The following is a 56,665-nucleotide window of genomic DNA, read 5'->3' on the forward strand; positions in this document are numbered from 1 at the left end:
ATGCGGCCGTTCTCGATACCCACCGATTGCACCTGCAGCACGCCCATCACTTTGGCGATGGCCGGATCAATCTTGTAGATGGGTTCGCGGCGCGCGTAGTCGGCCAGCCAGTTGTTGAGCAGGCTGCGGGTGCTGGAGTCGATTTCGCCACCGGCCATGGCCGGGGAAAACAGGGGCCAATCCAGAGTCGGTTTTCGTAAGAATTGGACTCCAATCCCTGTTTCGTTTTCGCCTGTTTTCGAACGCTGCGAACAATAGCCGTCCGCAAGCAACATGGTTGACGCCGTTTTCAACGGCAAGTTTCATGTGTCGCAATAAAATGGCTTGGGTCGGTGCTTTCATGGGATTATTACCCGTTGGCCGGGGGTGTTGCCGTGTGGGCACGACAACACCGCAATCAGCTAAGTGCAGCGGTAGGCTGGGTACGATCAGAAAGCTTCAGCCAGACAACACCAATAATAATTACCGCCAGCCAGAAAGCCTGGGTCGAAGTAAGTGGTTGGTCGAGCAGAATGCCGCCAAGCAAGGCAGCCCCCGCCGAGCCGATACCGGCCCAAACCGCATAGCCGATCCCGACCTCAATCGATTTCAGGGCTACGCTTAGTGCGTACAACGTCAGCAGGAAGAATATGATTGCGGAAGCCGACCAGCCGGGTTTGGTAAATGCTTGGCTGCCGGCGACGCTGAGCGCGTAGCCTATTTCAAACAGGCCCGCCGCCAACAGCATGGCCCATGCTCGACTCTTGCTTTGATCATCTTTCATGATTTTTATTATCTCCTGGGGAATGTTCCATCCACGCTGGATCAGGCGGCGCCGCTGAGGCGCAAGCCAACAACCCCGCTGATTACAAGTCCGGTGCCAACTACTTTTTTCCAGTTCAGGCGTTGGCCGAAGAACAGGATTCCAAGTATCACGATCCCGACACCGGCCATTGACGTCCACAGTGCATAGCCGACACCTACGTCAAAGGTCAGTAAAGCCAAACTCAGGAAATACGTGGCAATAGCCCCGGCGGCCAGGGTGATCGTCGTCCAGCGGACGTTGCTGAAACCATTGGCCTTGCCCGCCGCAATGGCAACAGCAATTTCAAAAACAACCGCCAGTCCAAGATAGAACCAATTCATCAATATGTTCCGTTTAGATCGTGGGGTTTGAATTTGCCCTGTGGTATTGGCTGGCGCAAATTGCGAATTCTGATGTTCCCGGGTTTGGTGGTTATCTGCTGTTTCCCTGTCTAATTGTCAGTATTAATCTGACGATTATTTCCATATAAATGAGATTGTTTTACGGCTGTTATGCGCGGTCGCTCCATCGGAGACAAAGCCCTGATGCTTGCCTTGTGAGGATGCTTGGCAGGGAGACACCGTTGCACCGCTTACGTCGTGGTGTGTCGTGTCGGCCGACAGGAGCACTTGCGGAGGCGTTTTCTCAGGCCTGCGCAGGCTGATTCGCCCCGGACGTGGCGTAGTTGTCGCGGGCAGGGATGGCCGGCGCGATTCAACTCGGCCGTTGGCTGTATGAAGTGCCGGGGGCGATACAGGTTCCGCGACGTTGTCGGGCCGGCGCTTGTCCGGGGTCGCGAAGATAGCGAGCTCGTCGAGCTGCAGGGGCGTCAGAGCGCCCGTTCAAGGTGAGCCACATTGGCTCACCTTTGGGAAACAAGTGAAGCGGTGTCAGCGGCCCAACAACCCCTGCGGCACGAAGCTGCCCAGGTCCTGATTGAAGGTCACTGCGATGCGGCCGTTCTCGATACCCACCGATTGCACCTGCAGCACGCCCATCACTTTGGCGATGGCCGGATCAATCTTGTAGATGGGTTCGCGGCGCGCGTAGTCGGCCAGCCAGCTGTTGAGCAGGCTGCGGGTGCTGGAGTCGATTTCGCCACCGGCCATGACCGGGCGGAAGTTGTCGACCGTGGGCTGGTCCAGGTGGAAGCCCTGTGTCTGCGGGTTGTAACGCAGGCCGCTGCTGATCTGCACATTGCCGACCGGCATGGTTGAACCGCCTGCGGCCATGGCCAGATCAAAGCCCAGATCCAGGCGGCTGCCCTGCGGCAGGGCCAGGCGCGGTTGGCTGACGGTCAGTGCCAGCAGGCCGCCCAGTGCCTTCTGGGTGCGCGGGAAACTGCCGTCCAGATACTGCTGCACATCGGCAGCGCCAACGGTCAGTTGCTTGCCCTGCACCTGCGGTGCGGCGTGGGCGGATGTGGCCATGGCCACGCAGGCGACGACAGGCAGGAGCAGGTTGCGCGGGTTCATCAGGGCGGCTCGTGGCAAGGGCAGGGATGGGAGCGAACGATAACCGGAACAGGTGAATGTCCAGTTAGCGGATGCGGCGCATCACCAGCAACGGTTCACGCTTTGTCGCGCAGGTTGCCGAGCTTTTGCAGGAGCTGGTCCAGCTCCGGCTGCAGTGCGGCCAGCGGGCTGTCGTCCCGCGTTGCCGCCTCGGCCAGGCCGGTGAGCAGCCCGGTGGCGACCACCAGGCTGGCGTCGTCGTTGCAGGACAGGCGGCGTTGGCGCTGGGCGGATTCAAACGCCTGCATCCAGCTGTACTGGCTGCGCTGCTCGAACTCGATGGTGCAGCGCCCACTGCATTGCTGGCCATCGGTCTCGATGGGGGTGACGGTAATGCGATAGCGATGCTTGCTGCTTGTCATGGCGGCATCGAAAAGGTTGGGGGGAGGGCTGCCACCATAGGCCCGCCCATGCGCCGGTGCGAGGCGTTGGACCAACACGCTGTGTTCCAGTGTTTCCGCGCCGCCGCCGGTGGAACGCAGCGGCCCATGGGAGCGTTTCCGGTCGTCGCAACACGGCACTTCCGGCCCGCCCGGCAGGTGCTGCGGGCATTTCCCTGGCCCGGCGCTGCAGCACGCGGGGCAAAAAAAAACGGGACGGCAATGCCGTCCCGTTGGTTCGCCACAAGGGGCGCGCTGATTAGAGCGCGGCGTCCTTGAGCTTCTTGAGCGGACGAACCTTCAGCTTGGTGGTGGCCGGCTTGGCGGCGAACCACTGCTCTTCCTTGGTGAACGGGTTGATGCCCTTGCGCTTCGGCTTGGCGGCAACGCTGACGGTGGTGATCTTCAGCAGGCCCGGCAGGGTGAAGCTGCCTGCGCCCTTCTTGTTGACCGAAGCGGCCACGGCGCCTTCCAGGGCGGCGAACACGGCGCGCACGTCCTTGGCAGCAACGCTGGTGGCTTCGGCGATGTGTGCAACCAGACCCGACTTGGTCAGGGCTTCCTTGATCGGCTTCGGTGCGGCCGGCTTTGCGGCGGCCTTGGTGGCGACTTTCTTCACTGCCTTCTTCGGGGCAGCCTTTTTAGCGGTCTTTGCCATGATTTCCTGTTCCATTGAACGGTTGGTTGTTGGTCGTGCCGACCCCGTCGGCAAGCGAAATGTAGGGCATGAATTGCATGCCGCCAATAGGCAATCGACAAAAAAGCCCATAAAAATTGCTTCTGAGCACCTTGCAGCCGTGCAGCGATGGCGAAAGTTGCGGGAAAACAGGGGTATCGGCCATGTCAGCAGGCACCGCCGCCAGGTTGTGGATTGATGTGGGTGCCGTACCCACTGCGGCGCACAATGCGCTAACAGATGCTGCGCTACGCTGCACCGGCGTCCACCAACAGGAGTCGTTCCATGGGTATTTCGCGTCACGCCACCGCGCACTGGGAAGGGGATCTGAAGTCCGGCCAGGGCCGGTTGAGCACGCCACAAAGTGGCTTGATGGAGAACACGCGTTACGCCTTCAACAGCCGTTTTGGCGATGAGAAGGGCACCAATCCGGAAGAGTTGATCGCCGCTGCGCATGCCGGCTGCTTCACCATGGCGTTGTCGGCCAAGTTGAGCGAGGCCGGGTTTCCGCCCACATCGCTGGACACCCGCGCTGATGTCGATCTGTCCATGGAAGGCGGCCCGCAGCTCTCGCAGATCCGCCTGAAAGTGACGGCGGTTGTTCCGGGGCTGGACGAAACCCGGTTCCGCGCGCTGGCCGATGACGCCAAGAAGAACTGCCCGGTGTCCAAGGCGCTGAGTGCGGTGCCGGTGAGCCTGGAAACCGAGTTTTCCAGCTGATTCATGCGCCGTGTGAGCTGGGCAGCCAACGCCGGTTGCCCGGTTCAGGGTGGTTTCACCCGATGCACCTGAGCATCGCGACATTCCCTGCCGAGTGATCCTTCCGCCATGCTTCGTTCGCTGCCTCTTGCCGGTGTTCTGATCCTGGGCGGGTTCACCGCTTTCAGTGCGTCCGCCCAACGTTACGACGATGGCCAATACCGGCCCGACCCGCGCTACGACGACGGCCAGTACCGCCCGGGCAGTTACGGCAACAACAACGGCCCGGCTTACGACTATGCGCGCGTGGTGCGGGTGGATCCGATCATTGTTGGCGGCAACCAGGGCAGCGGCGAGCGTTGCTACCAGCGCAGTGACGGGGCCTATGTCCAGGGCAACTACGGCAACGGTTATCGCAACGACGGTTATGTGGACCGGGGCTATGACGACGGCAGCTACCGGCAGGGCAGTGAGTCCGGGCGGCAGATCGCCACGGTGATCGGCGGCCTGGCCGGCGCCGTGCTGGGCAGCCAGATCGGTGGTGGCGATGGCCGCTACATCGGTACGGCCGTCGGTACCCTTGCCGGCGGTGCCGCTGGCCGTGCCATCTATGACGCCAACAGCCGCACCCAGGACTACCGCCGCGGCGACGTGCGCGTGTGCGAGCCCAGCGGCTACGGCAGCGAGAGCGAGCGCGTGGATGGCTACGACGTCACTTACGAATACGCCGGCCGCGAGTACCGCACGCGCCGGGACTATCACCCCGGCGAGCGTATCCGCGTGCGCGTGGACGTCAGCGCCGACTGAGGCGCGGGCGCCGAACACACCGCTGAGGTTTGTCACGCCCGCGTGATGACGGCATAGTCGCGGCACATCCGGTTCAGGAGTGCCTGCAATGCGTCGTGTCGCCTGTCTTGCCCTGTTGCTTCCCTGCCTGCAGTTGAGTACGGCCCACGCCGAAGTGCGTGTGCTGGTGGCCGATACCATCCGCACCGGCGACCCGGCCCAGCCGGTGGCCGGTGCGCTGGCCTGGGATACCGACAGCGGCCGCCTGCTGGATGTGGGCAGTGCCGAGGCCATGCTGCAGCTTTATCCCGATGCGCCGCGCATCGATGCCGGTGAGGCAACCGTGGTGCCGGGCCTGATCGATGCGCATGCGCACCTGGTGTATCTGGGTGACACGCTGGCGCAGGCGGACCTTTCCGGTGCGCGCAGCCGTGCCGAAATCGTGGCGCGGTTGCAGGCCTTTGAAAAGAACCTGGCGCCAGGCGAATGGTTGCTGGGCCGTGGCTGGGACCAGAACCGCTGGGACGATACTGCGTTCCCGACCGTGGCCGACCTGGATGCAGCTTTCCCGGAACGTCCGCTCTACCTGGACCGCGTTGACGGCCATGCCGGCTGGGTGAACAGCGCAGCCATCCGCCGGGCGGAGAAGGGCGGCAAGTCGCTGTCCGGCAGCTGGCAGCCCGATGGCGGGCGCATTGTCCGTGACGCCGCCGGCAAGCCCACCGGCATCCTGGTGGATGCCGCATCGCGGCTGGTCAGCGCCCACATTCCGCCGCTGGACGATGCCACGCGCGAGAAGCGCCTGCTTGCGGCGCTGCAGTCCGCGGTGAGCAATGGCCTGACCGGCGTGCATGACATGGGCGTGTCGCGCGAGGACCTGGCGCTGATGAAGCGGCTGGCCGACGAGGGCAAGCTGCCGCTGCGCATCGATGCTTACGCCAATGGCAACGAGGGTGCGCTCGACGACCTGTGCAAAAACGGTCTCTACACCCATGCCGGTGGCCGCCTGCAGATGCGCGGCGTCAAGCTGTTCATGGATGGCGCACTCGGCAGCCGCGGCGCGGCGATGCTGGCCGACTACAGCGACGACCCGCACAACCGTGGCCTGCTGGTGACCTCGCCGGAGGATTTTGACGTGGCGGTGCGCAAGGCCGATGGCTGCAAGGTGCAGGTGGCCACGCATGCCATTGGTGACCGTGGTAACCGCATCGTGCTGGACACCTACGAAAAGGTGTTGGGCGCGCGCAAGGGCAATGACCATCGCTGGCGGGTGGAACACGCACAGGTGGTATCGCTGGAGGACATTCCACGTTTCGCCGGCTTGGGCGTGATCGCCTCGATGCAGCCCACCCACGCAACCTCGGACATGGGTTGGGCCGAGCAGCGGGTGGGGCCGGAGCGGGTCAAGGGCGCGTATGCCTGGCAGCGTTATCTGCACAGCGGCGCGCGCCTGGCGCTGGGTTCGGATTTCCCGGTGGAGCATGTTGATCCACGGCTGGGCCTGTATGCGGCGGTGACCCGTCAGGACAGCGATGGCCAGCCGCCGGGCGGCTGGCAGCCGGAACAACGCTTGAGCGCCGAAGAAGCGCTGCGCGGTTTCACCAGTGATGCGGCCTGGGCCGGTCACGACGAAGCCCAGGTCGGCACCCTGCAGCGCGGCCTGCGTGCCGATTTCGTGGTGCTGGACGGCGACCCGCTGAAGGTCGCTGCCGACCAGCTGGACAAGCTGAAGGTGCTGTCAACCTGGGTGGATGGTGAGCCGGTTTACAAGGCGACCAGTACGCCCGAGGGCTGAATGTCATCGTGCTGGCCGGCTGCGAATGCGCAGCTCGAAGGCATTCAACGCGCCCTGCAGGACGGAGTACCGTCCTGCAGGGCAGGGATCAGCTGCCGGGTCGTTCCACCGGAAGGTCATGCAGGCTGCGCAGCTTCTTTTTGTTGATCTTGCCCACGCTGGTGCGCTCGATTGCATCGACAAACCGGACCCGCTCGGGAATCGCGTAGCGGGAGATGTCGCCGGCGCGGCTGCGGGCGGCCACCAGCTCGATGATCTCGGCTTCGCTCACCTCGCTGCCGGCATGCCGGACCACCAGTGGCAGCGGGCGTTCGCCCCATTTTTCATCGGCAATGCCGATCACCGCGACCTCGTTGACCGCCGGATGCATCGCAATGATGTCCTCCAGTGCCAGTGAGGAAATCCATTCGCCGCCGGTCTTGATGACGTCCTTGATGCGGTCGGTCACGCGCAGATAGCCGCCCGCGTCGATGTTGCCGATGTCGCCGGTATGCAGATAGCCGCCGGCCCACAAGGCCGTGGAGGCGTCCGGGTTGTGCAGGTAGCCCTGGGTAAGCCACGGCGCACGCACCATCACTTCGCCGGTGGCATTGCCGTCGTGCGCCACATCATTCATGTCTTCGTCGACGATGCGCAGATCTACCAGCGGTATTGGAATGCCGGCCTTGGTCCGCAGTGACAGTTCCTCGTCGGTCCCGGCCAAGGCCTCGGTGTCGAGCTGGGCAAGGGTCAGCACGGGGCAGGTTTCGGACATGCCGTAGCCACCAAAAATGTCGATGCCGCGCGCCAGCGCCTGCTGCGCCAAGGCCCGTGGCAACGCCGCGCCACCGATGATGACTTTCCAGCCGCGCAGGTCGGTGTCTGCTGCGGTGGCATCGCTCAGCAGCATATGCAGGATGGTCGGCACGCAGTGTGAGAACGTTACCTTCTCGCGCCGGATCAGCTCCAGCAGCCGCGCTGGAACGTAGCGGCCGGGATACACCTGCTTGATGCCCATCAGCGTGGCCACATACGGCACGCCCCAGGCGTGGACGTGGAACATCGGCGTGATCGGCATGTACACGTCGTCGCGATGCAGGCGGCCTTGTGTCGGCGCCGAGCCCAGTGCCGCCATCGCGGACAGCGAGTGCAGCACCAGTTGCCGGTGGCTGAAGTAAACGCCCTTCGGCAGGCCGGTGGTGCCGGTGGTGTAGAACGTGGTGGCGCGGGTGTTTTCGTCGAAATCGGGAAAGTGGGTGACCGGCTCGGCGTGGCGCAGGCCGGCTTCGTATTCGGTTGCGAAACCTTCCGGCAGCGGGCCGCCTGCATCGTCCAGCAGGATGCGCGTGCGCACGTCCGGCAGTTGTTCATTGATGCCTTCCAGCACCGGCAGGAATTCGCGATTGGCCAGGATCACCCGCGCGCCGCTGTGGTTGAGCGTGTAGGCGATCTGCTCCGGCGCCAGGCGGATGTTCACCATCATCAGCACCGCGCCGATCATCGGCACCGCGAAGTAGCTTTCCAGATAGCGGTGGCTGTCCCAATCCATCACCGCCACGGTGTCGCCGGGCTTCACGCCCAGCGACTGCAGCAGGCCGGCCAGTTGGCCGATGCGCGCGTGGAAGGTGCGGTAGTCGTGGCGCACATTGTCGCCGTAGACGATTTCCTGCTCGGGGCGTACCGCCAGCGGCGTATGCAGCAGCTGCTTGATCAGCAGCGGGTACGCGTAGGCGCCGGGATCGGGCGGGTTTGATGACGTGGCAGAAGACATGTGAATTCCTGGATGGCAGCGTGGGGCGGCTGTCAGCGGCTGGAAACAGCGGGAACGGACAGCTGCGCAGGCTGCAGGGGGGCTTCCGCACGCGGGGTTGTTTCGATCAGCGCATCCTGCGGCAGGGCATGGGCGGGGTTTTCGAGGTGGTCCCACACCTGGTCCATCGCCGCGAACATATAGGGCAGCAGCGGCACATAGCGCTTGCGGTAGTCCGGGAACGCCAGCAGCGAATCGAAGTGCTGCGCATTGGTCACGCGCCAATAGGCGATCTGTGCGCCGGCAGCGCGGGCCAGCGGCACGTAGCGGTCGCTGGTCATGCTGATCGGCACCAAACCATCGTCGATGCCATGAATGATCACGATCGGCAGGCCGGCACGCGGGGCCTTGGCCGCTGCCTTGGCGATGCCGGCACGCACCCGCTGGGCGTCGGTGTTGTCGCCGGTGCCGAGCGCGTGCAGGCAGCGCAAACCGCGCAAGGGATCATCGGCAGCGTATGCGGCGTTGCTGTCCACCAGCATCACGCCACTGCCCGGCGGAATGCCGCTGGCTTCGCTCCACCAGCTTGCGCGTGTTTCAGGTGCCGACGCGCCAGGCTTGCCATCGGCGCCAGCGGCCGAGAACGTATAGGTGCAGGGGTGTTGGCCGGCAGCAAAGCCGCCGTAGGCCGAGGCGTAGGTGACCGCAATGGCGCGCCACAGGTCGAACCCCGTGGAGAACGCACCGGCACGCAATGCGCCGTCGCTCAGGCCCGCGTTGGCCAGTTGCTGGCGCGCGGAGCTGGCCTGCGCATCGGTGTCTTCGCCTTGCACCAGCCCCTTGGCTTTCAGCACAGCGCATTGCTGGCTCCATAGTGGTCGCGCCTGTGCCTGCACGGGCGGTTGTGGCAGATCATCGATTGCCAGCAACGCGCAGGGCATCAGCAGGGCGGCTTGGGTGACGAAGTCATACAACGGCGGCGCGCCCGCGACCGAGACATTGGGTTCGCCGGCCACCATTGCGTCGAACCAGTCGCCCTCGATTTCGGCGGCACGCAACACCGCACCGCCGCCGTTGGAGACGCCGACACCCAGCGTGCGGGTGTTGGCCAAGGTGAACGGCGCCGACTGCGGATAGGCGCGGTCCAGCGCCTGCAACCCGAACTGCACCGCCTGCACCAGATGCCGGCCCCAGTCTGCCTCCGGGTTGTCGCCCGAATGGGCATGCTTGAACGCCACGCCGTGCGCAGCGGTGCCAGCCTCGGGCACGAAAGCCAACGCGCCGTGCGTGGCGGGTGTGCCATCGGCCTGGAAGCCGGACTTCGCGTCCAGGTCGTAGTAGTCGCTGCCGGCGCCCTTGTCGGTATAAGCGACCGCGCAACCGTGGGCCAGGCCCCAACTGCCGGCAACAGGGATCGCGCCGTAGATGCCACGCGAGCCGGAGGACGCGGTGGCCACCAGGCAGCGGCGCGCGGGGTCGAAGTTGTCGGGTATCTGCACCAGCACGCGATGCGGCTGGCGTGCACCGGGGATGCGCGCATATGCAGAGAATTCGCGGCCCGGTGAGGGCTGGACGCTGCCGTAGACATCGCCGAAGCCGCCGCCCGGGGTCAGGTCCGCAATGCCGCGCCAACTGCTCCAGATCGCACGCCGGCGGGCCTCTTCGGCGGTAGGCAGGGCAGGGTTGGCAAACACCGGGGCGGCGCTGGCGCGCAGGCCTTCCAGCCCCAGTCCCGCGGTCATCAGCTCATCGCCGCCACGGTGCTGGCTTTCGCGCCACTGCTCGAATACCGGAGCGGTGGCAGCGCTGGGCTCAGCGGCGTTCACCATGAAGACGCTGCCCGACAACAGTGGCAGCGCCGCGCACAGCAGGGGGATGCGATGGAGAATGTTCATGGTCCAACCCTATCAATCCGGCGTGGAGATACCAGCGTACCTAGGTACCCGTGCTCAGCTGTGGACGGATTTGCTAACCTCGCACCGACATGCCAACCCTGCTCATCGCCGATGACCACCCCTTGTTCCGTGCCGCACTGCATCGCGCGGCCGACGAGGCGGTTGTTGACCTGCAGATCAGCGAAACCGATTCGCTCGATGGTGTGCTGGAAGTCATCGAAAACCAGCCGATCGATCTGATGCTGCTGGACCTGCACATGCCGGGCAACCACGGCCTTGCGGGCCTGGCGACGATCCGCGCGCTGCAGCCCGGGCTGGCGATCATCATCGTCTCGGCCAACGAAGAACCGCATGTGATCCGCCGTGCCATCGACCTGGGCGCGGCGGGCTATCTGCCCAAGAGTTCCGGGCTGGTGGATCTGCAGCAGGCCTTGCAGACCGTGCTCGATGGCGAACGCTGGATCCCGGCGATGCTGCGCGAAACCGTGGCGCGGGTTGCGCCCTTCAGCAAGGACGCCGACCTGGCCGCACGCCTGTCCAGCCTGTCCGCACATCAATACAAGGTGCTGAGCCTGGTGGCGGAGGGGCTGCTCAACAAGCAGATCGCCGACCGCCTGGGCGTGCAGTTGCGCACGGTCAAGGCGCACATGACGCGCATCATGGGCCGGCTGGGGGTGCGCAACCGTGCGCAGGCCATACGCGTGCTGCACGAGTTGGGCCTGGCCGATCCGTCGCGGCATATCGACGAAACCCACGAACAGAAGCTGCGCGAACACCCGGACGCCTGAGCGGCCTGTTGCCGATCAGCCGGCCACGTTGCTGTCTGCAGCCCGGGGGCTGGCGGCGGGGCTGCGTGCCGCCAGCAGGTGATTGATGGCCCAGCGCAGCGCCAGCGGTTTGAAGGGTTTGTTGAGCAGCGACAGGCCGGCTTCACGTACCGCTTCCCTGGTCTGGCTGCTGGTGTCGGCACTGAGGATCACCGTTGGCCGCGCCCCATGCGTAGCAACAAGCCGCGTCCACAGCTGCACGCCGGTGTCGTCATCGTCGAGGTGGTAGTCGAACAACCAAAGGCTGGCATCACGCGCGGCCGCATCAATGGCCTTGCCATCGCGTACGGCGGTGACCTCGCAGCCCCAGGCCAGCAGCATCTGCTGCATGGCTTGAAGCGCGTCGGGATCGTTGTCCACCACCAGCACCCGGGCTCCCTTGATGGTGCTGTTGCTGGCCGGCGTTTCAGTGCGTGAGGTGGCGGGCGGATGGGCACGCGGCACGCTGATGGAGAATGCGGAGCCGCGATTGACCACGCTTTGCAGCGCCAGCGGCGCATGCAGCAGGCTGGCGATCCTGTGCGCGATGGCCAGACCAAGGCCCAGCCCCTGGCCATTGCTGCGGTCGCCACGCTGGAATTCCTCGAACACCACGGTCTGCTGCTCACGCGCGATACCGGGGCCGCTGTCATGCACGCCGATGGACAGGGTTTGGCCATGACGACGCACACCCAGCAGCACGCCGCCGCGCTGGGTGTAGCGGATGGCATTGGCCAGGAAGTTCTGCAGCACGCGGCGCAGCAGCAGCGGGTCACTGTGGACCCAGGCGCGCGTGCGTACATAACGGAACTGCAGGCCACGTGCGGCCGCCAGCACGGCGAATTCCTGGGCCAGCGGATCAAGCACGTTCGACAGCGCGAACGGACGCGGGTCGGCGACCAGGCCGCCGGCTTCCAACCGTGAAATGTCGAGCAGGCCCGACAGCAGGTCATCGGTGGAATCCAGGGCGCCGCGGATCTGCCGCAGGAAGCTGTCCAGGAACTCGGACTCGATGTGTTGCGACATCGCATCGGTAAGCAATTGCGCGGCGTGCAAGGGCTGGATCAGGTCATGACCGACGGCGGTGAGGAAACGTGTTTTTGCCACATTGGCCCGCTCGGCTTCGCGCACCGCCTGTTCCAGACGCGCAGTGCGGTCCTGTACGCGGTGCTCCAGGGTTTCATTGCTGCGCTTCAGTGCGTCCTCGGCCAGACGGAACGCGGTGACGTCGGTGAATGTGGCCACATAGCCGCCGCCGGGCATCGGGTTGCCACGGATTTCGACGATGGTGTTGTCGGGGAAAATCCGCTCTGACAAGTGCGGCGTGCCGCGGCGCATATGCGCCATTCGCCGGGTCAATGCCTTGTCGGGATTGTCGCCGGGGCTGTCGCCGATCTTCAGTTGGCCCAGCGCCCACGCGGTGAGGTTGGCGACCGGCTGGCCCACCTGCAGCAGCTCGGCGGGAAACTTGAACAGGGCGGCATAGCGTCTGTTCCAGGCCACCAGCTGCAGCTGCGCATCGACCACGCTGATGCCCTGGCTCATGTTTTCCAGTGCTGCTTCGAGCAGGCGCTGGTTGAAGCGCAGCACCTGGGTGGCCTCGCCAACCGCGCGGGTGACCGCTTCCAACGGCGCGGCCCCGCCATCACGTGCGGCCTCGACCAGCAGCCGCGCCATGCCGGCACCCACCACGGCGGTGAGTTCGCGCTCGATCGCGGTGACACGCTCGTCGTCCAGCATCTGCCCGGCATGGCCGGCCATCAATTGCCGCGCGCGTTCCTGGCCAAGGAAGCGCCCGGCGGTCTTGCGCATCGACGCGGCGGCTACCGCGTCGCGCTGCAAGGGCAGGGACGGGCGCACGGCACGGGCGACTAGTGCAACAGTGACCAGGTTGACCGCCAGGCTGGCGCCCATGCTGATGGCGATATGGCCGGGCTGCATGCGCAGCGAGAACAGCGCCAGCCAGTGCAACCCTTCCGGGCTGGCGGAAGGTTCGGGCGCCGGTATCACCATCGGCAGCAATACCAGCCACAGCCACACCAGCGAGCCCAGCACGATGCCGGCCATGATTGCCGGCGACGGGGTGCGCGGCCGGTACACCGCCAGCAGCACCGCTGGCGCCAGCTGCGACAGCGCGGTGAATGACATCAGGCCGAAATCACTCAGGGCCTCGGTGCCGCTCATCGCGCGGCTGTACAGCCACGACATCAGGAACACGGCAAGAATGCCGCCGCGGCGGAACGCCAGCACACGGGGGCGAAGATCGGCACCGGCATCGCCATCCACGCCGCCGAGCAGGCGTGCGCCAAAGCCGTGGTTGCCGAGCATGATCGACAAGGTCAAACCGGACAGGATCATCATGCCGGTGGCGGCGCTCAGGCTGCCAAGGTAAGCAAGCAACGCCAGCACGTGGTGGCCGCGCTCCTGCGGCAAGGCCAGCACGTACAGATCCGGCGATACCGAGGCCGGCAGCTGGGCGGCGCCCGACAGCGCCATCGGCACCGACGGCAGGCCGATCAGCAACAGGTAGAGCGGGAACAGCCAGCGTGCGGTTTTCAGGTCCGAGGATTGGCGCAGCTCGACCACGCCAACGTGGAATTGATGGGGCAGGGTGAACGCCGCCATCGCGCCCAGGGCGACCATGGTGAGGAAGTCCGGCACCACTGCTGGCGGCGGCAGGTGCAGCATCTTTTCAACCAGCGGGCTGCCCGCCTGATGCACCGACAAGGCTGCATACAGGCCAATGGCCAGCAATGCGGCCAGCTTGAGCAGTGATTCCAGCCCCAGCGCCACGACGATGCCGCGGTTGTGTTCGGTGGCCGAGGCCTTGCGCGCGCCAAACAGCATGGTGAATGCCGCCATCGTCAGCGCGAACCAGAACGACATGTCCAGCCGCCAGCCGCTGGCGGCGAACTGATCGCCAAGCAGCGCGGTAAGGCCCTGGCTGACGGCTTTGAGCTGCAGCGCGATGTACGGAATGATGCCCAGCAGCGCGACCAGGGTGATGGTCATGCCCAGCCCTTGGTCGGTGCGCAGGCGCGCGACGACCAGGTCCGCAATGGTGGCGCTGTTGTGCTGCTTGGCCAAGCGCCCGAGCCGTGCCAAAAACGGCAGGCCGAAGGCAAAGATCAGGGCCATGCCGATCAGGGTTGGCGGGATTGCAAAGCCCCATTGCACGCCCTGCGAGGCGGCCCCGTAATACGTCCATGCGGTGCAGTGCACGGCCAGTGACAGCGCATAGATGGCTGGCCAGATCCTGCCGAGACGGTGGCCCTGGCGTTCACCCCACAGGGCCACGCCGAACAGCAGCACGGTCCACGCGATGCAGGCCAACAGGACGATGGAAGGCGTCAACATCGCTCCAGTGTAGGGGCCCGGCCGGGCGCCGGGCAGGTGCCGGTCGGCACGGTGCTGCGGGGGCCGCCGGAGTGGGGCGGACTAGGGGTCGATGAAGACCAGGGCGAGTTGTTCGGCCACCAGCGCGACCTCGCCGGCCGGCTGCAGCTCCACGGTCTTTTGCTGGGTAAGCAGCCATTGCCCGGGCTGGCGGCATTGCAGCGACTGCAGCCGCGAGCGCACGCGTACTTCCGAACCACTGGGCACCGGGGCCAGGAAGCGCACCTTGTTCAAACCGTAGTTGAGTACCCGGGCGATGCCGGGGATTGCGGCCAGCGCCGCCACGTCTTCCTCGACGGTGAGCGACAGCAGCAGGAAGCCGTGGGCGATGGTCTGCCCGCCCGGCAGTTCGGCCTGCGCCCGCGCCGGATCGACATGGATCCAGTTGTGGTCGCCGGTGGCGTCGGCGAATGCGTCGATGCGCGATTGCCCCACCTGCACGCGGGCACCCAGGCGCTCGGTTCCGGCCCAGCGTTGCAGTGCTGCCAACGCCGGCGGCAGGGTGTCGTCGATATCACTCATGCCACGCGCTCCAGCAAGGTCAGGATGGCGTCACGCGCTTCCGGCTCGGACAGTGTGGGGGCATGGCCGACGTCGGGCACTTCGACCAGGCGGGCGTCCGGTGAGGTGGCTGCCATCTGCCGTGCCACGTCGGGCGGAAGAATGTCCGAAAGCGCACCGCGCACGATCAGGGTCGGGGCATGGCCGGTGAGCGTGCGCACCGCGCGCCACAGCAGCGGACGCAGCAGCCACAGCACCCATGGGCGGGTGGTGCGGATGACGGCCGGGTCGTAGTCCAGTTCCAGCAGGCCGTCGTCGCGCTGGCGGAACATGCGCGATGCCATCGCCCGCCAATCGTCGGTGCTGAAACGCGGAAAGGAGGCCTTGCCGATCGACTCGGCGTAAGCGGCCGCCTGTTGCAGATCCATCGGCGGCAAGGTCTTGCCGGCGTACTTGCCGATCCGTGCCAATGCCTGCCGTGGCACTTTCGGGCCGGCATCGTTGAGTACCGCAGCGGCGATCAGCTGCGGTGCGCGGGTGGCCAGCGTGACGGTGACCAGCACGCCCAGCGAAGTGCCGATGAACACGGCCTTGTCGATGCCCTGCGAACGCAGCAGCGCCACCATGTCGTCGGCATAAGTCCGCGGGTTGTAGCTGGACGGATCGGTCGCCCGTGCCGAGCCGGCGCGGCCGCGCAGGTCCACGGCAAGCACACGCCAGCCGATGGCGGTCAGTGTCTGGGCCAGGGCGTCGAAGTCGGCGGCATTGCGGGTCAGGCCCGGGATGCAGACCACCGTGCCGCGGGGCGATTCCCCCGCGGCAGGTGCATGGTCGCGTGCATGCAGGCGCAGGCCGTCGCTGCTGTTCCAGTACAGGTCATCGTAGGACTGCGCCATGCGGTGGTTCCTTAAAAATCGTAACGAACGCTGAGGCTGTACTGGCGCGGCGGGCCATAGAAGCCGATCAGCGTGCCGACCGCCGGGATGTTGTAACCCGTGGTGCGGTATTCCTTGTCGGCCAGGTTGGTGCCCTGCAGGGAGAACGTCCAGGCGTCGTTGAGCTTCCAGATCACGCCGGCATTGACCAGCCCATAGCCGTCCTGCCGGATCACCGGGCTCAGGTCGGTGGTCGGCCACACTTCGCTCTGGTAGCTGTAGCCCACCCGTGCGGAAAGATTGCCGCCGTTGGCCAGCGCGGTGCGGTACTCCACGTTCAAGGCGCCGGAGAAATCCGGGGCATTGGTGAACTTCATCTTGTTGGCAACGTTGATGCCGCCATCGATGTATTCGTCGTACTTGGTGTCCAGCCAGGCCAGGTTGCCGGAGATCAGCCAATTGGGCGTCGGCAGGTACTGGTATTCCACTTCCAGGCCGTTGACGGTGCCCTTGCCGGCATTGGTGAAATCGCCGAAGAACGCATCGTCAACGCCGTCGCCGTTGGTGTCGATGCCGGTGAACACCGATAACTGGATGTCCTTGTACTTGTTGTGGAAGGCCGACAGGTTCAGGAACAGGCGCTGGTCGAGGAAGGCCATCTTGCTGCCGATCTCGAAGCTGTCCACCGTCTCGTCGTCGAACGGCTCGGCCGAGCGCGGCACCGCCACGGCGTTGGCGCGGATGTTGTAGCCGCCGGACTTGAAGCCGCGTGTGGCCAGGCCGTAGACCATGATGTCCGGGGTGATCTGGTAGTCCAGCGACACCTTCGGCGAGACGTTCTTGAAATTGGTGGTCTTGTCGAAATCGGCCGCAACCGCAATCGGCCGGCTGAAGCTCGCATCGGCGTAGAAACGATTGAGCACGATCGCGCGCTTGTCTTCGTCGGTATAGCGCGCGCCGACATCGAGCTTGAGCTTGTTGGTCAGGTCGAAGGTCCAGTCCGCATACAGCGCGATGCTGTCGGTCAGCACCTTGCCGCGCGTGTCGCCGAACTGCAGGTTGAAGAAGTTGTTGCGGATCTGCCCGCCGGCTTCACCGCTGAACTGGTACAGGCCGACCACGCCGCGCACGCGGCCACCGCCGTCATAGTTGAACTGCACTTCGTTGCTGACCTGGTTGTCGGCGTAGGAGCCGCCGACGTCGGCAAGCTTGACCGGCGTGGTGTCGAAATCGATGTTGGAGTGGCTGTCGGATTCACGCTTGGCGACCACGTATTTCAACGCGACATCGTCATTGGGCCGCCAGTTCACAGTGGCCGACGCGCCCTTGGTTTCCACGCTGTTGAGGTTGGGCATGCCCGAGCGGATGTCATAGCGGTCGTCCATCGGCGGGTAGGCCGGGGTGAACGGATTGGGTGCCAGCATCTTGGAGCCGCGCATGCCGGATTGGTCATCAATCCAGTCCAGCGCGAACTGCACGTCGAAATCATCGCCGGCGTAGGCGCCCAGGTTCAGTCGCGCCGCATTGACCTGCTTGTCGCTGATCGGCTGGCCGGTGAGGGTGTTCTCACCGAAGCCGTCGCGGTTCATGCTGGCCACGGCAATACGGCCGCGCAGGCCGCTGTCCGGCCCACCCAGCGGCCCGCCGATGGCGGCCTTGGCGTCGAGCTGGTTGTAGTTGCCCACGGTGATCTGGGCAAAGCCTTCGGTCGTGGTCGGCAGGCCACGCGAAACGTACTTGATGGCGCCGCCAATGGTGTTCTTGCCGTACAGCGTGCCCTGCGGGCCACGCAGCACTTCAATGCGCGAGACATCGAATACGTCCAGCAGCGCACCCTGCGGACGCGCGATGTACACGTCATCCAGATAGATGCCCACGCCCGGGTCCGCGCCCCAGGTGGGATCGGACTGGCCGATGCCGCGGATATAGGCGGTGACCGTGCTGCTGGCACCGCGCGCGGCATAGATGGTCAGGTTGGGCACCTGCGCGTCCAGGTCGCCGATGTCCTGCACGTTCAACTTGTCCAGCGCCTCGGAGGTGAATGCCGTCACTGCGACCGGCACTTCCTGCAGGGTTTCCTCGCGCTTGCGCGCGGTCACCACGATGCTGTCCAGGTTGGTGGCCGAAGCGCCCCTGTCCGCTGTGGACGCAGCCGGCTGCGCCTCCTGTGCCCACGCCGGCCCGGAGGCCAGCAATGCGCCGATCATCAGGCTCAAACAGTTCCGCTTCATTCGGTCCTCCCCCAGGCAATGTGCGATGCAGGTGGCCCATTACCACCCTTGGACCCTAGGCTAGCGGGGCACTTGCGCCGCAGCGAGTAGACCTAGGTACAGTCGGCAGCGGCCACCGGATCTGGATTACTGGGCGCCTCCTCCTCTGGAAGCGCCGTATGTCGTTGCTGATCGTACTTGCTGCGCTGGGTTTCCTGATGCTGGTGGCCTACCGCGGCTACAGCGTGATCCTGTTTGCGCCCATCGCCGCACTCGGCGCGGTGCTGTTGACCGATCCCTCGCTGGTGGCGCCGATGTTCACCGGCCTTTTCATGGACAAGATGGTCGGCTTCCTCAAGCTGTACTTCCCGGTGTTCCTGCTGGGTGCGGTGTTCGGCAAGCTGATTGAGCTCTCCGGTTTCTCCAAATCGATCGTGGGTGCGACGATCCGCTTGTTCGGCCCGCAGCGGGCGATGCTGTCGATCGTGGTGGTGTCGGGCCTGCTCACTTACGGCGGCGTTTCATTGTTCGTGGTGGTGTTTGCGGTGTATCCGTTTGCTGCCGAGATGTTCCGGCAGAGCAATATCCCCAAGCGCCTGATCCCCGCCACGCTGGCGGTGGGCGGTTTCAGTTTCACCATGGATGCGCTGCCGGGCACGCCGCAGATCCAGAACATCATCCCGACCACGTTCTTCGGCACCGACACCTGGGCCGCGCCGGTGCTGGGCACGCTGGGCAGCGTGTTCGTGCTGGCGGTCGGCATGGCCTACCTGGAGTGGCGCCGTCGCGTTGCGGCACGCAAGGGCGAGGGCTATGGCGACCTGGCCACGCTGGTCAACGAACCGGCGCCGTTTGCCGGCAGCAACCTTGCGCATGCGGGTATCGCGGTGTTGCCGCTGCTGCTGGTGTTCGTATCGAACAAGTTGTTCACCCTGGGCATACCGCAGTGGTATGGCGCCGAGCACAGCTTCGTGCCGTCGATCATGGGCAAGGCTGCGCCGGTGGTGCAGGAAGTACCGAAGATCGCCGCGATCTGGGCGGTAGAAGGTGCATTGCTGGTCGGCATCCTGTCGGTGCTGGCGTTGGCCTGGCGCCCGGTCGTCACCCAGTTTGCCGACGGCACCAAGACCGCGATCAGCGGTGCGCTGCTGGCCGCCATGAACACCGCATCGGAATATGGTTTTGGCGCGGTGATCGCGGCATTGCCGGGTTTCATGGTGGTGGCCAATGCGCTGGGCTCGATCAAGGACCCCTTGATGCATGAAGCGGTCACCGTGACTGGCCTGGCCGGCGTAACCGGCTCGGCCTCCGGTGGCATGAGCATCGCGTTGGCGGCAATGTCCGACAGCTTCATCGCCAATGCGCAGGCAGCCGGCATCCCGATGGAGGTGCTGCATCGGGTTGCCTCGATGGCCTCGGGTGGTATGGACAGCCTGCCGCACAACGGTGCGGTCATCACCTTGTTGATGGTGACGGGCCTGACCCATCGACAGGCCTACAAGGACATCTTTGCGGTGACGATCATCAAGACGCTCGCGGTGTTTGTCGTGATCGGCATCTATTACGCCACCGGCTGGGTATGACGGCGGCGTTGCAACACGCGCCGGGTACTTCGCCCGGCGGGGTTTTTCGGTACGACTTCATCCACGACTCACGCATGGGGATCTGGCTATGAAATACGGCATCGATACGATCAAGGCGGGCATTGCTTTACTGTTTGCATGGCTTGCACTGGCCGGCAGCGCCAGTGCGCAGACGACATCCGGGCACTGGGACATTGGCGTGTACGGCAACATCTACGGTGCCCGCGAGTATCAGGTTTGGGTGCCAGCGGACTATTCAGAGACACAAGCGCTGCCGTTGCTGCTGGTACTGCACGGCTGCGTCAACGGGCCCAACCTGATGGGGGAAGCATCGGGCTTCAACGATATTGCCGACAGCGAAGGTTTCATCGCGGTCTACCCGCGGCAGAACGTCACCGCCAACCCGGCGCGTTGCTGGAACTGGCAGTTGCCGATCAACCAGGCGCGCGGCAGCGGTGAGGCCTCGATCCTGGCTGGCATCGTGGACGCGGTGAAGGCCGGCTACAACGTTGATCCACGCCGGGTATACGTCACCGGCATTTCCGCTGGCGGTGCGATGACCTCGATCATGCTGGCCTGCTACTCGGATGTGTTTGCCGCCGGCGCCGTGCATTCCGGCGGCATGTACAAGGGCGCGACCACCATTTCCGGCAGTGCCTATGCGTTGCTGGCGGGCAGCATTTATTCGCCGGAGAGCAATGAGCGCCTTGCCTGGCAGTGCTCGGGTTCGCCGTCGCCACGCCCGCTGCCGGTGTTGGTGTTCCATGGCAGCGCCGATGCCACGGTCAACCCGTTGAATGGACGCCAGGCCGTGCGCCAGTTCCTGCAGACCAACGACCTGGCCGATGACGGCGTTGACAACGACTCGGTCAAGTACGTGCCTACCAGCACCATCAATGCGCAGGTGCCGGGCGGCCGTGCCTACACCATCGACAACTACACCTACGGGGGCAGAATGCTGGTCCAGCACTACGTTGTGCACGGCATGGGCCACGCCTGGAGCGGCAGCAACTCCGGCCTGCCGTTCACCGACCCGCAGGGGCCGGATGCAAGCCTGATCACCTGGTTGTTCCTGAAGGACCAGCAGCGTTGAGCGGCTGAGTGAAGTTGGTACTGGGCTGGCAGGCCCGGTACCACCCGATGCCCTGGTCAGCAAGGCGTGACCGGGGCATTGGCGTGCATGACGGCGCCGGTTCCGGCAGCCGGGCAACTGCTGATCCCGCACTGTCGTAGGCGATGTGGCCAAGCGATGTGCCGGCCGCCCGGGTGCGGATCATACTGGCGCATCGGTGGGCGACACGGGAGAGCGGCAATGCGAGCGTTTCTGAAAGGCGTGTTGGCGGTGGTGGTGGGTTTCATCGTTGGCAGCGCGGTGAACATGGGCCTGATCCTGCTCGGCAGCCGGGTGGTGCCACCGCCGGCAGGCGTGGATACGACAACCACTGAAGGGCTCAAGGCCGCGATGCCTTTGCTGGAGCCGGTGCACTTCGTGTTTCCGTTCCTGGCCCATGGGCTGGGCACCCTGGCCGGTGCTTTCATCGCCACGTGGTTGGTTGGGCGCAGGCGCTGGGTACCGGCGGCGGTAATCGCGCTGCTGTTCCTGGCCGGCGGGGTAGCGGCCTGCTTCATGTTGCCGGCGCCGCGATGGTTCGAGGTGCTGGACGTACTGGTGGCCTACCTGCCGTTCGCCTGGCTGGGCTACATGCTGGCGCGCCGGCACGACGTGAAACCCTGAGAAGCAAGCTGCCGCAAGGCAAATGAAGCCAGGTGTTGCTGCCGCGCCTGCAATCGCAGGCTTGCCTGGCCGTCGTCGTGGTCCATGCCCGCTTCGCGGCCGGAGCAGCGAAGCGGGGCTGCGGGCGTTCAGCAGGCAGGCTGTGCCTGCGGCAGTGGCTGGCCGAAAGTCAGTACGTTGCCGTCCGGGTCGGCAACACTGAAATCGCGCATGCCATAGGGGCGGTCGCCGATGGCGACGCTGATCGTCACGCCGGCCTGCTGCAACTGCGCGTGGTAGTGGTCGATCGCATCGATGCCAATGTACAGGCGGCAGCTGCCGCCGGGTTTGGCGTCACTGCGGCAGGTGAGGGTGATCTCGACCTGGTCACGGCACACGGCTGCTACTTCCAGCGGGCTGCCCCATTCCCAGGCCAGGTCAAAACCCAGTTTTTCCCGGTAGAAGGCCAGTGCGGCGGGCAGGTCATCGGTGCCGAGGAACGGCGATATCGAATGGAAATGCGAAGGGGCCATGGTTCTCTCCTGGAGGCGATGCCAACCCGATGGTGGCACGATACAGGCTGTAAGGATGCCCTGTGCCGCCGGACTGCCCGTCGGTGTGGTTTGACGATATCAACACGGAGGTGTGTTCGTGAGACTCCCTGCCTCGTTTGTCCGCATCATCGCCGTTGCATGCCTGACGCTTGTGTCCGCATGTGCCTCGATTCCGTTGTCTACTGCTTTGAGGCTCTCCGCGCTCAATGAAAAAACGCTGCATCAACTTGATCCGGCCGAGGTGAGGGTGAGAGCGTCCATTCCGCGCGGCAATGTGGTGGATATAGGTGGTACTCGCTTGAAGCTGGAATTGCAGGGTGAGGACAAGGCAGTGAATGTGGCGGACATGCAATTGAGAGTGCTGGGCACCACAGAAGGAAAACGCAGTCCCGGCATGTTCAGTTCCGACATTCCCGTCACGACTTACGAATTGGCATTGTCGCCTGAAGGGGCGAGGCAGCTACGCGAGCTGCAGCGACAGATGTTTCAAGGCAGCGGGCCTGTGCGTTTCGAGTTCAGCTTCAATACGAGGTTCTCGGCAATGGAGCCGGGTCTGCAGGAAATGACCTTATGGGTTGACCTCAGGTTGCGATCATCGGATGCGTATATGCCTTTGCTCGATGGTGCAAAACTGAAGTTCAAGCAGCAGACCTAGCCGGCATCCATCGGCGGAAGGTCGTTGGTTGCGGGTGCCCGGTAGCTCAGTTGGGGCGGCAAGACTTAGCGTAGCTGTCGCGGTCGATGTCGAGGATCTCGACGCTGGTCTGCAGCTCCCAGCCATCGTCGGGGATGGCGGCTTCCAACGCGGCCAGCAGCGCCTGCGCGATTTCGCGTTTGGTTTCAGCGCTGCGGCCGCTGAGGATGGACAACTTCGCCGCGACGAAGGCACGCGCGGTACGGGCGGTGCCGATGGCGAAGTGGTCAAAGCCGATCGCGCGGCTTTTGATGTCCGCTTCCTGGAACTGCCCGGTGCTCACCAGGGCTTCATTGGCCGCGCGCAGTAGCGCGGGGGGGATCGCGGCGGGGAGATTGCTGCTGTATTCGAGGGTGAGGTGGGGCATGGCGGCGGGTTCCTGATCAGGGCTGTGCAGCTTGCAGCATCGCGGTGATGCGCTGCACCTGCGTATCGGAATATTCGATGTGCATCGGCGTATCACTCAGCGGCGGAGGCGCATCAGCATCACGCAGGCCGACGTTCAGGCCGCTCTTCGGCCGGTAGATGGGCGCATCCACGGCAAAGCCACGTTCCGGGTAGCGGCCATGGATTGCGTGATAAAGCACGATGGCGTCCAGCAGTGTCAGTGCCGGGCCCGGATGCATGCCATCGGCGTCGAACCATTGCAGCTCCGGCGCGGCGCTGGAGACGCTGCGCAGGGCTTCGGAGATCGCCACATAGGGAATGCCCGCCTGCTCGGCGGCAGCGCCTTCCCGTTTGACCAGTTCGGCCGATGCGCGCGGCTGGGCCTGGTAGCTGCCGAGCAGGAATACCCGCGCGCCGCTGTCCCGGCCAGCCTGTGCCAGCGCCTTCACTGCCGCCTGCGACTGTGTGCAGGTGTCCTGATCGGGCAGGCACAACAGCGCACCGCCTTGCTCCTGCAACACCAGGACCGCCGGGGGCTGGCGGTTCAAGGCCTGCTGCACGGAACCGTCGGTCAGGCGTTCGTTCAACCTGGCGCCGCCCTTGACGATCATCTGGCTGTGCACCGGCTGGCCATTGGCCTGGCTCATTGCCGCGAAGGTAGCGGGCAGGTTGCCGACGTAGATCAGGCTGTTGCCGACGAACAACACCCTGGCGGGCGCGGGTTTGTCATCGCTGGCGGCGACGTTGGTCGCCAGCGAAAACAGCATGGCCGCCAGCAGCATCCATTTGCGCATTGCCTGTCCCTTTCGTTGCACGGAATGTCGAGCAGCCTGTGACTTGCGTTACCAGTCGATGGTTCCCTGGATGACGGTCTGTACCTGGCCGCCGGACCAGACATCGCCGTGGTCGTCGATGCTCAGTTCCAGCAGTGCATCGTGGCCCACTTCGCGGCCCTGGCTGGCGGTGTAGCGCTTGTTGCTGCCGGGCAGGGCGTCGCGTTCGTCCAGCCATGCGGCCAGCACCGCATTGGCGGCACCGGAGGCGGCGTCTTCAAAGCGGCGGCCGTTGCCGACGAAGGCGCGCACCACGAGGTCGTAGCCATCGCCGCGGGTGCGTGCGTAGGCGAATACGCCCATTGCGCCGGTGGCTTCGGCCAGGGTGGCAATGGCGTCCCAGTCGGGCGCGAGGGCGCGCAGCGCGGTTTCGTCTGCCACTTCCACCACCCACCAGCGGCGGCCGCCGTCCATCAATGCCGGCGGCAGGCTGCCCAGCGGCCAGCCGATGATGGCCGGCTGCAGGCGCGGGTCATCAGCGCCGACGATTTCAGCCACCGACGCACGCGGGGTGCGGATGGCGATGGTGCGCACGCCGTTGTGTTCGCTGACACGCAGCGGCAGTTGCCCGGCGATGCCGTCCTGCACCAGCAAGCCGTTATCGGCGGCAGCCAGGCCTGCTTCAAGCACTGCGTGCGCACTGCCGACGCTGGGGTGGCCGGCGAACGGCACTTCCTTCTGCGGGGCGAACATGCGGATGCCGTAACTGGTGCCTGGTTTTGTCGGCGCGAAGATGAAGGTGGTTTCGGGCAGGCGGGTCCAGCGGGCGATGGCCTGCATGGCGGCATCGTCCAGGCCTTCGGCATCGAGCACGACGGCCAGCGGATTGCCGGTGCCGGGGCGGGGCGCGAAGACATCGAGTTGCAGGAAGCGGCGGGTGGTCATGGGGAAGTCCGAAGGCTGTTGTTGCTGTTGTAGTGGCTGTTGCTGTTGCTCAAGCCCCTCTCCCCTTGCGGGAGAGGGGTTGGGGAGAGGGGGCAGGCGGACGCAGTCCGCTGGTTTCAGGCTTTTGTGTTGCTGTGAGCTACAAGGGTGAAGGGGGCGTGCTTCGCCCGCTTGCCCTCATCCGCCCCTTCGGGGCACCTTCTCCCGTCAACGGGAGAAGGGATGGGATTACCTGCGTTGAGGTCTCACCACTCAATCTGCCCGGCAATCACCTGCTGCACCTCGCCACCAATCCAGATGTTGGATTCCGCATCCACGTCCACGCGCACCTCCCCATTACGGCCGAGTTCGCGGCCCTGGCTGGCCAGGTATTGGCTGCCGGGCTTGATCCGGCCTTCGGCCAGGAGGTGTGCGGCAACCAGGGCGTTAGCACTGCCGGTCACCGGGTCTTCGTTGATGCCCACGCCCGGGGCGAATGCGCGCACCACATATTGATAGCCCACATCCGGGCGGTCAGCGGCGGCGAATACCGCCAGTTTGCCGCGCCCGGGCATCGCGCCGATGGCGGCCAGCTCCGGCCGGTAACGGCGCAGGGCCGCTTCGCTGCCGGCTTCCAGCAGCCACCAATCCGGGCCGTTGTTCCACAGTTGCGGGACATGGCCGGGCCGGGCGAGTGCTGCCAGCCCTTCGGGCAGGGCGTGCGGCGCGGTGTCACGGCGCTCGGCCTGCGGGCTGCGCACCTTGATCTGGCGGAACCAGCGCCCGCCCTGGACCTGCACCGGCAGCAGCCCGGCGGCGCATTGCTGTACCAGCCGGCCTTCGTCGTCAGCCGTGGCCAGGCCCAGTTCGACGGCGGCCCAGGCCGCACCCACGCTGGGGTGGCCGGCGAACGGCAGCTCGCCCTTCGGCGTGAAAATGCGGATGTGGTAGCTGGCGCCTTCGTCCGGCGGCAGGAAGAAGATGGTCTCGGACAGGTTCAGCCAGGCCGCGATGGCCTGCATGCCTTCACCGTCCAGGCCGTCGCTGTCGATGATCACGCCCAGCGCGTTGCCGGCGCCGGCACGGGCGGAAAACACATCCAGTTGCAGATAACGACGGGTGCTCATGCAGCGTGTTCCAGACGGGGGCTGGGCAGCTTACCAGCGCACCTGCGCGTCGATCACCCGTTGCACCTGGCCGCCAATCCAGACCGTGCCGTCGGCTTCGACGGCGATCTGCACGCGCCCGTCGCGGCCCACTTCGCGGCCCTGGCTGGCGGTGTAGCGGCCATTGATGCCGGGCAACTGACCATGTTGCTGCAGCCAGGCGCCGATCAAGGCATTGGCACTGCCGGTCACCGGATCTTCCGGCACGCTCGCCGCGTCGCCGGGGCAGAACGCGCGCACCACCAGCGCATGTTCGGCAGCGGCTTCGGCGGTGAACACCGCCACGCCGGTTGCGCCGGTGCTGTTGCTCCAGTCGCAAAGCGCGTCCATGTCCGGCTCCAGCGCCCGCACGCTGGCGGCGTCGCGGGCCGGCAACAGCCACCAGCGCGGGCCGTTGTCCCACAGTTCGGGCAGGTGGCCTGGCGCGGCCAGGGCGGTGAGGTGTTCGGGTATCGCACCCGGTGCGGTTGGTAACCGGCGCGCGGCAGGGCTGGCCAGGGCGATGGTTGGGGCAGCCGATGGCCCGCTCACCCGCACCGGCAGCAGGCCGGCCGCACATTGCTGCAGCAGGGCGCCGGCCTGCGGCTCGGCCAGCCCACAGGTCACCGCTGCCCAGGCGGCGCCGACGCTGGGGTGGCCGGCAAAGGGCAGTTCGCAACTGGGCGTGAAGATCCGGATGCGGTAGTCCGCGCCGGGGTCCGGCGGTACGAAGAAGACGGTCTCGGACAGGTTCAACCAGGCAGCGATGGCCTGCATCGCTGCGGTATCCAGGCCGTCGCTGTCGAGGATGACGCCGAGTGGATTGCCGGTGCCCGGGCGGGCGGCAAAGACATCCAGCTGCAGATAGCGGCGCAGGGTCATGAGAAGTAGATGGTGCGTGGGGGATGGGCAGCTTAGGCAGGGGGCGGCGGTGTCGCCAGCAGCGGTGAGCCGGATGCGGTTGCCAATCCGCCTCGCCAATCCCCAAGCCCCACTCAAAGATGACCCGTTTAGTTGCAGGTGCTACCTTCTCTGCCCCGGGAGGGAGCCGGCAGCGATGGTATCGCCCGAAATCAGCGGTCCAGCCCGCATGGGCTTGGCATAGAATCGGGGGTTCCGCCCGCGTCGTCGGGTCTTTCTTCCATCAGTGAACCCCCAAAGCCAATGTCCGCTTCCCCAATTGCTGATCGCTGGATCGTTCTCAAGTTCGGTGGCACCTCGGTGTCCCGTCGTCATCGTTGGAACACGATCGGGCAGCTGGCGAAAAAACGGGCGGACGAGACCGGCGGCCGGGTGCTGGTGGTGGTGTCAGCCCTGTCGGGCGTCACCAACGAATTGACCGCCATTGCCGATGGCGCAGCCGACAGCCGGCAGCGTGTGGCCGCGCTGGTCGCCCGTCACAACGAATTCCTTGTCGAACTGGAGCTGGGTGCCGACGTGCTGGCCGACCGGCTGGTAGCGCTGCAGGCGCTGCTGGACGACCCACGCGCGGCGAGCCGGCCGCTGGACTGGCAGGCTGAAGTGCTGGGCCAGGGCGAGCTGTTGTCCTCCAGCATTGGTGCGGCGTACCTGCGCAGCAACGGCCTGGATTTTGGCTGGATGGATGCGCGCCAGTGGCTGCATGCGCTGCCGCCCGCACCCAACCAGACCGCCTGGTCGCAGCGCCTGTCGGTGAACTGCCAGTGGCAGGGCGAGGCCGATTTCAAGCAGCGGTTCTCGGCGCAGCCAACCCGCATGCTGATCAGCCAGGGTTTCATCGCCCGCCATGAAGACGGCGGCACCGCCATCCTCGGCCGTGGTGGCTCCGATACCTCCGCGGCCTACTTCGGTGCGTTGCTGGGCGCCAGCCGCGTTGAAATCTGGACCGACGTGCCGGGTATGTTCAGCGCCAACCCGAAGGACGTGCCCGACGCGCGCCTGCTTACCCGGCTGGACTATTACGAAGCGCAGGAAATCGCCACCACCGGCGCCAAGGTGCTGCACCCGCGCTCGATCAAGCCGTGCCGCGACGCCGGCGTGCCGATGGCCATCCTTGATACCGAGCGCCCGCACATGCCGGGCACCAGCATTGACGGCAGCGCCGAGCCGGTGCCGGGCGTGAAGGCGATCAGCCGCCGTAACGGCATCGTGCTGGTGTCGATGGAAGGCATCGGCATGTGGCAGCAGGTGGGCTTCCTGTCCGATGTGTTCAACCTGTTCAAGAAGCACGGGCTGTCGGTGGACCTGATCGGTTCGGCCGAGACCAACGTCACCGTGTCGCTGGATCCCTCCGAAAACCTGGTCAATACCGACGTGCTGGCCGCGTTGTCGGCGGACCTGTCGGAGATCTGCAAGGTCAAGGTGATCGTGCCGTGCGCGGCCATCACTCTGGTTGGCCGCGGCATGCGCTCGCTGCTGTACAAGCTCTCGGACGTGTGGGCCACGTTCGGCAAGGAGCGCGTGCACATGATTTCGCAGTCGTCCAACGACTTGAACCTGACCTTCGTCATTGATGAAGCCGACGCCGATGGCCTGCTGCCGATCCTGCACAGCGAGTTGATCGACAGCGGCGCGATGCCGGTGTACGAAGAACAGGTGTTCGGCCCGCGCTGGCGCGAGATCATCGGCACCATCCGCCCGCGGCAGACGCCGTGGTGGCAGGCCCCGGGCAAGCGCCAGAAGTTGCTGGAGCTGGCTGCACAGGGTACGCCGGCCTATATCTACGACCTGGACAAGGTGCGCGAACGCGCGCGTCAGTTGAAGGCGATCAGCGCCATCGACCGCCGCTTCTACGCGATCAAGGCCAACTCGCATCCGGAAATTCTGCGCACGCTTGCGGCTGAAGGTTTTGGTCTGGAATGCGTGTCGCAGGGCGAAGTGGAACTGGTGTTCGCCTCGGTGCCGGGCATCACCCCCGAGCGCGTGCTGTTCACCCCGAGCTTTGCGCCCATCAACGAGTACGAAGCGGTGCTGGCGCGCGGCGTCAATGTCACCGTGGACAACGTGGAGTTGTTGCAGCGCTGGCCGGAGGTATTCCGCGGCCGTTCGCTGTGGGTGCGCATCGACCTGGGTCACGGTGATGGCCACCACAAGAAGGTCAACACCGGCGGCAAGGATTCCAAGTTTGGCCTGTCCGCGCAGCGCGTGGATGAGTTCATCGCCGCCGCGCGCGCGCTGGATATCCGCATCACCGGCGTGCATGCGCACCTGGGCAGCGGTATCGAAAACAGCGGCCACTGGAAGCAGATGGTCGATGAAATGGCCGGCTTTGCCCGCCGCATCGGCAGCGTGGAGATTCTCGATATCGGCGGCGGCTTGCCGGTGCCGTACAGCGACGACGACGAGCCGTTTGACCTGGATGCATGGCCGGCAGGCCTGGCGGAAATCAAGGCGGTGCATCCGGCGTTCCAGCTGGCGATCGAGCCGGGCCGTTTCATGGTGGCCGAATCCGGCGTGCTGCTCACCCATGCCACCCAGGTGGTGGAAAAGGACGGCGTGCGCCGCGTGGGTCTGGATGCCGGCATGAATGCCTTGCTGCGCCCGGCGCTGTACGACGCATGGCATGACATCGCCAACCTGTCGCGACTGGACGATGCGCGCGATGTTGATTTCAGCGTGGTCGGCCCGATCTGCGAATCCAGCGACGTGTTCGCGCAGCGGGTAAAGCTGCCGGCCGGCACCACGCCGGACGATGTGATGTTGATTGCCGATGCCGGAGCCTATGGCTTCAGCATGGCCAGTACCTACAACCAGCGCGTATTGCCGCGCGAGGACGTCATCGATGCCTGATGACGTTCGTTCCACGCACTTCTTTTCGTCCCGCCGCGCGCCCGCGCGAAAACGGTTTGCTTGATTCGGATACGCCATGACAGCTTTTGATAAACACCAGGTTTCCCGTTTCCGCTTTGTCCGCTGCGATTTTGCCGCGGACACCGGCGTGGCACGGCTGGTCTACGCCTTCGACGACGGCCCGGAGATGACCGAGACCGTCACCGTGCCGGGCGCGCCGTTCCAGCTGGAAGGTGAGCGTGCCGCCGCGGTGCAGCGTGCGCTGCAGGTGCTGCACCTGATCGCGGGCGTGAGCTATTACAAGGCCGCAGTGCCGGAACAGGTGAGCATCGACAGCTACGCCATCGACGCGGCAACCGCTGCGTTGGTGGAAGATGTGTATCTCAACGGTCTGGGCGAATTTGCCTACCGCAATGGCCTGAACCTGCGTGGCCGGTTCAAGCTGCCGGTGAATCTCCCCTCGCCCGTTCACGGGAGAGGGGCTGGGGGTGAGGGCGCTTCTGCTCCTGCACTCGGCCTGACCCACCACGCCCTCGTCGCCATCGGCGGCGGCAAGGATTCGCTGGTCAGCATCGAAGCCCTGCGCAATGCCGGTGTTGCCGAAACCGTCACCTGGATTGGTGGCTCGCAACTGATCCGCGCCTGTGCCGAGCGCACCGGCCTGCCGACGCTCAACATCGGCCGCACGCTGGCCCCGGAGCTGTTCGAGCTCAACCGCCAGGGTGCATGGAATGGACACATTCCGGTCACTGCGGTGAACTCGGCCATCATGGTGCTGGCTGCGCTGGTGCAGGGTGTGGACCAGGTGGTGTTCTCCAACGAACGCTCGGCCAGCTACGGCAGCCTGATCGCCGGTACCGGCGAGGTCAATCACCAGTGGTCCAAGGGCTGGGCGTTCGAGAAGGCGTTTGGCGAATACGTGCAGCAGCACGTTGCCGCCGACTTGAACTACTACTCGCTGCTGCGTCCGTTGTCGGAACTTGCAGTGGCCCGCCAGTTCGCCAGGACCGATTTCTACGACGCGCACTTCTCCAGTTGCAACCGCAATTTCCACATCCTCGGCGAGCGCCCGGTGAACCGCTGGTGCGGCGTCTGCCCGAAGTGCCACTTCGTGTTCCTGGCGCTGGCCCCGTTCATGCCCAAGACGCGGCTGGTGCGCATCTTCGGCCGCAATCTGCTGGACGACAGCGAGCAGGCTGGCGGCTACGACGCATTGCTGGAATTCCAGGACCACAAGCCGTTTGAGTGCGTGGGCGAGGGCAAGGAATCGCGCGCCGCGATGGCGACTTTGGCTGCACGCCCGGAATGGAAGGAGGACGTGCTGGTCAAGCGCTTCGCCAGCCTGATCCAGCCGACGCTTTCCGCTGAAGAACTGAAGATTGAACCGTTGCTGGTCATCGACGGCGAACACCGCATCCCGGCAGCATTGTGGGAGCGTCTGCGTGCGAATTTCGCAGTTTGAAGGCAAGTGCGTCGCGCTGTGGGGCTGGGGACGCGAAGGCCGGGCGGCGTATCACGCGTTGCGTGATAGGAAATGGGGAGTTGGGAGCGGGGAATCGCAAGCGCGGTTTCCTGCGCGGTTGACGGTGCTTTGTTCTGTCGCTGAGGCAGAGGAAATTCTTGCGCTGGGTGATGCGCATCTGCGGGTTGAAACCGAGGTCAGTGGCGAGCTGCTGGCTTCGTTCGACGTGGTGATCAAGTCGCCGGGCATCAGTCCCTACAAGCCCGAGGCCGAGTACGCGCTGGCGCAGGGTACGCAGTTCATCGGTGGCACCTCGTTGTGGTTCAGTGAACATGCGCAGGCCGACGGCACACTGCCCAACACGGTTTGCGTGACTGGCACCAAGGGCAAGAGCACCACTACGTCGCTGCTGGCGCACCTGCTGCGCGCGGCGGGGCACCGTACCGGCCTGGTCGGCAACATCGGTCTGCCGCTGCTGGAAGTGCTGGACCCGCAGCCGGCGCCGGAATACTGGGCGGTGGAGCTGTCCAGTTACCAGACCGGCGAAGTGGCACGCAGTGGCGCGCGGCCGGACGTCGCCATCGTGCTGAATATTTTTCCCGAACATCTGGATTGGCACGGCAGCGAGCAGCGTTACATCGACGACAAACTGTTGCTGGTGACTGGCGGCCATCCGCGCGTGGCCGTGCTCAACGCCGCCGACGAACATCTGCGCAATTTGCAGCTGCCGCACAGCGAGATCGTCTGGTTCAACCAGCCCGATGGCTGGCACATGGTGGGCGAGGTCGTGCATCGCGGTACGCAAGCCGTGTTTGATACCTCCAGCACGCCGCTGCCGGGCCGGCACAACCGCGGCAACCTGTGTGCGGTGTTGGCAGCGGTCGAGGCACTGGGGCTGGATGCCGTGGCTTTGGCGCCGGCGGTGCAGCGCTTCCGCCCCTTGCCCAATCGCCTGCAACTGCTGGGCGAACGCGATGGCCTGCGCTGGGTCAACGACTCCATCAGCACCACGCCGCATGCATCACTGGCGGCGCTGGACTGCTTTGCCGGGCAGCGCATTGCGTTGCTCGTTGGTGGGCATGATCGCGGCGTGGAGTGGCAGGATTTCACCGAGCACATGCGCGACAACGCGCCCGTGGAAATCGTGACCATGGGCAGCAACGGACCGCGGATTCATGCACTGCTGCAACCGCTGGCCGACGAAGGCCGGTTTGGTTTGCATGCCGCCGGTGATCTGCCGCATGCGGTGGAACTGGCGCGCGCCGCATTGGGTGAACAGGGCGGCGTGGTGTTGCTGTCGCCGGGCGCGCCAAGTTTCGGCGCTTATAAAGACTATGTTGCGCGCGGGCGGCATTTCGCCGAACTGGCCGGATTCGATCCGGACAGCATCAGTGCGATTCCGGGATTGGGGATTGCGTGAGTTTTCGCCTAGGTTTTTTGAGCTAGGAGCCTCCCCTCACCCCAACCCCTCTCCCGTAAACGGGAGAGGGGCTAGTGCATCACGAGCCGCAGCAATCCGAGCCCCTCTCCCGCCTGGGGGAGAGGGGTTGGGGTGAGGGCCGCTTTTAGCCGTAGACTCCGCCACACAACCCAAGCCCGGAGCACTCCCATGCAAGCAGCACGAAAGTGGCAGTTGGCAGTACTGGCGTTGTGCGTATCCGCAAGCCTACCTGCCTTCGCAAAAATGCAGCAGCGTCCGGTGGAATGGCAGCACGAAGGCACCACCTTCAGCGGCGTTTTGGTCTATGACGACGAAGGCGATGCACGCCGCCCCGGTGTGGTGATGGTGCCCAACTGGCGCGGCGTCAACGCATCCGCCGTTGCCAAGGCCGAACAGATTGCCGGCGATGATTACGTGGTGCTGGTCGCCGATGTTTACGGCAAGAACGTGCGCCCCAAGGACAACACCGAAGCCGCGGCTGCATCCAAGCCACTGCGTGATGACCGTGCAGTGCTGCGCGCTCGCGCCCACGCTGCGTTGGATGCGTTGAAATCACAGGCGGGCAGGGCACCGCTGGATGCATCGCATATCGCGGCAGTCGGCTTCTGCTTCGGCGGCACCGCGGTGCTGGAAATGGCCCGCGCGGGCATGCCGCTGGCCGGCGTGGTGAGCCTGCACGGCGGTCTGTCCACGCCAACACCTGCGGCAACGGGCAGTGGCAAGGTGCCGATCCTCGTGCTCAATGGTGCGGCCGACCAGGGCGTGACCGGCGAAGACATCGCCGCGTTCGGCAAGGAAATGGACGGCGCCGGTGCGGATTGGCAGTTCGTCAATTTCAGCGGCGCGGTCCACTGCTTCGCCGAATCCGATGCCAACAGCCCGCCAGGCTGCCTGTACGACCCGCGTGCGGCCAAGCGCGCCTGGAAAATGATGGACAACTTCCTGGAAGAACGCCTCGGCGACTAGTGCTCTTGGTGGCGCCGAGCCATGCTTGGCAGTGGGCACCATCTGTACGGCCCCTGCCGAGCATGGCGTTGCATTACGGGCGTGGAGGCATCGCGTGGCGCCCTCTCCCCAACCCCTCTCCCGTGAAGGGGGAGGGGCTTGAAGCGGGTGACTCATGTTGATGTTTGGAGCAGCGGCCTCGCCTGAGAAAGCACTACGTGGGCGCTCTGGCTTAGATCAAGGACTTCACCCGGTACAGCGCTTCCAGCGCCTGCTTCGGCGTCAGCTCGTCCGGATCAATCGCCTGCAGTGCATCCAGTGCTGCGGAACTTGGCGCGGCAAACAAGCCGAACTGCTGAGGTGCATCCAGTGCCTGTGGCGCCATCGACGCGCTCTGCGTTTCGCCGCCACGCTGTTCCAGCTCGGCCAGACGACGGCGTGCCTGCGCAACCGTGGATTTGGGTAGGCCAGCCAATGCGGCCACCTGCAGGCCGAAGCTGCGGTTGGCCGGGCCGTCCTTCACTGCGTGCATGAATACCAGCGTGTCGCCGTGTTCCACCGCGTCCAGGTGCACGTTGGCGATGCCGCTTGCGCCGCCTTCATGGCTTTCGTCGGCCAGGGCGGTCAGCTCGAAATAGTGCGTGGCAAACAGCGTGTAGCAGCGGTTCTGGTAAGCCAGGTGGCGTGCGACCGCGTCGGCCAGGGCCAGGCCGTCGTAGGTGGACGTGCCGCGGCCGATTTCATCCATCAACACCAGTGAGTGTTCGGTGGCGTGATGCAGGATGTAGCTGGTTTCGGCCATCTCCACCATGAAGGTGGATTGGCCCTTGGCCAGGTCGTCGCCGGCGCCGATGCGGGTCAGGATGCGGTCGATCGGGCCGATCAGCGCGCGGCTGGCCGGTACGAAGCTGCCGATGTGGGCCAGCAGCACGATCAATGCGTTCTGCCGCATGTAGGTGGACTTACCGCCCATGTTCGGGCCGGTGATGACCAGCATGCGGCGGTCCGGGTGCAGGTCCAGATCGTTGGGCTCGAACGGGGTTTCGCGCACGGCCTCAACGACGGGATGGCGGCCGCGTTCGATGCGCAGGCAGGCGTCTTCCTGCAGCTCCGGCTGTGCCCAGTCCAGTGCCTGCGCACGTTCGGCAAATGCCGCCAGTACGTCCAGTTCGCTCAGCGCGCCGGCGCAGCGCTTCAGCGGCTCCAGGTGCTCGCCAATGATGTCGAGCAGGCCTTCGTACAGCAGCTTTTCGCGGCTGAGCGAACGCTCGCGGGCGGACAGCACCTTGTCCTCGAAGTTCTTCAACTCCTCGGTGATGTAGCGCTCGGCATTGGTCAGGGTCTGGCGGCGGGTGTAGTGCACCGGCGCCTTGTCGGCCTGGCCTTTGCTGATTTCGATGTAGTAACCATGCACGCGGTTGTAGCCGACCTTCAGGGTCGGGATGCCGCTGGTTTGACGCTCGCGTGCTTCCAGGTCGATCAGGAACTGGTCGGCGTTGGTTGACAGGCGGCGCAGTTCGTCGAGTTCGGCGTCGTAGCCCTCGGCGATCACACCGCCGTCGGACAGCTTCAACGGCGGCTGCTCGGCGATGGCGCTGGCCAGCAGGTGCGCGCTTTCATCGTGCGAGCCCAGCTCGGCGCGCAACTGTTGCAGGCGCGGTGAATCCAGTGCATCCAGCTGCGCGTTGATGGCGGGCAACAGGCCCAGGCCATCGCGCAGGGTGGAGAAATCACGCGGGCGTGCCGAGCGCAGCGCCATGCGGGTCAGGATGCGCTCGATGTCGCCAAGTGCGCGGAAGCTGTCGCGCAGGTCGGCATCGGCGCCGCGGTCAATCAGCGTGGCCACCGCGTGGTGACGCTGCTGCAGCACGTTGCGCAGGCGCAGCGGGCGGTGCAGCCAGCGCCGCAGCAGGCGCCCGCCCATCGGCGAGACGGTGCTGTCGAGCACGCCCAGCAGGGTGTTGCGGGTGTCGCCATCGACACGCGTATCCAGTTCCAGGTGACGGCGGGTGGCGGCATTCATCGCGATGGCCTCACCGGCGTTTTCCATCGCGATGGAGGTCAGGTGCGGCAGGCGCTGCTTCTGGGTTTCCTCGACATAGCCGAGCAGGGCACCGGCAGCGCCGGTGGCGCGCGGTTTGTCGTCGATACCAAAGCCGCTGAGGTCGTGCAGCTTGAAGAAGTTCAGCAGATGGCGGCGACCGCTGTCGGCGTCGAACAGCCACGGTGCACGGCGGCGCACCCCGCTGCGGTGGCGCAGGAACTCGGGCCAGTTCTCCTCGTCGGGCACCAGCAGCTCGGCCGGCTCCAGCCGGGCCAGCTCGGCCTCCAGTGCATCGTCAGTATCGACCTCGTTCACCAGGAAACGGCCGCCGGCCAGGTCGGCCCAGGCCAGGCCATAACCGGCCTTGCTGCGCGACAGCGCCATCAGCAGGGTGTCGCGGCGCTCGTCCAGCAGCGCCTCGTCGGTGACCGTGCCGGGGGTGACCACGCGCACCACCTTGCGCTCGACCAGGCCCTTGGCCAGCGCCGGGTCGCCGATCTGCTCGCAGATCGCCACCGACTCGCCCACGGCAACCAGGCGCGCCAGGTAGCCTTCGAAAGAGTGCACCGGCACACCGGCCATCGGGATCGGCGCACCGCCGGAGCTGCCGCGCTGGGTCAGGGTAATGTCGAGCAGGCGCGCGGCCTTGCGCGCATCGTCATAGAACAGTTCGTAGAAATCGCCCATCCGGAAGAACAGCAGCAGGTCCGGGTAGTCGGACTTGGCTGCGAAGAACTGCTTCATCAACGGGGTGTGTTCGGGCTTCTTCTCGGTCACGCGGGGTCCACTTCGATTGCCGGGCAGCGGGCTGCCACAAAGCAGGCATTGTAGGCCAGAGCGGCAGGGCGGCCACAGCGCTTGCGGCCCGTGGCTCAGTCATCCTGCCGGACTACGCCCTCGGCCAGCGGCACCCGTGTTCCATCCAGCAGGCCGCGGCTGAGGTGGCCGTTTTCGATGAACAGCAATTCGCCGTTCTCGCCGTCCTTGATGCTGCTGTCGATGGCGATGATGCGGCCGCCATGGAAGCTGCTGACGTGCTCCATCGAGGTGTGCCCAACAACGATGCGCTGCAGTCCCAGCGTGTCCAGCAGCGACTGCACGCCGTCTGCATCGAGGCGGCTATCGAAATGGCCGCGGTACCAGATCGGGCTGGTCTTGCCGTCGTACAGCGGCGCGGTGGCCGGGTCGGCTTTCACCTCGGCCTTGGGAACGCCCAGGGAGGCCTGGTAGGCCGCATTGGTGGACGCCGGGTCCAGCGCCAGCTGCACCGCTTCGGGTGAGATGCCGCCGTGCAGGAACAGCGTATCGCCGATACGCAGCAGCACCGGCCGGGTACGCAGCCACTGGCCGATCACCGAATCGGCGCCGTACAGCCGGGGATAGCTGCGGCCCAGCAGCTGTGCGCTGCGCAGGTACTTCGGGTTGACGTAGCGCAGGTCGTCGTACAGCACCATCGTCTCGTGATTGCCGAGCACGAAATGCACTGCGCCTCCGGCCTCGGCCGCCTGCTGCTGCAGGCCGTACAGCAGCCAGAAGGTTTCGGTCACCTGCGGGCCGCGGTCGAACACATCACCGGCGATCACCAGGGTGTCGCTGCCGCGTGCCCAGCGGTCCTGCGCGTCGATCACCTGATGGGCGCGCAGCAGCTTCACCAGCAGCGCGTACTGCCCGTGGATGTCGGACAGCGCGATGATCCGCGGCACGGCAGGCAATGTTGACGCCGATACCGTCGCATCCGCTTGCAGGGTGAGTGCATGTGGATAGCCGCACAGCGGGGGCAGCGCGGTGTTTGCATCGGGCAGCTTGCGTGCATAGACCTTGTCATCGCAGATCCAGCGCGCCAGCAAGGCCTCGCCATTGCGGAAGACATACGGCCCGTCGGCATCGACATGGTCGGCCGGCGGCGGGACATCCTTCGCCGTGGCCGACAGTGACAGTGTGGCGAGGGAGCAGAACAAAATGGCAGGCAGCAGGGAAGCGCGGGACATGGTCATCCGGTGGACAGAAGCTGGGCAATGGAGCATGCCTTTGCGCTACGCCGTGTCCAAGTGCCGGTATGCATACCGCTGACCGTGGCCATGCCGTGCTCCCCCCGGCGCGCATGTTCACCCGGTTGCAGCCGGACCTTGGCGGCCTTTCACCTCAACCCGCCAGCTGCGAAAGGCCGGGCAGGCGTGTTGGCCGCATGACCTGCTGGCCGCTGCGATGGCAGCAGGTGATTCAGCGCTGCCGTTGCAGCTCGGCGCGCCCGGGGGCGGAGGGGAATGCTTCGTTGCCCAGCACGACGCGGTTGCGGCCCTGCTTCTTGGCTTGATACATGGCCGCATCGGCGCGGGCCATGACCCGCTCGTAGTCCGGATGGCCGTCGTACAACGCCACGCCGATGCTGGCGGTGATGGGCAGGCGCTGGTCCTGGCCTAGTGGCGCCGGGGAGTCGGAAATGCGTTTGCACAGGCCTTCGGCAATCACCAGCGCCTGTTGCTCCTGCACGGCCACCAACACCACCACGAACTCCTCGCCGCCATAGCGGAACACGTAATCGCTGCCGCGGGTGAACTGGTTGAGGATGCTGGCCACGTGCTGCAATGCGCGGTCGCCGGCTTCATGGCCATGTTCGTCATTGATCGCCTTGAAGTGGTCCAGGTCCAGCAGCAGCACTGCGAAGCTGCCCCGGGATTTCTCGGCCAGCTCGATTTCGCGCCGCAGCACCGTTGGCAGGAAGCGGCGGTTGAGCAGGTTGGTCAGTGCATCGGAACCGGCATCAAGCTCGCCGATACGCTCGAACAGCATGCCCAGCAGGTTGCGGATCTGGCCCACCTTCACCCGCACATCCTGCAGTTGCGTGGCGCGCTCGTGTGGCGTGCTGTCGCGCTGCAGGGTGTGCGCAAGCAACTGGTCGATATCGCTGATCAGCGTGTTGATCTGCGCGGTTTCGGTACTTTCACCAAAGCTGGGAATGCCCTTGTGGGTGAACCACAGGCCGAACTCGGACTGTGCCAGCGATTGCGCGACGAGCACCTCGCCCTGGCTGGCCAGCGCGTAGAGCAGGGTGTTTTCCCAGTCCAGCAGCAATGCACGCTGGCGCTCGCGCTCGGTGCTGACGTTCTGCACCAGCGAGAACAAACGATAGGCCGCATCGGTACGGGAAGAGCGATCGCGTGCGTTGGAATAGGCCAGGGTCATGCCTTCCAGCGCGATGTCGAACGAGGCGGTCAGGCTGGCAATGGCGGCATGCGCGGCTTCGCCATGCCCGGCCAGCTCTGCGATCAGCGCGAACATTCGTTGCTTCAACACCCGCGTGCCGCGCGTGACCAGGTCCACCGGGATGCCGATGCGGGCGTGTACATCACCGACCACGCGCTGCGCAGCGATCAAGCTTTCCACGTTGTCAGGGTTTGCCGTCAGCAGGTTGGATATCCAGCGCTGCATGGCCGGTTGCAGACGCACGCGTACCTGGTCATGCGACAGCGAGCGCGATGCGCGGTTGTCGTTCATCATCACCTTGTAGAAATGCGCGGCAAGCTCGGCGGCATGGCGGTTGCCCACCTCGGCAAGCAGGCTGCCGGCTTGTGGGCCTGCAGCGTCAAGGCTTTTCTTCCAGTCAATGATGAGCGCCGCGCTTTCGGCGTCAGTGTTGTGGGAGGTTACGTTGTTCATGCGTAGGATTGGGCAGCTGCCGATGGGCAGAAGACGGTTATCGGCAAGTATCGCGGTTGTTTGAGGAGAAACTGTGCGGAACATGGCGTTGTCTGCCCCTTCAATGAAAAGCTGGGGCGTTGGTGCGGGGAGGTGCCGGTGATCAGCGCGGGCCCGTTTCCCTTGATGGCACTGGTGGCGCTGCTCGCGCTGGGCTTGGGCTGGGCTTTTGCGCGTGCGCTTGCACCTGCCGCCGAGGGCCTGCGCAGCCGGGCCGGCGCGGTGGTGTTGGATGCCTTTCTGCTGGGGCTGCTGGGCGCGCGCCTGGTGCATGTCGCCCTTCATGCGCGGGACTACCTGGCGCAGCCCCTTTCAATCATCCGCCTGGGCGATGGCGGTTATTCGATTTGGGCCGGCGTGCTGGTGGCCGCTGGTTACGCGCTCTGGAAAACCCGCCGGCACGCGCCGCGCAAGCCGGTGTTGCTGGGCCTGGCGGCCGGTGCCGCGCTCTGGGCCATCGGCGGCATGGCGTTGTTTGCGGTGCAGCGCTCGTCCATTCCACTCCCCGATGCGGTGTTGACCGACCTGCAGGGCCGGCCCGCAGCACTGAGCGGCTTTGCCGGCAAGCCGGTGGTGATCAACCTGTGGGCCACCTGGTGCGGCCCGTGCCGGCGCGAGATGCCGGTGTTGGCCGCCGCGCAGCAGGCCCATCCAACAGTGCAGTTCGTGTTCGCCAATCAGGGTGAAACCGGCGAAGAGGTCGCGGCCTATCTGGCGTCCGAGCAGATGCAGCTGGACAACGTGTTGCTGGATGACAGTTCCGAAGTGATGCAACAAACCGGCGCGCGAGCGCTGCCCACCACGTTGTTCTTCGGCGCCGATGGACGCCTGCACAACGTACACATGGGCGAACTTTCACGCGCAACGCTGGAAACGCGGTTGCGTGATCTGCAGTGAACTCCGTTTTATTGAAGAGGCAAGTGATGATTCGATCCCGTTCGATGTTGCTCCTGCTGGCTACGGCCGCACTCGTACCCACCGCCTGTGCCCGCGAGGGCGAGCCGGCCAAGCCGGCCGCCGCAGCTGCGGCTCCAGGCGCTGCGGCCAAGCCGGCTGATGCCAATGAACCGGCCGTGGTGAAGACCCTGCGTTCGCAGGGCGTGGAATTCATGGGCACCTTTGAAACGCCGGTCGGCCTGACCGGCTATGCCGGCGTGGCCGGGCAGCGCCCGCTGGGGGTGTATGTCTCCAAGGATGGCGAGTACGCCGTCGTCGGTACGCTGGTCAATGCCAAGGGCGAAGACGTCAGCGCGGGCAAGCTCAAGGAACTGGTATCCGGCCCGATGGGCGCGCAGGCCTGGAGCAAGGTTGAAACCAGCCATTGGGTAGTTGATGGCAAGGCGGATGCGCCGCGCATCGTCTACGCCTTCAGTGACCCCAATTGCCCGTACTGCAACCACTTCTGGGAAGCGGCACGGCCGTGGGTGGAATCGGGCAAGGTGCAGATCCGGCAGATCCTGGTGGGTGTGATCCGCGAGGACAGCGCCAACAAGGCTGCCGCCATTCTTGGTGCCGCCGCACCGGAGCAGGCGCTGCAGGAGAACGAGCGCAACTTCGCCAAGGGCGGCATCAAGCCGTTGGCCACGGTGCCGGCCGATGTCCAGGCCAAGCTGCGTACCAATGAAATGCTGATGCTGGAACTGGGCTTCCAGGGCACTCCGGGTATCCTGTTCAAGGACGCCGATGGCTCGGTGCAGATGCGTTCGGGCATGCCGCAGGGCAACGACCTGGAAAACGTGCTGGGCCCGCGCTGAATCACCCCGGCGACCGTTGGCCGGGCATGAACGCCCGGCCGGCGGTGCGCGTGGATGTAATAGTCTCCGTCACGCATGGCTGACTAAGCTGGCCGCGAATCACGGAGCCAGCACATGAGCCACGACCACAACCACCTGCCCAGCGAAATCCGCCACGAGAAGCCCCTGTGGTGGGCATTGGGATTGACCAGCACTTACCTGGTGGTGGAAGTGATCGGTGCGTTCTGGACCAACAGCCTGGCGCTGCTGTCCGATGCGGCGCACATGGCCACCGATGCATTGGGCCTGATGATCGCGCTGACCGCCGTGCGCCTGAGCCGGCGGCCACCGGATGCACGTCGCACCTACGGTTACGCACGCCTGGAAGCCCTGGGCGCGGTAACCAACGGCCTGCTGCTGTTCGGCGTGGGCATCTACATCCTGTGGGAAGCGGCCGAGCGTTTCCGGCAGCCGCAGGACATTGCTTCGACCGGCATGATGTGGGTGGCCGCCTTCGGCCTGGTGGTCAACCTGATCGCGATGCGCCTGCTCAGTGCCGGCAGCGGCGAGAGCTTGAACGTCAAGGGCGCTTACCTGGAAGTGTGGAGCGACATGCTCGGCTCGGTGGCGGTGATTGCCGGCGGCGTGATCATCCATTTCACCGGCTGGACCCTGGTTGACCCGATTCTTGCGGTATTGATCGGCCTGTGGGTACTGCCGCGCACCTGGGTATTGCTGCGCGACGCGATCAATGTGTTGCTGGAGGGCGTGCCCAAGGGCGTGGTGCTGGCCGATATCGAGCAGGCATTGCGCGGACACCCCGGCGTTGCCGGCATCCACGACCTGCACGTCTGGGCCTTGGCCTCCAGCACCCCGGCATTGACTGTTCACGTAGTGATGCAGGACGGCCAGGCACCGGACGTGTTGCGTCGCCAACTGGCCGACGTGCTGCATGAGCGTTTTGAGATCGACCACGTCACGTTGCAGGTGGAAACCGACCATTGCGGCGATGATTGCGCCGAAGTGAAGACGAATGCTGGTGACGATCACGATCACGAAGGGCATTCGCACGGTCCGGACCGACAGGGGCATCACGGGCATGTGCATCGTTGAACAGCGCGCTTCGCGCACGTTCCCTCTCCCCAACCCCCGCTCCGCGCCCCGGCCCTTGCTCACGCAAGGGCGCTCAACGGGCTGCGAACCAGTGGTTCGCTAGCAGCCCGATTCGCCCCACCAGGGGAGAGGGGCTTTAAAAGCTGCAGTTTCATGCATCGCTTCACCTCGCCGAAATCTGAGCCCCTCTCCCCTTGCGGGAGAGGGGTTGGGGAGAGGGGGGAGAGCGCACAAGACGCCCAGCCGCATCACCAACAAAAAAACGGAGCCTCACGGCTCCGCTTTTCGTTCAATCAATCACCAGAATCTCAAGCCACCGGCTCGCGCAGCACCGGCATGTCCCAACCCTGGCGCGGGGCAAACCGATCGCCATGACGTGCCTGCAACGTCTTCAGTTTCTCGACCAATCCGTCGGCGCCGGTAGCGCGAATATGCTGGATCGGGCCGCCACGGAACGGCGCAAACCCGGTGCCGAAGATCACGCCGGCATCCAGCAGGTCGGCATCAGACACCACGCCATCGTGCAGGCAAGCGACCGCCTCGTTGAGCAGCGGCAGGATCAAGCGATCCTCCAGGTCCGACGGTGCCTGGTAGTCCTTGGCAACCTCCGGCTTCACCGCGCGGCCGTTCTCCCACTTGTAGATGCCCTGGCCGTCCTTCTTGCCGCGCTTGCCCGGCTCGACGCTGGCCAGCGCTGCGGGAATCTGCAGGCCCAGGAACGGCGCCAGCTCCTTGCCCACGCCAGCGGCCACATCCAGACCCACGGTGTCGAGCAGTTCGATCGGGCCCATCGGCATGCCGAACTTCACTGCGGCCTTGTCGATCACCGGGCCGGGGATGCCCTCGGCATACGCGGTGGCCGCTTCCAGCATGTACGGGAACAGCACGCGGTTGACCAGGAAGCCCGGCGTGCCGGCCACCGGCACTGGGAACTTGCCCAGCGCCTTGCAGAACGCGGCCAGCCGCTTCTCGGTCTCCGGCGCCATGCCGTCGTGGTGGATGATCTCCACCAGCGGCATCTGCGCCACCGGGTTGAAGTAGTGCAGGCCGGCGAACTGCGCCGGGCGCTGGATGTGGTCACGCAGCTCGACCAGCGGGATCGACGAGGTGTTGGTGGTCAGCAGCGCATCGGCCTTCATCTTCGGCTCCAGCGTCTGGTACAGCGCACGCTTGGCTTCCGGGTTCTCGATGATGGCCTCGATCACCAGGTCGGCCTGGGCCACGCCGTCGCCGGCCAGGTCGGCCTTCAGGCGCGCGGCCACGTCCGGGCGCTTGGCCGGGTCTTTCACCTTCTTCTCGAACAGCGCCTGGGCGCGGCTCATGGCCGGGTCGATGAAGCGCTGCTCGCGGTCCTGCAGGGTCACGTTGAAGCCCTTGTAGGCCGCCCATGCAGCGATATCGCCGCCCATCACGCCGGCACCGACCACGTGCACATGCTGGATGCCCGAATCCTTCCCGCCCAGGCCCTTGAGCCGCTCGGTCAGGAAGAAGATGCGGATCAGGTTGCGCGCGGTCGGGCTGCTGGCCAGCTTGACCACGGCGCGGCGCTCGGCGTCCAGGCGCTTCTGGATCGGGCTGCCGCCGGTGCGCTCCCAGGTGTTGATCAGCGCATACGGCGCCGGGTACTGGTCTTTCTTGGCCTTGCGCGCGACCTGCTTGGCCATCTGCGGGGCCAGGATCTTGCGGGCCAGGAAGGTATTGCTGGCCCAGGCGGTCGCGCGTTGCTTGAACGGCCGGGTCGTGCCCGATTGCGCCAGTGACACCGCCGCATCCACCAGCACCGCCGGCGCGGCGACCTTGTCGACCAGGCCGATGCCGCGTGCGGCCGAGGCCGACAGGGTGCGGCCGGTCAGCATCATGTCCATCGCCGCCGGGGCACCCACCAGCTGCGGCAAACGGGCGCTGCCGCCCCAGCCCGGGAAGATGCCCAGTTGGGTTTCCGGCAGGCCGATGCGGGTGGAGGCATCGTTGGAGGCCACACGGTAGCGGCAGGCCAGCGCCAGCTCGGTGCCGCCGCCCAGGCAGTGGCCGTGGATGGCGGCAACCGTCGGGCAGGGCAGCTCGGCGAGCTTCTGGTAGACGGTCTGGCCGCGGCGGATGGCGTCGTTGACGGTGCCGCGGCGGTCGAATTCCTGGAATTCCTTCAGGTCCGCGCCGGCAATGAAGCCGGCCGCCTTGGTCGAGCGCACCACCACGCCCTTGGGCGGGTCGATGGCCAGGCGCTCGACGATGTCACCCAGTTCCAGCAGCACGTCCTGCGACATCGCATTGACGGGGCTGTCCTTGCGGTCGAGGCTGAGCACGGCAATGCCGTCTTCGCGCAGTTCGGTGTGCCAATGATTGAAGCGGAGCCCATCGAAGCCTGAAAGCATGGGACGTTCCATCCGGTTGTGTATGGAGAAGATCGCTATGATCCAGAGGTTGTTTCCCCGGCGTCAAATCCCAATGCTCTGGGATGTGATGTGCGAGCGCCGGCCACTGCTTCCTGACAGCCTAGCCCAACGGGAGTTAAAAGCCGGTGCGTCCCCTTCCGGCGAGGGGGCTGAACTTTTTCCGCGAGCAGCGGTCTCATTGCCCGACGTCGGTTGGGCTGACAGGAGTGCGGCCCGTTATGGCCGAGGTTGAAACACCGCAGGAGCTGGACCTGGAACTGGTCCGGCGTGTGCAGCGCGGCGAAAGCGCGGCCTTCGATGTCCTGGTGCGCAAGTACCAGCATCGTGTGGTCGCGTTGATCGGGCGCTACATCGCCGACTGGAGTGAATGTCAGGACGTGGCCCAGGACACTTTCATCCGCGCTTACCGCGCGATTGGGAATTTCCGTGGCGACGCCCAGTTCTATACCTGGTTGCATCGGATCGCAGTGAATACGGCAAAAAACTATCTGGCTGCACACAACCGGCGCCCGCCCACCGACGATGTCGACATCGGTGATGCCGAGCAGTTCGACAGCGGCACCCGGCTGCGTGACACCGATACCCCCGAGCGCGAACTGATGCGCCAGGAACTGGAACAAACCGTGATGAAGGCGGTCGATGCGCTCCCCGAAGAACTGCGCTCGGCCATCACGTTGCGAGAGGTGGAAGGCATGAGTTACGAGGAAATCGCACAAAAAATGGGTTGCCCGATCGGCACGGTTCGTTCGCGGATATTCCGCGCCCGCGAGGCCATCGACGTCCAGCTGCGGCCTTTGCTGGACACCGCCAGTGCAACCCGTGAACGGAGCCGCGTATGAACACCACAGGCCGTACCCCGGAGATCATGAACAACACCGCCGACAAGTTTGAACTCCACTACCGGCAGCAGCTGTCGGCGCTGGTGGATGGCGAGCTGGGCGCCGATGAAGCGCGTTTCATGCTGCGTCGTATCGAACACGATGCGGATCTGTCGGCCTGCCAGGAGCGTTGGCAGTTGCTGGGCGATACGCTGCGTGGCCAGGCCTGCGCGCCGGCGCCGCTGGATTTCAGCGCAAAGGTGCGCGCGGCCATTGCGGCCGACGTAAAGCAGAACGGCCCGGTGCAGATGCTGCCGCAGCGCCCGGCACGTCGTGGCTGGATGCGCTGGAGTGGCGGTGCGGCATTGGCGGCCTCCGTTGCAGCGGTGGCGTTGTTCATGGCCCGCGAACAGTTGCCGGGTGAAGCCGTGCCGGATCCGGTGATTGCCACCACCGCACAGGTGTCTAGCGCGCCGGTGCAGCCGGCACCGGACGCGGGCAAGGTGGTCAGCGACGCCGGTGTCCTGGTGGCTGCGGCGCCGGCCGTGGCGGTCGCCGTTGCCCGTCGCCAGGATGCAGCGCAGCGCCGGGGCAGTGCTACCCGCACCCAGCAGGCCGCGCGTGCTTCGTCGGTTGCCCGTGCTGCCGAACCGCAACGCGCGCTGGCCGCCGCGCCGGTGCTGCCGGCGCCGGCTGCGCAAGGTCTGCAGCGTGATCCATTCGTGGCGGCAGGCACGCTGCAGGCCCGGCCGTGGCCGCGGTCGACGCTGTCACCGGCGCTTTCACAGGGCGGCGCGTTGAATGCCAATTTCCCGGCGGGGGAGCAGGGCGGGGCGACGTTCTACCCGTTCGAGCCGCGCCTGCCGGCCCAGGAAGCGGACGCCGCTGCATTGCCCCGGCTGGTGCCGCGTCATTGAATCCCCGGTGCCGGTTGGGCGCATGTGCACCGGCACCTCCCCTTGATCCTGTCAGCATGCCGTTGCCCGGTGTGGCTGGGCAGGCTTTGTTTTCCCTTTTTGATGAACCGGAGGCTCGTTGCCGATGACGCACCGTATTCAATCCCAGATTCTTGGCCTGCTGGCGATGACCCTGCCGCTGGCCGCATGCGCACAGACCACTGCGCCGACAGCGCCCACCGAGCAGGTTGCCGCCGCGCGCGCGTCCGCGCCAGCACCGCAGTTGGTCAGCGGCCTGCCGGACTTCACCCAACTGGTGGACCAGGTTGGCCCGGGTGTGGTGAAGGTTGAAACCATCATTGGGGCGCGCCGTGATCCGCGCATGGCCAGCAACCCGGACCTGGACCAGATGCCGGAGTTCTTCCGCCGTTTCTTCGGCCCGGATTTCCCGGGGCCGGGGGCGGGGCCGCGTGGGCAGGACAACGGGCCGCGTGGGCGCGGCATGGGCTCGGGCTTCATCATCTCCAATGACGGCTATGTGCTGACCAATCATCACGTCGTCGATGGTGCCGAGTCGGTCAAGGTCAAGCTCAGCGACCGCCGCGAGTTCACCGCCAAGGTGGTCGGTAGCGATGCGCAATACGATGTGGCGCTGCTGAAGATCGACGGCAAGAACCTGCCGACGGTGCGTGTGGGTGATTCCAACACGCTCAAGCCGGGCCAGTGGGTGCTGGCCATTGGTTCGCCGTTCGGCCTGGACCACTCGGTCACCGCCGGCATCGTCAGTGCGCTGGGGCGCAATACCGGCGGGCAGGAGCAGCGCTACGTGCCGTTCATCCAGACCGACGTGGCGATCAACCAGGGCAATTCGGGCGGTCCGTTGCTGAATACGCGCGGTGAAGTGGTCGGCATCAACTCGCAGATCTTCTCCGCTTCGGGTGGCTACATGGGCATCAGCTTCGCGATTCCGATCGACCTGGCGATGAATGCCGTCGATCAGATCAAGAAGACCGGCAAAGTCAGCCGCGGCCAGCTGGGCGTGATGGTCGGCCCGGTGAGCAGTGATGCGGCCGAGGGTCTGAGGCTGCCTGACAGCCGCGGCGCGCTGGTCAACCAGATGGTGCCTGACAGCTCCGCGGCCAAGGCCGGTATCGAAGTGGGCGACGTGATCCGCTCGGTCAATGGCGTCGAAATCAGCGATGCCAGCGAGCTGCCGCCGATGATTGGTGCGATGGCACCGGGCAGTCGCGTGCGCATGGGCATTCTGCGTGACGGCAAGGCGCGTGAGATCACAGTGACCCTGAGCGAGTTGGCCGAAGATGCCGCGCGCCCGGGTAACAGCGGTGCCGGCGTGGAGGAGGGCAAGCCGCAGGCCGGCGCCAATGCCCTGCTGGGCCTGGACGTTTCCGACCTGACCGCCGCCGAGCGCCGTCAGCTGGGCCTGGAGTCCGGCGAGGGCGTGCGCATCACCGGGGTGAAGAGCCAGGCGGCACGGGAGGCGCGGTTGGCGCCGGGCATGGTGGTCCTGCAGGTCGGCCGCGCGTCGGTTGGCAGCGTCGCGGCGCTGAACCGCGAGCTGGCCGGCTACAAGAAGGGTGATGTGGTGATGCTGCTGGTCCGGGCCGGTGCCAACAGCAGCTTTGTGGCGATCCGGGCCGGCGAATAACCCCGCCAGGCCTTGCCACTCCAAGCGGGAGCCGCCTTCGGGCGGCTCCTTTTCGTTCAGGCTCGGTCGGTCCCCTGTGCGGGGGCGGGGCCGGGCATGCGATAATTCCCCGTTATCCTGACGACGCCGCGCGCCGCCGCTACCTATGTCCCACGATTCAATGCGGATGATCCGCAACTTCTCCATCATCGCCCACGTCGACCACGGCAAGTCCACGCTTGCTGACCGCATCATCCAGTTGTGCGGCGGTCTGAGCGCGCGCGAGATGGAAGCGCAGGTACTCGACAACAACCCCATCGAGCGCGAGCGCGGCATCACCATCAAGTCGCAGTCGGTGTCGGTGCCGTATACGGCCCGCAACGGCCAGACCTACTTCCTGAACTTCATCGACACCCCCGGGCACGTCGACTTCTCCTATGAAGTCAGCCGTTCGCTGGCGGCCTGCGAAGGTGCGCTGCTGGTGGTCGATGCGGCCCAGGGCGTGGAGGCACAGTCGGTGGCCAACTGCTACACGGCCATCGAGCAGGGCCTGGAAGTGGTGCCGGTGCTGAACAAGATCGACCTGCCGACCGCGGACGTTGACCGTGCCAAGGCTGAGATCGAGGCGGTGATCGGCATTGATGCGTCCGACGCGGTTGCCGTCAGCGCCAAGACCGGCTTGAACATGGAGGAAGTGCTGGAGGCCATCGTGCACCGCATTCCGCCGCCGGCCGACCGTGGCAGCAACAAGCTGCAGGCACTGATCATCGACTCCTGGTTCGACAACTACCTGGGCGTGGTCTCGCTGGTGCGCGTGATGCAGGGTGAGATCAAGGCCGGCGACAAGATCCAGGTCATGTCCACCGGCCGCTGGCACCTGGTCGACAAGGTGGGTGTGTTCACCCCCAAGCGCAAGGAAATGCCTGCGCTGCGTGCCGGCGAAGTGGGCTGGATCAACGCCAGCATCAAGGACGTTCACGGTGCGCCGGTCGGCGACACCCTGACCCTGCTGGCCGACCCGGCGCCGGAGCCGCTGCCGGGCTTCCAGGAAATGCAGCCGCGCGTGTTCGCCGGCCTGTTCCCGGTCGATGCCGAGGACTACCCGGACCTGCGCGAAGCGCTGGACAAGCTGCGCCTGAATGACGCCGCGCTGCGCTTCGAGCCGGAAAGCTCCGAGGCAATGGGCTTTGGCTTCCGCTGCGGCTTCCTCGGCATGCTGCACATGGAAATCGTGCAGGAACGCCTGGAGCGCGAGTACAACCTTGACCTGATCAGCACCGCACCGACGGTGATCTACGAGGTGCTCAAGAGCGACGGCACCATCGTGATGATGGACAACCCGGCCAAGCTGCCGCCGATCAACACCATCGAAGAGATCCGCGAGCCGATCATCCGCGCCAACATCCTCACCCCCGAGGAATACATCGGCAGCATCATCAAGCTGTGCGAAGAGAAGCGCGGCAGCCAGATCGGCATCAACTACATGGGCAGCCAAGTGCAGATCAGCTACGAGCTGCCGATGGCCGAAGTGGTGCTGGATTTCTTCGACAAGCTCAAGTCGGTCAGCCGTGGCTATGCCTCGCTGGAATACCACTTCGTGCGCTTCGATGCGGGCCCGTTCGTGCGTCTGGACGTGCTGATCAATGGCGACAAGGTCGATGCACTGTCGCTGATTGCACACCGCAGCCATGCCGATCGCCGTGGTCGCGAGCTGTGCGAAAAGATGAAGGATCTGATTCCCCGGCAGATGTTCGACGTGGCCATCCAGGCCGCGATCGGCGCGCAGATCATCGCCCGTACCACGGTCAAGGCCATGCGCAAGAACGTGTTGGCCAAGTGCTATGGTGGCGACATTTCGCGCAAGAAGAAGCTGTTGGAAAAGCAGAAGGAAGGCAAGAAGCGCATGAAGCAGGTAGGCCGCGTGGAGATCCCGCAGGAAGCCTTCCTGGCCGTGTTGCAGATGGATAAGTAACCGTGATCCGGGAGTTGGGATTCGGGATTGGGAAGGGCAATCTGCGCTCTTGCCGGTGCCAATCTCCAATCACGCATCCCGAATCCCATTCCGAAGGAATAACGAATGAAGTGGTTTGAAATTGCGCTGGTGGTGCTGACGCTGGGGTCGGGCCTGGTGTTGCTGCTGGACAAGTTGTTCCTGGCAAAGCGCCGCGCCGCCAAGGCCAGCCTGTTGGACAGCGAAGAGCCGGTGGTCGTGGATTACTCCCGTGCCTTCTTCCCGGTGCTGGCGGTGGTCCTGATCCTGCGCAGCTTCATTGCCGAGCCGTACAAGATTCCGTCCAGCTCGATGATGCCCAACCTGCTGATCGGCGATTTCATCCTGGTCAACAAGTTCTCTTACGGCTTCCGCTTGCCGATCACCAATACCAAGGTGATTCCGGTGTCCGAGCCGGCGCGTGGCGACGTGGTGGTGTTCCAGTTCCCGGGCCATCCGGGGCAGGTGGACGACCCGCAGATTGGCGAGAACTTCATCAAGCGCGTGATCGGCCTGCCGGGCGACCGCATCAGCTTCCATGGTGACGGGGTGTCGATCAACGGTGAGCCGGTGTCCTATGAGGTGAAGGGGGAATACCTGTTCAAGGGCAAGCCGACCGGCCAGACCCTGCTGACCGAGAACCTGCCGGGCCGGACCCACACCGTGCTGGAACAGCTGGGCATGGCTGATCCGCGGGGCCAGGGTGACTGGGAAGTGCCGCAGGGCCACTACTTGGTCATGGGCGACAACCGCGACAACAGCGACGACGGCCGTTTCTGGGGCGTGCTTCCCGAGCAGAACCTGCGTGGCAAGGCATTCCTGATCTGGCTGAACTGCAGTGGCTGGTTCTGCGCGAACAGCTTCGAGCCTTCCCGCATCGGTAACCGCATTCAGTAACCGGCATGCAACAGCCTGCCCAGTGCCCGCGCACCAGCACAGGGGAGCGGTTGTCGCCGCTCCTGCCGGTGCAATGCGACGCACGGGGCCTCATCGCCCCTGATTCGGAAAGCCATCGGTTGACCGGACGGCTGCCGGGGCGTACCCATACGCTGCTGGAAACGCGGTGCGCGGTCGGCCCCGCAGGGCAGGGGGATTGGGCTGGGCCGCTGGGCCGGTGCTGCGTGATGGGCGACAATCGCGACAATAGTGGCGGCCACCGCGTCTGTTTGCCGGACAGTGTCCTGTCCCATGACAACCTCAAGGGCAGGGCTGCGGCGACAATGCCGGGCCGGCCCTGTTTGGGGAACGCATTCAATGATCAAAAACGTGTATCTGGGGAGATCGCAATGAAGTACAAGCAAAACGGCATGACCCTTACCTCGTTCCTGGCCGTGCTGGCCGTGGTGGGGTTTGCGCTTTACATCGGCATGAAGCTGTTCCCGATGTACCAGGAGTTCTATGCGGTCAAGACCTCGCTGAAGGCGCTGGCCAAGGAGTCCGGTGCTGACATGGATCCGAACAAGGCGCAGCAGTTGTTCTTCAAGCGCATGGACATGAATTATTCCGACAGTGTCAAACGCGACAACATCAAGTTCGACCGTATCGATGGCGGCTGGCGCATGAACGTCAATTACGAAGTGCGCCGTCCGCTGATCGGCAACCTGGACATCGTCGGCCGTTTCGAAAGCTCACAGGATTTGACCTCGCGCAGTGTTGAATAAGACGTTCCAACGGGGTGACCTGATCGGCCACCCATTCAAGAATCAGGATCTGCTCAAGCAGGCCCTGACTCATCGCAGTGCCGGCGCGCCGCACAACGAGCGCCTGGAATTCCTCGGCGACAGCATCGTCAACATGCTGATCGCCGAGGCGCTGTTCAGCCACTGGCCCAAGGCCGACGAAGGCGCCTTGACCCGTGCCCGCGCCATGCTGGTCTGCGAAGGTGCACTGGCGGTCATCGCACGCTCCCTGAAACTGGGCGAGCGCCTGACCCTGGGGCCGGGCGAAATGAAATCGGGCGGTCATCGCCGCGATTCGATCCTGGCCGACACCGTGGAAGCCGTGGTTGCCGCCATCTACCTAGACGCCGGCTTTGAAGCCTGCCGCGTGGTGGTGCTGCCCTGGTTCGAGGAATCATTGGCCGCCGTGCCGGTGGGCAAGCCTGAAAAAGACCCCAAGACACGCCTGCAGGAGTGGTTACAGGCCCGGCAGAAGGGGCTGCCGGTGTACGAGCTGGTATCGGAAACCGGCGATGACCACGCCAAGCACTTCCAGGTGCGTTGTCGCGTGGCAGACCCTGCCGTGGCTACCGAGGGCGAAGGCACTTCGCGCCGGCTGGCTGAACAACAGGCGGCTGCGGCCGCAATAGCGCAATTGGAATCCAAGTGAACGACACCTCCCCCCATCGCAGTGGCAGCGTCGCGGTCATCGGCCGCCCGAATGTCGGCAAATCGACCCTGACCAATGCGCTGGTTGGCGCCAAGGTCAGCATTGTCTCCAACCGTCCGCAGACCACGCGCCATCGTCTGCTGGGCATCGCCACCTATCCGGAAGGCCAGCTGATGCTGGTCGATACCCCCGGCTTGCATCGGCAGCAGAAGCGGGCCATGAACCGGGTGATGAACCGCGCCGCGCGCGGCTCGCTGGAAGGCGTGGATGCCGGCCTGCTGGTGATCGAAGCTGGTCGCTGGGACGAAGAAGACACCCTGGCATTCAACGTATTGAGCGATGCCGGCATCCCGGTGGTGCTGGTGGTCAACAAGGTTGACCGGCTCAAGGACAAGGGCGCATTGCTGCCATTCCTGCAGGAGATCACCGTCGGCCGCGAGTTTGCGGCCGTGCATCCGATTTCCGCACTCAAGCGCAACGGTCTTGAATCGCTGGTGCGCGACCTGATCAAGCTGGTACCCGAAGCGCCGCCGATGTTTGGCGAAGATGAAATCACCGACCGCAGCCAGCGTTTCCTCGCCGGTGAACTGGTGCGTGAGCAGTTGATGCGCCAGTTGGGCGAAGAGCTGCCTTACGCCACCACGGTGGAGATTGAACGCTTTGCCGAAGACGGCAACCTGCTGCGCATCGGTGCGGTGATCTGGGTCGAACGCGAAGGCCAGAAGGCCATTGTCATCGGCAAGGGTGGCGTGCGCTTGAAGGACATCGGCGCCAAGGCTCGCATGCAGATGGAGCGCCTGTTTGGTGCAAAGGTCTTCCTGGAAACCTGGGTGCGCGTACGCGAAGGCTGGTCGGATGACGAAGCCGCGCTGAAGGCCTTCGGCTACGGCGAGTAAGGGCAGCAGGCGGGGAGTGAAGACCGGGGCTGGGTGAAAGCCCGAGCTCCTCGCCGCCGCACACAGGGCCGGGCTTGCGAGCGCCAATCCTGATCTCCCAATTCCGACGCCCCAATCCCAGCGCCAGCCAATGCGTATCGCCGATCAGCCCGCCTATGTACTGCACGCGCGTCCGTGGCGTGAGACCAGCCTGCTGGTCGAGGTGCTGACGCTGGAACATGGCCGCCAGGGGCTGCTGGCGCGCGGTGTGCAAGGTGCGAAGAAACAGGCGTTGCGTGCGGCGTTGCAGCCGCTGCAGTCGATCCGCTTTGACGCGGTGATGGGCGGCGAACTCGCACAGCTGCGCCGCGCCGAGAGCCAGGACGTGGCACCGCGCCTGCACGGCAACAGCATGCTGGCCGGCTTCTATGTGAATGAACTGGTGATGCGGCTGGCGCCACGCAACGATCCGTCACCGGAGTTGTTTGTGGCCTACGGCGCATTGCGCAGCCGCCTGGAGCAGGTTGATGGCCTGGCGTGGTCGCTGCGCTGTTTCGAACGCGATCTGCTCGACGCCCTCGGTTTTGGCTTTGACTGGACCAGCGCGGCCGATGGTGAAGCCATCGATCCGGCCGCGCGCTACCTACTGGACCCGTTGCAGGGGCCGCTGCGCCAGCTCAGCGAACGCAGCAGTGCAGAACGTCGTGGACTGGCCACCGGCAGCGCGCTGCTGGCACTGGCCGACGACAACGCCCCCGCTGCTGCCGATATCGCCAGCCTGCGTCTGCAGATGCGCAACGTATTGCTGCACCACCTGGGCGGGCGGGGGCTGAAATCATGGGAACTGCTGGGCGACCTCAGCCGCTCGCGTGACTGAGCCGGCGTTCAGGCCAGCAATGCGCTGACGGCGCTGTCGAACTGCTGGTGTGCTGCGGAAGAGCTTGGGCTGTTGTGCAGCTGGCGCACCGCGCGTGCCAGTTTCAAGGCGCCAACAAAGCCGCAGCTGGCCTGCAGCCGATGCAGGTGGCTGCGTACTTCGGCCTCGTCGCTGCGGCCAAACGCACGGCCAACCGCATCGCGCGCGGACGGTAATTCGGCCAGGAAGAGCTCACGCAGGGCGCGCAGGTGTGCCTGCTCTCCGTTCAATGCGGCCAGTGCCACAGCCTCATCCCAGTCCGGGATTTCCGCAGCATCGCGGTTGTCGCTGCCCGCAGCCGATTTGGCCAGCGTGCGCCTGATCGCCTTGAGCAGGGTGTCGCGGCTCATCGGCTTGACCAGCGTTTCGCTGAAACCGGCCTGCTGCAGCGCCTGCTGGATTTCGGTGCTGGCGTCGGCGGTGTGGGCAAGCGCGGACACGCGCGGATACTTGGCCCGCAGCCGTTGCAGCAGCGAGGGGCCATCGCCGTCAGGCAGGTTTACGTCGATCAGCCACAGGTCGTAATGCGAGGACTCAGCGCGTTGCAGTGCGCTGGCGAACGAGTCGGCGATATCCACTGTTGCGGGTAGTGATTCCAGGGCGAACTGAAAGAAGCCCTGGCTGGTCATGTCGTCCTCGACCAGCAACAGGTGCGGGACGGATCCTTGCGTCTGCGTATTCATCTGCTGCCTCCATGCCAGCGCGTTTTCTGCATATTAGCGGCGGAAACCGCATCTGCAAGCGGCGGAAGAGGTTCACTCACGCATCTGCGACAATACGGGCCCTTTTTGCCCGCAGCCTGTTGCCACGTGGCCCGATCCCGATCCCCCCGCATAGACAAGACCCCGTTCCAGACCGACATCCTCGACCTGAGCCACGATGGCCGGGGCGTTGCGCGCCGCGAAGGCGAGGGCGGCAAAGTCACCTTCATCAGTGGTGCGCTGCCGCAGGAAACGGTGATGGCCGAGCAGACCGGCAAAAGCCGTCACTTTGACGAGGCCCGTACGGTCGAAGTGCTGAAGGCCTCGCCGCATCGTGTGGAAGCGCGGTGTCCGCATTTCGGTGTGTGCGCCGGTTGCGTGCTGCAGCACCTGGAGGAGTCGCAGCAGATCGTGGCCAAGCAGCGTGTGCTGATGGACAACCTGGAGCGTATCGGCCATGTGAAGCCGGGCACCGTGCTGGCGCCGCTGTCAGGCGACAGCTGGGGTTACCGTCGCAAGGGGCGTTTTTCGGTGCGCCGTGTCGAGAAGAAGGACAAGACGCTGGTGGGGTTCCGCGAGCTGGATCCGCGCTTTGTCGCCGATCTGTCGCAGTGCCTGACCGTGATCCCGGAAATCGGCACCAAGGTATCGGCGCTGTCCACGTTCATCGAATCGCTGGACGGCAAGCGTGACATCCCGCAGATCGAGTTCATCGGTGGCGATGCCGCCATCGCGCTGACGGTGCGCCACCTGCAGCCCTTGTCCGATGCCGACACCCAGGCCTGGAAGGCCTTTGGCGAAGAACATGGTTTCGCCATCTACCTGCAGTCCGGTGGCCTTGAGACGGTGCAGCCCTTGTGGCCGGCCGAAGGTGTGGCGCTGTCGTTCGCGCTGCCGCAGTGGAATGTGGAACTGGCGTTCCGCCCGCTGGATTTCATCCAGGTCAACGCCAAGCTCAACGAGCAGATGATCGCGCACGCATTGACCCTGCTGGATGCACAGCCGGACGAGCGCGTGCTCGACCTGTTCTGCGGCCTGGGCAATTTCACCCTGCCGCTGGCGCGCACCGTGCGTGAAGTGGTGGGCGTGGAAGGCGAGGCCGGATTGGTCGCGCGAGCCAGGGAAAACGCCGAGCGCAACGGCCTGGACAATGCACAGTTCTTTGCTGCCGATCTCACCCAGGACCAGCGCCACACGCCGTGGATGAAGCAGGGCTTCGACAAGCTGCTGCTGGACCCGCCGCGTTCGGGTGCCATCGATGTGTTGCAGCAGCTGCCGCTGAAGCAGTTCAAGCGCATTGTCTACGTCAGCTGCCACCCGGGTTCACTGGCCCGCGATGCCGGTTACCTGGTCAACGAGCAGGGCTTCACCCTGGTGTCGGCCGGTGCGATGGACATGTTCCCGCACACCGCGCATGTGGAGAGCATCGCGGTGTTTGAGAAGCGGTGATTGGGGATTGCTGAAAAGCCGGGATTGGGGATTCGGGATTCGCAAAGGCGGGTCATGCGCGCTTGTCGAATTCCGGTTTCCAAGCCCAACCCCAAGCTCGCGTGACGCCGCTTCAACCAATCCCCTCATCCCCAATCCCGGCCCTAAACCCATGCCTCTGGAAATCGAACGCAAATTCCTTGTCACCAGCGACGCCTGGCGCGCTGCGGCGCATGCCGTCATCCCGATGGCGCAGGGCTACATCAACGACATGGCAGCGATGGACAAGGGCACGCAGAAGGCTTCGGTGCGGGTGCGCATCCAGGGCGGCGATGCGTACTTGAACATCAAGTCGCGCGAACTCGGCCACACCCGCCAGGAGTTCGATTACCCGGTGCCGGTGAACGAGGCGCGCGAACTGTTGGCGCTGTGTGTGGGTGGCCTGATCGACAAGCGTCGGCACATGGTCAGCCACGGTGGTCTGCTGTGGGAAGTGGATGAATTCCTCGGCGACAACGCCGGGCTGGTGGTCGCCGAAGTGGAGCTGGAAAGTGCTGACCAGCCGTTCGACAAGCCCGACTGGGCCGGTGCCGAAGTCACCGACGAACTGCGCTACTACAACCTGGCACTGGCCTCGCGTCCGTACCGCACGT

49 protein-coding genes and 1 pseudogene (1 of these 50 cut by a window edge) are annotated in these 56,665 nt (G+C 65.2%); 26 read left to right on the forward strand and 24 right to left on the reverse strand.

Annotation, left to right across the window (positions count from 1 at the left end):
* The 7 genes and pseudogenes from ACVOLO_RS06625 to ACVOLO_RS06655 form a co-directional block, all read right to left on the reverse strand.
* A pseudogene (locus ACVOLO_RS06625) lies at positions 1–173 on the reverse strand (DUF1439 domain-containing protein); the annotation flags it as partial.
* Positions 174–397: 224 nt separating this feature from the next.
* A complete protein-coding gene (locus ACVOLO_RS06630; protein ID WP_481569458.1) occupies positions 398–763 on the reverse strand; it encodes a DMT family transporter in 366 nt (121 codons plus the stop codon).
* A 41-nt stretch (positions 764–804) separates the two neighbouring features.
* Positions 805–1,125: a DMT family transporter gene (locus tag ACVOLO_RS06635; protein ID WP_481569459.1), complete on the reverse strand. Its 321-nt coding sequence runs from the start codon at positions 1,123–1,125 to the stop codon at positions 805–807.
* A gap of 549 nt (positions 1,126–1,674) precedes the next feature.
* Positions 1,675–2,259, reverse strand: a complete 585-nt coding sequence (locus tag ACVOLO_RS06640) for a DUF1439 domain-containing protein (RefSeq protein ID WP_481569460.1) — start codon at positions 2,257–2,259, stop codon at positions 1,675–1,677.
* Between the two features lie 95 nt (positions 2,260–2,354).
* Entirely contained in the window at positions 2,355–2,660 is a 306-nt protein-coding gene (locus ACVOLO_RS06645; RefSeq protein WP_481569461.1) for a DUF3861 family protein, read from the reverse strand.
* Between the two features lie 277 nt (positions 2,661–2,937).
* The gene (locus ACVOLO_RS06650) at positions 2,938–3,336 is read right to left on the reverse strand and encodes an HU family DNA-binding protein (RefSeq protein ID WP_481569462.1); all 399 of its coding nucleotides are present in this window, start codon (positions 3,334–3,336) and stop codon (positions 2,938–2,940) included.
* Positions 3,320–3,520 (reverse strand): hypothetical protein, encoded by a 201-nt coding sequence (locus ACVOLO_RS06655; protein WP_481569463.1) that lies wholly within the window; start codon positions 3,518–3,520, stop codon positions 3,320–3,322. Before ACVOLO_RS06655 ends, ACVOLO_RS06650 begins: the two co-directional genes overlap by 17 nt.
* A gap of 119 nt (positions 3,521–3,639) precedes the next feature.
* On the opposite strand from ACVOLO_RS06655, the gene ACVOLO_RS06660 reads away from it, so the two are divergent.
* From ACVOLO_RS06660 to ACVOLO_RS06670, 3 genes are all read left to right on the forward strand, one after another.
* Positions 3,640–4,074, forward strand: coding sequence for an OsmC family protein (locus ACVOLO_RS06660; protein WP_481569464.1), 435 nt, complete (start codon positions 3,640–3,642; stop codon positions 4,072–4,074).
* 108 nt (positions 4,075–4,182) lie between these two features.
* Complete coding sequence (locus ACVOLO_RS06665) at positions 4,183–4,860, forward strand: glycine zipper 2TM domain-containing protein (RefSeq protein ID WP_481569465.1); 678 nt, start codon at positions 4,183–4,185, stop codon at positions 4,858–4,860.
* 88 nt (positions 4,861–4,948) lie between these two features.
* Positions 4,949–6,634: an amidohydrolase gene (locus tag ACVOLO_RS06670; protein WP_481569466.1), complete on the forward strand. Its 1,686-nt coding sequence runs from the start codon at positions 4,949–4,951 to the stop codon at positions 6,632–6,634.
* Between the two features lie 88 nt (positions 6,635–6,722).
* Here ACVOLO_RS06670 and ACVOLO_RS06675 read toward each other — a convergent pair whose 3' ends face one another.
* Positions 6,723–8,384, reverse strand: coding sequence for a fatty acid--CoA ligase (locus ACVOLO_RS06675; protein ID WP_481569467.1), 1,662 nt, complete (start codon positions 8,382–8,384; stop codon positions 6,723–6,725).
* 32 nt (positions 8,385–8,416) lie between these two features.
* Positions 8,417–10,258 (reverse strand): 3-hydroxybutyrate oligomer hydrolase family protein, encoded by a 1,842-nt coding sequence (locus ACVOLO_RS06680; RefSeq protein ID WP_481569468.1) that lies wholly within the window; start codon positions 10,256–10,258, stop codon positions 8,417–8,419.
* Positions 10,259–10,347: 89 nt separating this feature from the next.
* Here ACVOLO_RS06680 and ACVOLO_RS06685 point away from each other — a divergent pair, with 89 nt between their 5' ends.
* A complete protein-coding gene (locus tag ACVOLO_RS06685) occupies positions 10,348–11,046 on the forward strand; it encodes a response regulator transcription factor (protein WP_481569469.1) in 699 nt (232 codons plus the stop codon).
* Positions 11,047–11,061: 15 nt separating this feature from the next.
* On the opposite strand, the gene ACVOLO_RS06690 is transcribed toward ACVOLO_RS06685, so the two are convergent.
* The 4 genes from ACVOLO_RS06690 to ACVOLO_RS06705 all read right to left on the reverse strand — a co-directional run bounded on the left by ACVOLO_RS06690 (position 11,062) and on the right by ACVOLO_RS06705 (position 18,067).
* A complete protein-coding gene (locus ACVOLO_RS06690; RefSeq protein WP_481569470.1) occupies positions 11,062–14,421 on the reverse strand; it encodes a hybrid sensor histidine kinase/response regulator in 3,360 nt (1,119 codons plus the stop codon).
* Positions 14,422–14,502: 81 nt separating this feature from the next.
* Positions 14,503–14,982: a MaoC family dehydratase gene (locus ACVOLO_RS06695; RefSeq protein ID WP_481569471.1), complete on the reverse strand. Its 480-nt coding sequence runs from the start codon at positions 14,980–14,982 to the stop codon at positions 14,503–14,505.
* The gene (locus ACVOLO_RS06700; protein ID WP_481569472.1) at positions 14,979–15,857 is read right to left on the reverse strand and encodes an alpha/beta fold hydrolase; all 879 of its coding nucleotides are present in this window, start codon (positions 15,855–15,857) and stop codon (positions 14,979–14,981) included. The genes ACVOLO_RS06695 and ACVOLO_RS06700 overlap by 4 nt, the downstream gene beginning before the upstream one ends.
* An 11-nt stretch (positions 15,858–15,868) precedes the next feature.
* Positions 15,869–18,067, reverse strand: coding sequence for a TonB-dependent receptor (locus ACVOLO_RS06705; RefSeq protein ID WP_481569473.1), 2,199 nt, complete (start codon positions 18,065–18,067; stop codon positions 15,869–15,871).
* A 158-nt stretch (positions 18,068–18,225) separates the two neighbouring features.
* On the opposite strand from ACVOLO_RS06705, the gene ACVOLO_RS06710 reads away from it, so the two are divergent.
* The 3 genes from ACVOLO_RS06710 to ACVOLO_RS06720 all read left to right on the forward strand — a co-directional run bounded on the left by ACVOLO_RS06710 (position 18,226) and on the right by ACVOLO_RS06720 (position 21,364).
* Positions 18,226–19,629: a GntP family permease gene (locus tag ACVOLO_RS06710; protein ID WP_481569474.1), complete on the forward strand. Its 1,404-nt coding sequence runs from the start codon at positions 18,226–18,228 to the stop codon at positions 19,627–19,629.
* An 88-nt stretch (positions 19,630–19,717) separates the two neighbouring features.
* Positions 19,718–20,722 (forward strand): extracellular catalytic domain type 1 short-chain-length polyhydroxyalkanoate depolymerase, encoded by a 1,005-nt coding sequence (locus tag ACVOLO_RS06715; RefSeq protein WP_481569475.1) that lies wholly within the window; start codon positions 19,718–19,720, stop codon positions 20,720–20,722.
* 219 nt (positions 20,723–20,941) lie between these two features.
* Positions 20,942–21,364, forward strand: a complete 423-nt coding sequence (locus tag ACVOLO_RS06720) for a hypothetical protein (RefSeq protein WP_481569476.1) — start codon at positions 20,942–20,944, stop codon at positions 21,362–21,364.
* Between the two features lie 128 nt (positions 21,365–21,492).
* Here ACVOLO_RS06720 and ACVOLO_RS06725 read toward each other — a convergent pair whose 3' ends face one another.
* Positions 21,493–21,876: a VOC family protein gene (locus ACVOLO_RS06725; protein ID WP_481569477.1), complete on the reverse strand. Its 384-nt coding sequence runs from the start codon at positions 21,874–21,876 to the stop codon at positions 21,493–21,495.
* A 118-nt stretch (positions 21,877–21,994) separates the two neighbouring features.
* Here ACVOLO_RS06725 and ACVOLO_RS06730 point away from each other — a divergent pair, with 118 nt between their 5' ends.
* Positions 21,995–22,552, forward strand: a complete 558-nt coding sequence (locus ACVOLO_RS06730; protein ID WP_481569478.1) for a hypothetical protein — start codon at positions 21,995–21,997, stop codon at positions 22,550–22,552.
* A gap of 46 nt (positions 22,553–22,598) precedes the next feature.
* Here ACVOLO_RS06730 and ACVOLO_RS06735 read toward each other — a convergent pair whose 3' ends face one another.
* From ACVOLO_RS06735 to ACVOLO_RS06755, 5 genes are all read right to left on the reverse strand, one after another.
* Positions 22,599–22,958, reverse strand: coding sequence for a 5-carboxymethyl-2-hydroxymuconate Delta-isomerase (locus ACVOLO_RS06735; RefSeq protein ID WP_481569479.1), 360 nt, complete (start codon positions 22,956–22,958; stop codon positions 22,599–22,601).
* A gap of 16 nt (positions 22,959–22,974) precedes the next feature.
* A complete protein-coding gene (locus ACVOLO_RS06740) occupies positions 22,975–23,772 on the reverse strand; it encodes a hypothetical protein (protein WP_481569480.1) in 798 nt (265 codons plus the stop codon).
* A 48-nt stretch (positions 23,773–23,820) separates the two neighbouring features.
* Positions 23,821–24,696: a PhzF family phenazine biosynthesis protein gene (locus tag ACVOLO_RS06745; RefSeq protein WP_481569481.1), complete on the reverse strand. Its 876-nt coding sequence runs from the start codon at positions 24,694–24,696 to the stop codon at positions 23,821–23,823.
* A gap of 245 nt (positions 24,697–24,941) precedes the next feature.
* Positions 24,942–25,802: a PhzF family phenazine biosynthesis protein gene (locus tag ACVOLO_RS06750; RefSeq protein ID WP_481569482.1), complete on the reverse strand. Its 861-nt coding sequence runs from the start codon at positions 25,800–25,802 to the stop codon at positions 24,942–24,944.
* Positions 25,803–25,832: 30 nt separating this feature from the next.
* A complete protein-coding gene (locus ACVOLO_RS06755; RefSeq protein ID WP_481569483.1) occupies positions 25,833–26,702 on the reverse strand; it encodes a PhzF family phenazine biosynthesis protein in 870 nt (289 codons plus the stop codon).
* A gap of 282 nt (positions 26,703–26,984) precedes the next feature.
* Between ACVOLO_RS06755 and ACVOLO_RS06760 the strand changes: the two genes are divergently transcribed.
* The 4 genes from ACVOLO_RS06760 (at position 26,985) to ACVOLO_RS06775 (ending at position 33,457) form a co-directional block, all read left to right on the forward strand.
* Positions 26,985–29,588: a bifunctional aspartate kinase/diaminopimelate decarboxylase gene (locus tag ACVOLO_RS06760; RefSeq protein ID WP_481569484.1), complete on the forward strand. Its 2,604-nt coding sequence runs from the start codon at positions 26,985–26,987 to the stop codon at positions 29,586–29,588.
* Between the two features lie 76 nt (positions 29,589–29,664).
* Positions 29,665–31,050 carry a UDP-N-acetyl-alpha-D-muramoyl-L-alanyl-L-glutamate epimerase gene (murL, locus tag ACVOLO_RS06765; protein WP_481569485.1) on the forward strand — a complete coding sequence of 462 codons (1,386 nt, stop codon included), beginning with the start codon at positions 29,665–29,667 and terminating at the stop codon, positions 31,048–31,050.
* Entirely contained in the window at positions 31,031–32,470 is a 1,440-nt protein-coding gene (murD, locus tag ACVOLO_RS06770; protein WP_481569486.1) for a UDP-N-acetylmuramoyl-L-alanine--D-glutamate ligase, read from the forward strand. The genes murL and murD overlap by 20 nt, the downstream gene beginning before the upstream one ends.
* Positions 32,471–32,659: 189 nt before the next feature.
* On the forward strand, positions 32,660–33,457 hold the full coding sequence (locus ACVOLO_RS06775; RefSeq protein WP_481569487.1) for a dienelactone hydrolase family protein: 798 nt from the start codon (positions 32,660–32,662) through the stop codon (positions 33,455–33,457).
* 211 nt (positions 33,458–33,668) lie between these two features.
* Here ACVOLO_RS06775 and mutS read toward each other — a convergent pair whose 3' ends face one another.
* The 3 genes from mutS to ACVOLO_RS06790 all read right to left on the reverse strand — a co-directional run bounded on the left by mutS (position 33,669) and on the right by ACVOLO_RS06790 (position 39,137).
* The gene (mutS, locus tag ACVOLO_RS06780; RefSeq protein ID WP_481569553.1) at positions 33,669–36,224 is read right to left on the reverse strand and encodes a DNA mismatch repair protein MutS; all 2,556 of its coding nucleotides are present in this window, start codon (positions 36,222–36,224) and stop codon (positions 33,669–33,671) included.
* Between the two features lie 128 nt (positions 36,225–36,352).
* Positions 36,353–37,474, reverse strand: coding sequence for a metallophosphoesterase (locus ACVOLO_RS06785; RefSeq protein WP_481569488.1), 1,122 nt, complete (start codon positions 37,472–37,474; stop codon positions 36,353–36,355).
* A gap of 226 nt (positions 37,475–37,700) precedes the next feature.
* Positions 37,701–39,137, reverse strand: coding sequence for a GGDEF domain-containing protein (locus tag ACVOLO_RS06790; RefSeq protein ID WP_481569489.1), 1,437 nt, complete (start codon positions 39,135–39,137; stop codon positions 37,701–37,703).
* 138 nt (positions 39,138–39,275) lie between these two features.
* Between ACVOLO_RS06790 and ACVOLO_RS06795 the strand changes: the two genes are divergently transcribed.
* The 3 genes from ACVOLO_RS06795 to ACVOLO_RS06805 all read left to right on the forward strand — a co-directional run bounded on the left by ACVOLO_RS06795 (position 39,276) and on the right by ACVOLO_RS06805 (position 42,022).
* Entirely contained in the window at positions 39,276–40,073 is a 798-nt protein-coding gene (locus tag ACVOLO_RS06795; RefSeq protein WP_481569490.1) for a TlpA family protein disulfide reductase, read from the forward strand.
* A gap of 26 nt (positions 40,074–40,099) precedes the next feature.
* Positions 40,100–40,930, forward strand: coding sequence for a thiol:disulfide interchange protein DsbG (gene dsbG, locus ACVOLO_RS06800; protein WP_481569491.1), 831 nt, complete (start codon positions 40,100–40,102; stop codon positions 40,928–40,930).
* Between the two features lie 114 nt (positions 40,931–41,044).
* Entirely contained in the window at positions 41,045–42,022 is a 978-nt protein-coding gene (locus ACVOLO_RS06805; RefSeq protein ID WP_481569492.1) for a cation diffusion facilitator family transporter, read from the forward strand.
* A gap of 308 nt (positions 42,023–42,330) precedes the next feature.
* Here the strand turns inward: ACVOLO_RS06805 and ACVOLO_RS06810 are convergent, their stop codons facing one another.
* On the reverse strand, positions 42,331–44,394 hold the full coding sequence (locus tag ACVOLO_RS06810) for a 3-hydroxyacyl-CoA dehydrogenase NAD-binding domain-containing protein (RefSeq protein WP_481569493.1): 2,064 nt from the start codon (positions 44,392–44,394) through the stop codon (positions 42,331–42,333).
* Positions 44,395–44,633: 239 nt separating this feature from the next.
* Between ACVOLO_RS06810 and rpoE the strand changes: the two genes are divergently transcribed.
* The 9 genes from rpoE to recO all read left to right on the forward strand — a co-directional run bounded on the left by rpoE (position 44,634) and on the right by recO (position 53,844).
* A complete protein-coding gene (rpoE, locus tag ACVOLO_RS06815) occupies positions 44,634–45,254 on the forward strand; it encodes an RNA polymerase sigma factor RpoE (RefSeq protein WP_481569494.1) in 621 nt (206 codons plus the stop codon).
* Positions 45,251–46,150 (forward strand): sigma-E factor negative regulatory protein, encoded by a 900-nt coding sequence (locus ACVOLO_RS06820; RefSeq protein WP_481569495.1) that lies wholly within the window; start codon positions 45,251–45,253, stop codon positions 46,148–46,150. Before rpoE ends, ACVOLO_RS06820 begins: the two co-directional genes overlap by 4 nt.
* 124 nt (positions 46,151–46,274) lie before the next feature.
* Positions 46,275–47,795, forward strand: a complete 1,521-nt coding sequence (locus tag ACVOLO_RS06825) for a DegQ family serine endoprotease (RefSeq protein WP_481569496.1) — start codon at positions 46,275–46,277, stop codon at positions 47,793–47,795.
* Between the two features lie 160 nt (positions 47,796–47,955).
* Positions 47,956–49,746 carry a translation elongation factor 4 gene (gene lepA, locus ACVOLO_RS06830; protein ID WP_481569554.1) on the forward strand — a complete coding sequence of 597 codons (1,791 nt, stop codon included), beginning with the start codon at positions 47,956–47,958 and terminating at the stop codon, positions 49,744–49,746.
* Positions 49,747–49,851: 105 nt separating this feature from the next.
* Positions 49,852–50,661: a signal peptidase I gene (gene lepB, locus ACVOLO_RS06835; protein ID WP_481569497.1), complete on the forward strand. Its 810-nt coding sequence runs from the start codon at positions 49,852–49,854 to the stop codon at positions 50,659–50,661.
* Between the two features lie 389 nt (positions 50,662–51,050).
* Positions 51,051–51,425 (forward strand): DUF4845 domain-containing protein, encoded by a 375-nt coding sequence (locus tag ACVOLO_RS06840; protein WP_481569498.1) that lies wholly within the window; start codon positions 51,051–51,053, stop codon positions 51,423–51,425.
* Complete coding sequence (gene rnc, locus ACVOLO_RS06845) at positions 51,415–52,092, forward strand: ribonuclease III (RefSeq protein WP_481569499.1); 678 nt, start codon at positions 51,415–51,417, stop codon at positions 52,090–52,092. The genes ACVOLO_RS06840 and rnc overlap by 11 nt, the downstream gene beginning before the upstream one ends.
* The gene (gene era / locus ACVOLO_RS06850; protein ID WP_481569500.1) at positions 52,089–52,988 is read left to right on the forward strand and encodes a GTPase Era; all 900 of its coding nucleotides are present in this window, start codon (positions 52,089–52,091) and stop codon (positions 52,986–52,988) included. The genes rnc and era overlap by 4 nt, the downstream gene beginning before the upstream one ends.
* Before the next feature lie 130 nt (positions 52,989–53,118).
* A complete protein-coding gene (gene recO / locus ACVOLO_RS06855; protein WP_481569501.1) occupies positions 53,119–53,844 on the forward strand; it encodes a DNA repair protein RecO in 726 nt (241 codons plus the stop codon).
* An 8-nt stretch (positions 53,845–53,852) separates the two neighbouring features.
* Here recO and ACVOLO_RS06860 read toward each other — a convergent pair whose 3' ends face one another.
* Positions 53,853–54,566, reverse strand: a complete 714-nt coding sequence (locus ACVOLO_RS06860) for an Hpt domain-containing response regulator (RefSeq protein ID WP_481569502.1) — start codon at positions 54,564–54,566, stop codon at positions 53,853–53,855.
* 126 nt (positions 54,567–54,692) lie between these two features.
* Here ACVOLO_RS06860 and rlmD point away from each other — a divergent pair, with 126 nt between their 5' ends.
* A complete protein-coding gene (gene rlmD, locus ACVOLO_RS06865; protein WP_481569503.1) occupies positions 54,693–56,033 on the forward strand; it encodes a 23S rRNA (uracil(1939)-C(5))-methyltransferase RlmD in 1,341 nt (446 codons plus the stop codon).
* Between the two features lie 151 nt (positions 56,034–56,184).
* Positions 56,185–56,665, forward strand: partial view of a CYTH domain-containing protein gene (locus ACVOLO_RS06870; RefSeq protein ID WP_481569504.1) — the 5' portion only. 35 nt of this gene lie beyond the right edge of the window; the window shows 481 of its 516 coding nt (coding positions 1–481); it begins with the start codon at positions 56,185–56,187; its stop codon lies beyond the right edge, outside the window.

This window comes from Stenotrophomonas sp. STEN056 (assembly GCF_056759635.1).

Bases quoted from the DNA above. Each gene is read 5' to 3' on its own strand.
- ACVOLO_RS06630 (WP_481569458.1), bottom strand. From the start codon at position 763: ATGAAAGATGATCAAAGCAAGAGTCGAGCATGGGCCATGCTGTTGGCG.
- ACVOLO_RS06635 (WP_481569459.1), bottom strand. From the start codon at position 1,125: ATGAATTGGTTCTATCTTGGACTGGCGGTTGTTTTTGAAATTGCTGTT.
- ACVOLO_RS06640 (WP_481569460.1), bottom strand. From the start codon at position 2,259: ATGAACCCGCGCAACCTGCTCCTGCCTGTCGTCGCCTGCGTGGCCATG.
- ACVOLO_RS06645 (WP_481569461.1), bottom strand. From the start codon at position 2,660: ATGACAAGCAGCAAGCATCGCTATCGCATTACCGTCACCCCCATCGAG.
- ACVOLO_RS06650 (WP_481569462.1), bottom strand. From the start codon at position 3,336: ATGGCAAAGACCGCTAAAAAGGCTGCCCCGAAGAAGGCAGTGAAGAAA.
- ACVOLO_RS06655 (WP_481569463.1), bottom strand. From the start codon at position 3,520: ATGGCCGATACCCCTGTTTTCCCGCAACTTTCGCCATCGCTGCACGGC.
- ACVOLO_RS06660 (WP_481569464.1), top strand. From the start codon at position 3,640: ATGGGTATTTCGCGTCACGCCACCGCGCACTGGGAAGGGGATCTGAAG.
- ACVOLO_RS06665 (WP_481569465.1), top strand. From the start codon at position 4,183: ATGCTTCGTTCGCTGCCTCTTGCCGGTGTTCTGATCCTGGGCGGGTTC.
- ACVOLO_RS06670 (WP_481569466.1), top strand. From the start codon at position 4,949: ATGCGTCGTGTCGCCTGTCTTGCCCTGTTGCTTCCCTGCCTGCAGTTG.
- ACVOLO_RS06675 (WP_481569467.1), bottom strand. From the start codon at position 8,384: ATGTCTTCTGCCACGTCATCAAACCCGCCCGATCCCGGCGCCTACGCG.
- ACVOLO_RS06680 (WP_481569468.1), bottom strand. From the start codon at position 10,258: ATGAACATTCTCCATCGCATCCCCCTGCTGTGCGCGGCGCTGCCACTG.
- ACVOLO_RS06685 (WP_481569469.1), top strand. From the start codon at position 10,348: ATGCCAACCCTGCTCATCGCCGATGACCACCCCTTGTTCCGTGCCGCA.
- ACVOLO_RS06690 (WP_481569470.1), bottom strand. From the start codon at position 14,421: ATGTTGACGCCTTCCATCGTCCTGTTGGCCTGCATCGCGTGGACCGTG.
- ACVOLO_RS06695 (WP_481569471.1), bottom strand. From the start codon at position 14,982: ATGAGTGATATCGACGACACCCTGCCGCCGGCGTTGGCAGCACTGCAA.
- ACVOLO_RS06700 (WP_481569472.1), bottom strand. From the start codon at position 15,857: ATGGCGCAGTCCTACGATGACCTGTACTGGAACAGCAGCGACGGCCTG.
- ACVOLO_RS06705 (WP_481569473.1), bottom strand. From the start codon at position 18,067: ATGAAGCGGAACTGTTTGAGCCTGATGATCGGCGCATTGCTGGCCTCC.
- ACVOLO_RS06710 (WP_481569474.1), top strand. From the start codon at position 18,226: ATGTCGTTGCTGATCGTACTTGCTGCGCTGGGTTTCCTGATGCTGGTG.
- ACVOLO_RS06715 (WP_481569475.1), top strand. From the start codon at position 19,718: ATGAAATACGGCATCGATACGATCAAGGCGGGCATTGCTTTACTGTTT.
- ACVOLO_RS06720 (WP_481569476.1), top strand. From the start codon at position 20,942: ATGCGAGCGTTTCTGAAAGGCGTGTTGGCGGTGGTGGTGGGTTTCATC.
- ACVOLO_RS06725 (WP_481569477.1), bottom strand. From the start codon at position 21,876: ATGGCCCCTTCGCATTTCCATTCGATATCGCCGTTCCTCGGCACCGAT.
- ACVOLO_RS06735 (WP_481569479.1), bottom strand. From the start codon at position 22,958: ATGCCCCACCTCACCCTCGAATACAGCAGCAATCTCCCCGCCGCGATC.
- ACVOLO_RS06740 (WP_481569480.1), bottom strand. From the start codon at position 23,772: ATGCGCAAATGGATGCTGCTGGCGGCCATGCTGTTTTCGCTGGCGACC.
- ACVOLO_RS06745 (WP_481569481.1), bottom strand. From the start codon at position 24,696: ATGACCACCCGCCGCTTCCTGCAACTCGATGTCTTCGCGCCCCGCCCC.
- ACVOLO_RS06750 (WP_481569482.1), bottom strand. From the start codon at position 25,802: ATGAGCACCCGTCGTTATCTGCAACTGGATGTGTTTTCCGCCCGTGCC.
- ACVOLO_RS06755 (WP_481569483.1), bottom strand. From the start codon at position 26,702: ATGACCCTGCGCCGCTATCTGCAGCTGGATGTCTTTGCCGCCCGCCCG.
- ACVOLO_RS06760 (WP_481569484.1), top strand. From the start codon at position 26,985: ATGTCCGCTTCCCCAATTGCTGATCGCTGGATCGTTCTCAAGTTCGGT.
- murL (WP_481569485.1), top strand. From the start codon at position 29,665: ATGACAGCTTTTGATAAACACCAGGTTTCCCGTTTCCGCTTTGTCCGC.
- ACVOLO_RS06775 (WP_481569487.1), top strand. From the start codon at position 32,660: ATGCAAGCAGCACGAAAGTGGCAGTTGGCAGTACTGGCGTTGTGCGTA.
- mutS (WP_481569553.1), bottom strand. From the start codon at position 36,224: ATGAAGCAGTTCTTCGCAGCCAAGTCCGACTACCCGGACCTGCTGCTG.
- ACVOLO_RS06785 (WP_481569488.1), bottom strand. From the start codon at position 37,474: ATGACCATGTCCCGCGCTTCCCTGCTGCCTGCCATTTTGTTCTGCTCC.
- ACVOLO_RS06790 (WP_481569489.1), bottom strand. From the start codon at position 39,137: ATGAACAACGTAACCTCCCACAACACTGACGCCGAAAGCGCGGCGCTC.
- dsbG (WP_481569491.1), top strand. From the start codon at position 40,100: ATGATTCGATCCCGTTCGATGTTGCTCCTGCTGGCTACGGCCGCACTC.
- ACVOLO_RS06805 (WP_481569492.1), top strand. From the start codon at position 41,045: ATGAGCCACGACCACAACCACCTGCCCAGCGAAATCCGCCACGAGAAG.
- ACVOLO_RS06810 (WP_481569493.1), bottom strand. From the start codon at position 44,394: ATGCTTTCAGGCTTCGATGGGCTCCGCTTCAATCATTGGCACACCGAA.
- rpoE (WP_481569494.1), top strand. From the start codon at position 44,634: ATGGCCGAGGTTGAAACACCGCAGGAGCTGGACCTGGAACTGGTCCGG.
- ACVOLO_RS06820 (WP_481569495.1), top strand. From the start codon at position 45,251: ATGAACACCACAGGCCGTACCCCGGAGATCATGAACAACACCGCCGAC.
- ACVOLO_RS06825 (WP_481569496.1), top strand. From the start codon at position 46,275: ATGACGCACCGTATTCAATCCCAGATTCTTGGCCTGCTGGCGATGACC.
- lepA (WP_481569554.1), top strand. From the start codon at position 47,956: ATGCGGATGATCCGCAACTTCTCCATCATCGCCCACGTCGACCACGGC.
- lepB (WP_481569497.1), top strand. From the start codon at position 49,852: ATGAAGTGGTTTGAAATTGCGCTGGTGGTGCTGACGCTGGGGTCGGGC.
- ACVOLO_RS06840 (WP_481569498.1), top strand. From the start codon at position 51,051: ATGAAGTACAAGCAAAACGGCATGACCCTTACCTCGTTCCTGGCCGTG.
- recO (WP_481569501.1), top strand. From the start codon at position 53,119: ATGCGTATCGCCGATCAGCCCGCCTATGTACTGCACGCGCGTCCGTGG.
- ACVOLO_RS06860 (WP_481569502.1), bottom strand. From the start codon at position 54,566: ATGAATACGCAGACGCAAGGATCCGTCCCGCACCTGTTGCTGGTCGAG.